The 54818-nt window shown below is 64.9% G+C and carries 61 protein-coding genes and 1 tRNA gene (1 of these 62 running past the window's edge); 37 read left to right on the top strand and 25 right to left on the bottom strand.

Annotated elements, in window-relative coordinates; genetic code table 11:
• The 4 genes from C664_RS10035 to C664_RS10020 form a co-directional block, all read right to left on the bottom strand.
• Positions 1 to 113, bottom strand: partial view of an STAS/SEC14 domain-containing protein gene (locus C664_RS10035; protein ID WP_004258864.1) — the beginning only. 250 nt of this gene lie to the left of the window's left edge; the window shows 113 of its 363 coding nt (coding positions 1–113); the start codon lies at positions 111 to 113; the stop codon falls past the left edge of the window.
• A gap of 58 nt (positions 114 to 171) precedes the next feature.
• Complete coding sequence (locus tag C664_RS10030; RefSeq protein WP_004258861.1) at positions 172 to 1035, bottom strand: DMT family transporter; 864 nt, start codon at positions 1033 to 1035, stop codon at positions 172 to 174.
• A 76-nt stretch (positions 1036 to 1111) separates the two neighbouring features.
• The gene (locus C664_RS10025) at positions 1112 to 2443 is read right to left on the bottom strand and encodes an ATP-binding protein (RefSeq protein WP_038011470.1); all 1332 of its coding nucleotides are present in this window, start codon (positions 2441 to 2443) and stop codon (positions 1112 to 1114) included.
• Positions 2440 to 3201: a response regulator gene (locus C664_RS10020; protein ID WP_004258855.1), complete on the bottom strand. Its 762-nt coding sequence runs from the start codon at positions 3199 to 3201 to the stop codon at positions 2440 to 2442. Before C664_RS10020 ends, C664_RS10025 begins: the two co-directional genes overlap by 4 nt.
• Before the next feature lie 196 nt (positions 3202 to 3397).
• Between C664_RS10020 and C664_RS10015 the strand changes: the two genes are divergently transcribed.
• Positions 3398 to 3958 (top strand): Spy/CpxP family protein refolding chaperone, encoded by a 561-nt coding sequence (locus C664_RS10015; RefSeq protein WP_038011501.1) that lies wholly within the window; start codon positions 3398 to 3400, stop codon positions 3956 to 3958.
• A gap of 97 nt (positions 3959 to 4055) precedes the next feature.
• Here the strand turns inward: C664_RS10015 and aceA are convergent, their stop codons facing one another.
• From aceA to clpS, 4 genes are all read right to left on the bottom strand, one after another.
• On the bottom strand, positions 4056 to 5369 hold the full coding sequence (aceA, locus tag C664_RS10010; protein WP_004258851.1) for an isocitrate lyase: 1314 nt from the start codon (positions 5367 to 5369) through the stop codon (positions 4056 to 4058).
• A 347-nt stretch (positions 5370 to 5716) separates the two neighbouring features.
• Complete coding sequence (gene rraA / locus C664_RS10005; protein ID WP_004258848.1) at positions 5717 to 6196, bottom strand: ribonuclease E activity regulator RraA; 480 nt, start codon at positions 6194 to 6196, stop codon at positions 5717 to 5719.
• Between the two features lie 144 nt (positions 6197 to 6340).
• Positions 6341 to 8614 carry an ATP-dependent Clp protease ATP-binding subunit ClpA gene (gene clpA, locus C664_RS10000; protein ID WP_004258844.1) on the bottom strand — a complete coding sequence of 758 codons (2274 nt, stop codon included), beginning with the start codon at positions 8612 to 8614 and terminating at the stop codon, positions 6341 to 6343.
• Positions 8615 to 8923: an ATP-dependent Clp protease adapter ClpS gene (clpS, locus tag C664_RS09995; RefSeq protein WP_004258840.1), complete on the bottom strand. Its 309-nt coding sequence runs from the start codon at positions 8921 to 8923 to the stop codon at positions 8615 to 8617. It lies immediately after the preceding gene.
• Positions 8924 to 9314: 391 nt separating this feature from the next.
• Between clpS and C664_RS09990 the strand changes: the two genes are divergently transcribed.
• Complete coding sequence (locus C664_RS09990) at positions 9315 to 9518, top strand: cold-shock protein (RefSeq protein ID WP_002924494.1); 204 nt, start codon at positions 9315 to 9317, stop codon at positions 9516 to 9518.
• A gap of 153 nt (positions 9519 to 9671) precedes the next feature.
• Here C664_RS09990 and rpmG read toward each other — a convergent pair whose 3' ends face one another.
• The 3 genes from rpmG to radC all read right to left on the bottom strand — a co-directional run bounded on the left by rpmG (position 9672) and on the right by radC (position 10901).
• Positions 9672 to 9839: a 50S ribosomal protein L33 gene (gene rpmG / locus C664_RS09985; RefSeq protein WP_004258834.1), complete on the bottom strand. Its 168-nt coding sequence runs from the start codon at positions 9837 to 9839 to the stop codon at positions 9672 to 9674.
• A gap of 25 nt (positions 9840 to 9864) precedes the next feature.
• Complete coding sequence (gene rpmB, locus C664_RS09980) at positions 9865 to 10101, bottom strand: 50S ribosomal protein L28 (protein WP_004258827.1); 237 nt, start codon at positions 10099 to 10101, stop codon at positions 9865 to 9867.
• Between the two features lie 122 nt (positions 10102 to 10223).
• Positions 10224 to 10901 carry a RadC family protein gene (gene radC / locus C664_RS09975; RefSeq protein WP_004258823.1) on the bottom strand — a complete coding sequence of 226 codons (678 nt, stop codon included), beginning with the start codon at positions 10899 to 10901 and terminating at the stop codon, positions 10224 to 10226.
• Between the two features lie 92 nt (positions 10902 to 10993).
• On the opposite strand from radC, the gene coaBC reads away from it, so the two are divergent.
• The 4 genes from coaBC to C664_RS09955 all read left to right on the top strand — a co-directional run bounded on the left by coaBC (position 10994) and on the right by C664_RS09955 (position 13861).
• Complete coding sequence (gene coaBC / locus C664_RS09970; protein ID WP_004258820.1) at positions 10994 to 12190, top strand: bifunctional phosphopantothenoylcysteine decarboxylase/phosphopantothenate--cysteine ligase CoaBC; 1197 nt, start codon at positions 10994 to 10996, stop codon at positions 12188 to 12190.
• 71 nt (positions 12191 to 12261) lie between these two features.
• Positions 12262 to 12711, top strand: coding sequence for a dUTP diphosphatase (gene dut / locus C664_RS09965; RefSeq protein ID WP_004258817.1), 450 nt, complete (start codon positions 12262 to 12264; stop codon positions 12709 to 12711).
• Complete coding sequence (locus C664_RS09960) at positions 12711 to 13151, top strand: NUDIX hydrolase (protein WP_004258812.1); 441 nt, start codon at positions 12711 to 12713, stop codon at positions 13149 to 13151. Before dut ends, C664_RS09960 begins: the two co-directional genes overlap by 1 nt.
• An 86-nt stretch (positions 13152 to 13237) precedes the next feature.
• Positions 13238 to 13861, top strand: coding sequence for a c-type cytochrome (locus C664_RS09955; protein ID WP_004258808.1), 624 nt, complete (start codon positions 13238 to 13240; stop codon positions 13859 to 13861).
• 80 nt (positions 13862 to 13941) lie between these two features.
• On the opposite strand, the gene C664_RS09950 is transcribed toward C664_RS09955, so the two are convergent.
• Together C664_RS09950 and C664_RS21265 are read right to left on the bottom strand one after the other, a co-directional pair.
• Positions 13942 to 15219, bottom strand: a complete 1278-nt coding sequence (locus tag C664_RS09950) for an FCSD flavin-binding domain-containing protein (protein WP_004258804.1) — start codon at positions 15217 to 15219, stop codon at positions 13942 to 13944.
• A 15-nt stretch (positions 15220 to 15234) separates the two neighbouring features.
• Positions 15235 to 15534, bottom strand: a complete 300-nt coding sequence (locus C664_RS21265; RefSeq protein WP_004258802.1) for a c-type cytochrome — start codon at positions 15532 to 15534, stop codon at positions 15235 to 15237.
• Between the two features lie 257 nt (positions 15535 to 15791).
• Here C664_RS21265 and C664_RS09940 point away from each other — a divergent pair, with 257 nt between their 5' ends.
• The 11 genes from C664_RS09940 (at position 15792) to C664_RS09890 (ending at position 25681) form a co-directional block, all read left to right on the top strand.
• Entirely contained in the window at positions 15792 to 16154 is a 363-nt protein-coding gene (locus C664_RS09940; RefSeq protein ID WP_004258799.1) for an ArsR/SmtB family transcription factor, read from the top strand.
• Positions 16155 to 16210: 56 nt separating this feature from the next.
• Positions 16211 to 17548, top strand: a complete 1338-nt coding sequence (gene soxC / locus C664_RS09935; RefSeq protein ID WP_004258796.1) for a sulfite dehydrogenase — start codon at positions 16211 to 16213, stop codon at positions 17546 to 17548.
• Positions 17532 to 18596 carry a c-type cytochrome gene (locus tag C664_RS09930; protein ID WP_004258793.1) on the top strand — a complete coding sequence of 355 codons (1065 nt, stop codon included), beginning with the start codon at positions 17532 to 17534 and terminating at the stop codon, positions 18594 to 18596. Before soxC ends, C664_RS09930 begins: the two co-directional genes overlap by 17 nt.
• A gap of 22 nt (positions 18597 to 18618) precedes the next feature.
• On the top strand, positions 18619 to 19086 hold the full coding sequence (gene soxY, locus C664_RS09925) for a thiosulfate oxidation carrier protein SoxY (RefSeq protein ID WP_004258791.1): 468 nt from the start codon (positions 18619 to 18621) through the stop codon (positions 19084 to 19086).
• 30 nt (positions 19087 to 19116) lie between these two features.
• The gene (soxZ, locus tag C664_RS09920) at positions 19117 to 19428 is read left to right on the top strand and encodes a thiosulfate oxidation carrier complex protein SoxZ (RefSeq protein WP_004258786.1); all 312 of its coding nucleotides are present in this window, start codon (positions 19117 to 19119) and stop codon (positions 19426 to 19428) included.
• 123 nt (positions 19429 to 19551) lie between these two features.
• Positions 19552 to 20349: a sulfur oxidation c-type cytochrome SoxA gene (gene soxA / locus C664_RS09915; protein WP_004258783.1), complete on the top strand. Its 798-nt coding sequence runs from the start codon at positions 19552 to 19554 to the stop codon at positions 20347 to 20349.
• A gap of 13 nt (positions 20350 to 20362) precedes the next feature.
• Positions 20363 to 20962: a sulfur oxidation c-type cytochrome SoxX gene (gene soxX / locus C664_RS09910; protein WP_004258780.1), complete on the top strand. Its 600-nt coding sequence runs from the start codon at positions 20363 to 20365 to the stop codon at positions 20960 to 20962.
• A gap of 123 nt (positions 20963 to 21085) precedes the next feature.
• Entirely contained in the window at positions 21086 to 22810 is a 1725-nt protein-coding gene (soxB, locus tag C664_RS09905; protein WP_004258777.1) for a thiosulfohydrolase SoxB, read from the top strand.
• Between the two features lie 214 nt (positions 22811 to 23024).
• The gene (locus tag C664_RS09900; protein WP_004258774.1) at positions 23025 to 23279 is read left to right on the top strand and encodes a DUF4212 domain-containing protein; all 255 of its coding nucleotides are present in this window, start codon (positions 23025 to 23027) and stop codon (positions 23277 to 23279) included.
• A 13-nt stretch (positions 23280 to 23292) separates the two neighbouring features.
• Positions 23293 to 25149, top strand: coding sequence for a sodium:solute symporter family protein (locus C664_RS09895; RefSeq protein WP_004258772.1), 1857 nt, complete (start codon positions 23293 to 23295; stop codon positions 25147 to 25149).
• Positions 25150 to 25294: 145 nt separating this feature from the next.
• The gene (locus C664_RS09890; protein ID WP_004258770.1) at positions 25295 to 25681 is read left to right on the top strand and encodes a hypothetical protein; all 387 of its coding nucleotides are present in this window, start codon (positions 25295 to 25297) and stop codon (positions 25679 to 25681) included.
• Between the two features lie 33 nt (positions 25682 to 25714).
• Here the strand turns inward: C664_RS09890 and C664_RS09885 are convergent, their stop codons facing one another.
• The 8 genes from C664_RS09885 to C664_RS09850 form a co-directional block, all read right to left on the bottom strand.
• A complete protein-coding gene (locus C664_RS09885) occupies positions 25715 to 25981 on the bottom strand; it encodes a DUF4212 domain-containing protein (protein ID WP_004258766.1) in 267 nt (88 codons plus the stop codon).
• Positions 25982 to 26025: 44 nt separating this feature from the next.
• Positions 26026 to 28077, bottom strand: a complete 2052-nt coding sequence (gene fusA, locus C664_RS09880) for an elongation factor G (protein ID WP_004258758.1) — start codon at positions 28075 to 28077, stop codon at positions 26026 to 26028.
• A 101-nt stretch (positions 28078 to 28178) separates the two neighbouring features.
• Entirely contained in the window at positions 28179 to 29804 is a 1626-nt protein-coding gene (locus tag C664_RS09875) for an MFS transporter (protein WP_004258753.1), read from the bottom strand.
• 61 nt (positions 29805 to 29865) lie between these two features.
• Positions 29866 to 30600 (bottom strand): LrgB family protein, encoded by a 735-nt coding sequence (locus tag C664_RS09870; RefSeq protein ID WP_004258750.1) that lies wholly within the window; start codon positions 30598 to 30600, stop codon positions 29866 to 29868.
• Positions 30597 to 30959, bottom strand: coding sequence for a CidA/LrgA family protein (locus tag C664_RS09865; RefSeq protein ID WP_004258748.1), 363 nt, complete (start codon positions 30957 to 30959; stop codon positions 30597 to 30599). Before C664_RS09865 ends, C664_RS09870 begins: the two co-directional genes overlap by 4 nt.
• A gap of 42 nt (positions 30960 to 31001) precedes the next feature.
• A complete protein-coding gene (locus C664_RS09860; protein ID WP_004258745.1) occupies positions 31002 to 31943 on the bottom strand; it encodes a hypothetical protein in 942 nt (313 codons plus the stop codon).
• Between the two features lie 109 nt (positions 31944 to 32052).
• The gene (locus C664_RS09855; protein ID WP_004258741.1) at positions 32053 to 33003 is read right to left on the bottom strand and encodes a DMT family transporter; all 951 of its coding nucleotides are present in this window, start codon (positions 33001 to 33003) and stop codon (positions 32053 to 32055) included.
• Positions 33004 to 33007: 4 nt separating this feature from the next.
• Positions 33008 to 33790: a sulfite exporter TauE/SafE family protein gene (locus tag C664_RS09850; RefSeq protein WP_004258737.1), complete on the bottom strand. Its 783-nt coding sequence runs from the start codon at positions 33788 to 33790 to the stop codon at positions 33008 to 33010.
• Between the two features lie 343 nt (positions 33791 to 34133).
• Here C664_RS09850 and C664_RS09845 point away from each other — a divergent pair.
• From C664_RS09845 to C664_RS09785, 14 genes are all read left to right on the top strand, one after another.
• Positions 34134 to 34209, top strand: a tRNA-Thr gene (locus tag C664_RS09845).
• Positions 34210 to 34333: 124 nt separating this feature from the next.
• The gene (locus C664_RS09840; RefSeq protein WP_004258733.1) at positions 34334 to 34873 is read left to right on the top strand and encodes a glycine cleavage system protein R; all 540 of its coding nucleotides are present in this window, start codon (positions 34334 to 34336) and stop codon (positions 34871 to 34873) included.
• On the top strand, positions 34863 to 36116 hold the full coding sequence (locus C664_RS09835) for an MFS transporter (RefSeq protein WP_004258730.1): 1254 nt from the start codon (positions 34863 to 34865) through the stop codon (positions 36114 to 36116). Before C664_RS09840 ends, C664_RS09835 begins: the two co-directional genes overlap by 11 nt.
• Before the next feature lie 107 nt (positions 36117 to 36223).
• Positions 36224 to 36991: a 3-hydroxyacyl-CoA dehydrogenase gene (locus C664_RS09830; RefSeq protein ID WP_004258728.1), complete on the top strand. Its 768-nt coding sequence runs from the start codon at positions 36224 to 36226 to the stop codon at positions 36989 to 36991.
• Positions 36992 to 37142: 151 nt separating this feature from the next.
• Positions 37143 to 39632 (top strand): heavy metal translocating P-type ATPase, encoded by a 2490-nt coding sequence (locus tag C664_RS09825; RefSeq protein WP_038011462.1) that lies wholly within the window; start codon positions 37143 to 37145, stop codon positions 39630 to 39632.
• 21 nt (positions 39633 to 39653) lie between these two features.
• Entirely contained in the window at positions 39654 to 39869 is a 216-nt protein-coding gene (gene ccoS, locus C664_RS09820; protein ID WP_004258720.1) for a cbb3-type cytochrome oxidase assembly protein CcoS, read from the top strand.
• A gap of 409 nt (positions 39870 to 40278) precedes the next feature.
• Positions 40279 to 41709 carry a cytochrome-c oxidase, cbb3-type subunit I gene (gene ccoN, locus C664_RS09815; protein ID WP_004258716.1) on the top strand — a complete coding sequence of 477 codons (1431 nt, stop codon included), beginning with the start codon at positions 40279 to 40281 and terminating at the stop codon, positions 41707 to 41709.
• Between the two features lie 15 nt (positions 41710 to 41724).
• Positions 41725 to 42360 (top strand): cytochrome-c oxidase, cbb3-type subunit II, encoded by a 636-nt coding sequence (ccoO, locus tag C664_RS09810; protein WP_004258712.1) that lies wholly within the window; start codon positions 41725 to 41727, stop codon positions 42358 to 42360.
• Between the two features lie 15 nt (positions 42361 to 42375).
• On the top strand, positions 42376 to 42564 hold the full coding sequence (locus C664_RS09805) for a CcoQ/FixQ family Cbb3-type cytochrome c oxidase assembly chaperone (RefSeq protein WP_004258709.1): 189 nt from the start codon (positions 42376 to 42378) through the stop codon (positions 42562 to 42564).
• The gene (ccoP, locus tag C664_RS09800) at positions 42557 to 43447 is read left to right on the top strand and encodes a cytochrome-c oxidase, cbb3-type subunit III (protein WP_004258705.1); all 891 of its coding nucleotides are present in this window, start codon (positions 42557 to 42559) and stop codon (positions 43445 to 43447) included. The genes C664_RS09805 and ccoP overlap by 8 nt, the downstream gene beginning before the upstream one ends.
• A gap of 87 nt (positions 43448 to 43534) precedes the next feature.
• Entirely contained in the window at positions 43535 to 44965 is a 1431-nt protein-coding gene (gene ccoG, locus C664_RS09795) for a cytochrome c oxidase accessory protein CcoG (protein ID WP_004258702.1), read from the top strand.
• 13 nt (positions 44966 to 44978) lie between these two features.
• Positions 44979 to 45479, top strand: coding sequence for a FixH family protein (locus tag C664_RS09790; RefSeq protein ID WP_443080629.1), 501 nt, complete (start codon positions 44979 to 44981; stop codon positions 45477 to 45479).
• Positions 45480 to 45507: 28 nt separating this feature from the next.
• Positions 45508 to 45654: a DUF3149 domain-containing protein gene (locus tag C664_RS20320; protein ID WP_004258696.1), complete on the top strand. Its 147-nt coding sequence runs from the start codon at positions 45508 to 45510 to the stop codon at positions 45652 to 45654.
• 38 nt (positions 45655 to 45692) lie between these two features.
• A complete protein-coding gene (locus C664_RS09785; protein WP_004258693.1) occupies positions 45693 to 45929 on the top strand; it encodes a hypothetical protein in 237 nt (78 codons plus the stop codon).
• Between the two features lie 54 nt (positions 45930 to 45983).
• Here C664_RS09785 and C664_RS09780 read toward each other — a convergent pair whose 3' ends face one another.
• Positions 45984 to 46427: a universal stress protein gene (locus C664_RS09780; RefSeq protein WP_004258689.1), complete on the bottom strand. Its 444-nt coding sequence runs from the start codon at positions 46425 to 46427 to the stop codon at positions 45984 to 45986.
• 128 nt (positions 46428 to 46555) lie between these two features.
• Between C664_RS09780 and C664_RS09775 the strand changes: the two genes are divergently transcribed.
• The gene (locus C664_RS09775) at positions 46556 to 47965 is read left to right on the top strand and encodes an MBL fold metallo-hydrolase RNA specificity domain-containing protein (RefSeq protein WP_038011458.1); all 1410 of its coding nucleotides are present in this window, start codon (positions 46556 to 46558) and stop codon (positions 47963 to 47965) included.
• Between the two features lie 156 nt (positions 47966 to 48121).
• Positions 48122 to 49759 carry a PHA/PHB synthase family protein gene (locus C664_RS09770; protein WP_198291513.1) on the top strand — a complete coding sequence of 546 codons (1638 nt, stop codon included), beginning with the start codon at positions 48122 to 48124 and terminating at the stop codon, positions 49757 to 49759.
• 10 nt (positions 49760 to 49769) lie between these two features.
• Here the strand turns inward: C664_RS09770 and C664_RS09765 are convergent, their stop codons facing one another.
• Positions 49770 to 50450, bottom strand: a complete 681-nt coding sequence (locus C664_RS09765) for a Crp/Fnr family transcriptional regulator (RefSeq protein WP_004258683.1) — start codon at positions 50448 to 50450, stop codon at positions 49770 to 49772.
• Positions 50451 to 50554: 104 nt separating this feature from the next.
• On the opposite strand from C664_RS09765, the gene C664_RS09760 reads away from it, so the two are divergent.
• Positions 50555 to 50944 carry a SirB2 family protein gene (locus C664_RS09760; protein WP_004258681.1) on the top strand — a complete coding sequence of 130 codons (390 nt, stop codon included), beginning with the start codon at positions 50555 to 50557 and terminating at the stop codon, positions 50942 to 50944.
• A gap of 14 nt (positions 50945 to 50958) precedes the next feature.
• On the opposite strand, the gene fnr is transcribed toward C664_RS09760, so the two are convergent.
• A complete protein-coding gene (gene fnr / locus C664_RS09755; RefSeq protein ID WP_038011455.1) occupies positions 50959 to 51705 on the bottom strand; it encodes a fumarate/nitrate reduction transcriptional regulator Fnr in 747 nt (248 codons plus the stop codon).
• Between the two features lie 149 nt (positions 51706 to 51854).
• Between fnr and hemN the strand changes: the two genes are divergently transcribed.
• Positions 51855 to 53246 (top strand): oxygen-independent coproporphyrinogen III oxidase, encoded by a 1392-nt coding sequence (gene hemN / locus C664_RS09750; RefSeq protein WP_004258661.1) that lies wholly within the window; start codon positions 51855 to 51857, stop codon positions 53244 to 53246.
• 57 nt (positions 53247 to 53303) lie between these two features.
• On the top strand, positions 53304 to 54014 hold the full coding sequence (locus tag C664_RS09745) for a sulfite exporter TauE/SafE family protein (RefSeq protein WP_004258649.1): 711 nt from the start codon (positions 53304 to 53306) through the stop codon (positions 54012 to 54014).
• A gap of 5 nt (positions 54015 to 54019) precedes the next feature.
• Here C664_RS09745 and C664_RS09740 read toward each other — a convergent pair whose 3' ends face one another.
• A complete protein-coding gene (locus tag C664_RS09740; RefSeq protein ID WP_004258644.1) occupies positions 54020 to 54430 on the bottom strand; it encodes a MerR family transcriptional regulator in 411 nt (136 codons plus the stop codon).
• A 70-nt stretch (positions 54431 to 54500) separates the two neighbouring features.
• Here C664_RS09740 and C664_RS09735 point away from each other — a divergent pair.
• Positions 54501 to 54818: cation transporter (locus tag C664_RS09735; RefSeq protein WP_004258639.1), on the top strand; the 318-nt coding region annotated here is incomplete at its 3' end.

Below are 54818 nucleotides of genomic sequence, written 5' to 3'. Positions count from 1 at the left end.
CTGAACTGGATCTTGTAGTTCACCAGTTCCTCGAACTCCTTGTAGTCGGCCAGTGCGAACTCGCCGAACACGGTAACCGCGACCAGCCTGTCGCGATGCTCGATGTTGATCATGGTGCCCTCCGCCTTGCCAGAAAGGATGCCCCTACTATAGCCCTCGACGGGTTCGGGCTCAATCGCGCGGAGCCTGCGCCAGGCGGGGCTTGCGCGCCGGCAATGAAATCAGGATCGCACTCGCGACGATCAGCGCGACCGCGACCCAGCTCGACCACGGCATGATCTCGTTCCAGAACAGGGCGCCGAACAGGCTGGCGAAGACAACCGTTGCATAGCTCAGGTTTGCGGACACCAGCGTCCGGCCGTAGCGGTAGGAGCGCGTCATCGCCAGTTGCGCAAGCCCGCCGAAGACGCCCACGCCGAGCAGGGTGAGGAACTCGTCGGCGGCGGGTACGTGCGGCCCGGCATGCAGCGCGCCGACCAGACCGAACACGCTGGTGACGAGCGAGAACCAGAACACGGTGCGCACCTCCGGCTCGCCAGCCCGGCCGAGTTCGCGCACGCTGACGTAGGCGATGCTTGCCACCGCGCCCGAGCCGAGGCCGGCCAGGGCTCCGAGCCATTGGTCCGCGGACAACGTGGGGCGCAGCAGCAAGACGACGCCGGCGAAGCCGGTCAGTACGGCGATGAGTGCGGACGGACGCAGGCGCTCGCCGAAGACGGCTGCCAGCAGCAGGGCGACGAAGATCGGCGAGGTGTAGTTGAGGGTGACCGCGGTTGCCAGCGGCAGGATGCCGATGGCGAAGAAGTAGCAGCTCAGCGCGACCGAGCCGGAGACACTGCGCGATACATGCATGCGCCAGTGCGGGGTCCGCAGGGACAGGCCCTGAAGCCGGGCGAGGCCGATCATCATCAGCATGCTGACGAAGCCGCGGTAGAACACGATCTCGCCGGTGGAAAACGTTTCCGCCCCAAACTTGACGCACACCCCCATGGCGGCGAACAGCAGGCAGGAAAGAAGCATCCAGAGGGAAGGCATGGCGGTGACGTTGCAGTGCAGCGATACGGCAGCGCATTGAAGCACACTGCCTGCCGTTGTGGGGTAAAAGCTGACGCTACACGCTACCCGTTGGCGTACGGGGGAGGCGAACCGTCGCCACCAGTCCGCCTTCGGGGTGGTTCTGCAGACCGACCTCGCCATGCTGGCGCCGCAGCAGGTTGCGCGTGATCGCCAGCCCCAGCCCGGTTCCGCCCGTCTCGCGGTTGCGTGAGGTCTCGACGCGGTAGAAAGGCTCGAAGACCTTCTCCAGTTCGTCCTGGGGCAGGCCCGGGCCATGGTCGCGAATCCGGATCGAGAACGTCTCGCCTTCCGGGGTCACCGTGACCTCGACCGCGTTGCCGAATTTCACGCCGTTCTCGATCAGGTTCCACAGGGCGCGCCGCACTGCGCCGGGCTGGGCGTGCAGTGGCGCGCCGGCGTGGCCACTCAGGCTGACCTGCCAGCCCATGTCCTCGGCATCGTCGCGCAAGGCCTCGAGCAGGCGATCCAGGTCGATCGGCTGCGCGGGGGTGGCGTCATCCAGGCTGCGCGCATAGGCGAGTCCTTCCTTGACCAGCGCCTGCATGCTGTCCAGGTCGGCCTGGATGCGGGCGCGCAGGGCGTCGTCGTCGACCAGCTCGGCCCTGAGACGCAGGCGGGTGATCGGCGTCTGCAGGTCATGCGAGATGGCGGCGAGGATTCGTGTGCGCTCGCCGACGTGCTCGCGGATCCGTCGCTGCATCTGGTTGAACGCGTCAGCGGCGCGTACGACCTCGATCGGGCCGCGGGTCGGGAGCGGAGGGCTGTCCGGGTCTTCGCCGAGCGCGCGTGCGGCGTCGGCCATGCGCGACAGGGGGCGGGTGGCGAGCCTGACTGCCACCCAGGTCAACAGCCCCACGCCGCCGATCAGTGCGGCCAGTGCTGCCAGCAGTCGCCCGGGTTCGGGCGGCCGGATACTGGGCGTGGGCGGGATGCCCGGCAGGCGGATCTGCAGCGGCTGGCCGTCGGCCAGCGCAACGGTGACGATCAACGCCGCATGTGGCGCACCGCTGCGGTGATGGAGGTGAATTCTGGTTTCGCGCTCGGGCATCGCGGCGCGCAGCGCGGACCCGAGCGGGTGCCCGTCCGGCACGGGGCGCAGGTGTTCCGGGATGGGGCGCAGCGACAAGCGCAGCCGGCGGCGGCCGAGTTCGTCGATCCAGCGTTCGCGTTCGGCGGGCGTCAGCCGGTCGAGCACGTCGGCGGTGGCCGCGATCTCCTGCGCCACGCCTTCGAACAGCGCGGCGCGCCCGACGCGCTCGCGCTCACCGACGAAGAGCGCGAAGCTCACCGCCAGTACGATGGCAATGCCGACGAGCCAGATGAGCATCAGGCGCGAGAACAGGCTGCGGGGCCATGGCATCCTCACGCGGCCTCCGGTCCGCCGGCGGCCGTGCTGACCTCGGCAGCCAGCACGTAGCCCTCGTTGCGCACGGTCTTGATGATGGCCGGCTCGCGTGCGTTGTCGCCGAGCCGTTGGCGCAGGCGGCTGACCTGAAGATCGATCGAACGGTCGAAAACGTCCGCCTCGCGCCCCTGGGTGAGCTCCATCAACTGGTCGCGGGACAGTACCTTCTGCGGGTGCGAAAGGAAGACCGAGAGCATCCGGTACTCGGCGCCGGACAGGGCGACGACCGTGTTGCGGGTGTCGATCAGGTGCCGATTGACGGTGTCGAGGCGCCAGTTGGCGAAATGCAGTTCGCGCGCGTTGGCGGGCGGGGTCGCCTCCAGGTTGGGCGGCAGGGCGCGGGTACGGCGCAACACCGCGCGGATGCGCGCATAGAGTTCGCGCGGCACGAAGGGTTTGGTCAGGTAGTCGTCGGCGCCCATCTCCAGGCCGAGAATGCGGTCCATGTCCTCGCCGCGCGCCGTGAGCATCAGGATAGGGGTGTTCGCCAGCTGCCCGCCCGCCGCGCGCAGGTTGCGGCACAGGGTCAGGCCGTCGTCGCCCGGCATCATGATGTCGAGCACGATCAGGTCGATGCGGTGTTGCTCGAGTACGCCCTTCATCTCTCGGCCGTCGGCCGCAGTGCTGCAGCGCAGGCCCTGCTTCTCGAGGTAGTCCGCAAGCAGGCTGCGGATGTCGCGGTCATCGTCGACGATCAGGATGTGGTCTTGGTGGTTCATCGCACGGTCTCCATGGCGCGCATCTTAAAGCTGGCGGCTGCGGTGTTTGTATCCCACCGTATCAAACCCGTGGTCTGTGACAAGACGCTGCAATACGGCCGGTGCGGGACAAATCGCGCTTACATCGCGGTGCTGTAATGGGTCCGTCGCCCGAATCGTCGGGTGCCGGAAACAGCAGACCCAAATGGAGAACATCATGAAAACCTGGATCAAGTCTTCGATCGCCGCCGCCATCATCGCCACCGGTGCCCTTGGAACGAGCGCTGTGCTTGCGTGGGGCGGCCAGTGCGACGGTGGGGGCGCGCGTGGTGGCAAGACGGGCTGGTCGAAGATGGCGCCGGAGCAGATGAAGGCGAAGATGGCCGAACGTTCTGAACTGCACATGGCCCGTCTCGAGCTTGCGCTGGCGCTGAGTCCCGAGCAGAAACCCGCGTTCGAGGCCTTCAAGGCAGACATGAAGGCGCGCGGTGAGCGCATGGCGACGGCAATGGCCGAACGGCGCGGAACGGTGCAGCCGAAGACGGCGCTCGAGCGCATGGCGGCCATGGAGGAGATGAGCAAGCAGCGTGCGGTCGAGCTGGCCGACGCGCGGGAGTCGGTCGGACGTTTCTATGCGACGCTGAGCGATGCGCAGAAGACCGTGTTCGATGCCGAGTTCCAGAGGATGGGGCCGCGCGGCTCGAAGGGCGAGCGCGGCATGCGGGATGGCATGGGCGACGGCCCGCGCCATGGCGGAATGGGATCGGGACGCGGCTGAGGGCTTGCGCGGATCCGTTCAGTTCCGGTGAACGAAGAGAGGCCATCCCGAGGGATGGCCTCTTGTCTCCTCCCCCGTTTATGCGGGGCGCAGTCTCTTAGTGGAACTGCTCTTCTTCGGTCGAACCGGTCAGCGCCTTGACCGAGGACGAACCGCCCTGGATCACGGTGGTCACGTCGTCGAAGTAGCCGGCGCCGACTTCCTGCTGGTGCGACACGAAGGTGTAGCCCATCTCACGTGCGGCGAATTCCGGCTCCTGGACCATCTCGACGTAGTGCTTCATGCCTTCGCCGCGGGCATAGGCGTGCGCGAACTTGAAGGTGTTGAACCAATTGACGTGGATGCCGGCCAGGGTGATGAACTGGTACTTGTAGCCCAGCGCCGACAGCTCGTCCTGGAACTTGGCGATGGTCGCGTCGTCCAGGTTCTTCTTCCAGTTGAAGGACGGCGAGCAGTTGTAGGACAGCAGCTTGCCCGGGCAGGCTGCATGGACGGCCTGCGCGAACTCGCGGGCGAAGCCCAGGTCCGGGGTGCCCGTCTCGCACCACACCAGGTCGGCGTAGGGCGCGTAGGCGACGCCGCGGCTGATGGCCTGCTCCAGGCCGTTCTTGACGCGGTAGAAGCCTTCCTGAGTGCGCTCGCCGGTCAGGAAGGGCTTGTCGTTGGCGTCGTGGTCCGAGGTGATCAGGTTGGCGGCTTCAGCGTCGGTACGGGCCAGGATCAGGGTCGGCACGCCCATGACGTCGGCAGCGAAACGGGCCGAGATCAGCTTCTCGATCGCTTCCTGGGTCGGCACCAGCACCTTGCCACCCATGTGGCCGCACTTCTTCACGGCCGCCAGCTGGTCTTCGAAGTGCACACCGGCGGCACCGGCGGCGATCATGTTCTTCATCAGCTCGAAGGCGTTCAGCACGCCGCCGAAACCGGCTTCAGCGTCGGCGACGATCGGCAGGAAGTAGTCGATGAATTCCTTGTCGCCCGGGTTGATGCCACGCGACCACTGGATCTCGTCGGCGCGCTTGAAGGTGTTGTTGATGCGGCGAACCATGGTCGGCACCGAGTCGTAGGCGTACAGCGACTGGTCCGGGTACATGGTCTCGGAGGTGTTGCCGTCGGCGGCGACCTGCCAGCCGGACAGATACACGGCCTCGAGGCCAGCCTTGGCCTGCTGCATCGCCTGACCGGCGGTGATCGCGCCGAAGGCGTTCACATAACCCTTCTTGGCGCCGCCATTGACACGCTCCCACAGCAGCTTCGCGCCGCGCTGGGCCAGGGTGTACTCGGGCTGCAGGCTGCCGCGCAGGCGAACGACGTCGGCGGCGGAGTAGCCGCGCTTGATGCCTTTCCAACGGGTGTTCTCGGCCCAGTCTTTTTCCAGAGCGGCGATTTGCTGTTCGCGGGTCAGGGTCATGATGCTTCCTTTTCAGTGCAGAAGGGTGTCAACCATCGCGGCCGGTTCAGGCATCCGTCGCGGTGTTCCTGCCGCAACGTTTTCGAGGGAGAAAAGCGTTGCAGATGGGATGCAGTATAGGAGGCATCCTGCGCAGCAGCAATAGGTCTTATATAAGATATAAGAAAAAATCTTGTTCAAAAAAAACAGTGCCTTGAGCACTGCGTTTTGCAGTATGAAACGGCAATGAGCTTTGTGAAACGAATCGGGCGCTGGGGTTTGCTGCGCTGCGGTGCGCCGGCATGGGTGCGTGCTCGACGCCCGGCCGACCGGCTTCGGGCGACCGGGCGGCACCTTGCCACGGAGACTCAGACGAGCGGATGCTCGGCGACGATGACGCCGTCCTCGTCTGCATACACATAGTGCCCGGGTCGGAAGGTGACGCCGCCGAAAGTGACGGGGACATCGACCTCGCCCACGTTGCGCTTGACCGTCTTGCGCGGGTGAGTGCCGAGGGCGAACACGCCGAGGTCCATCTCGCCGATCGCCTTCGAGTCACGGATGCAGCCGTAAACGACGATCCCGGCCCAGCCGTTCCTGACCGCCAGCTCGGCGAGCTGGTCGCCGACCAGGGCGCAGCGCATCGAAGCCCCGCCGTCGATCACCAGCACGCGGCCGTTACCGGCGGACTCGACGGCTTTTCGCACGAAGGAGTTGTCCTCGAAGATCTTCAGCGTGCTGATCGGGCCGCCGAAGCTGCTGCGGCCGCCGTAGCTGCCGAACAGGGGGCTGACGACGCTGACCTTGTCCTCGTGCGCGTCGCACAGGTCGGCTGTCTGGATGTTCATGTCTGTTCCTCGTCTCGGGATGGATTGCGGGCCGGCAAGTCCGGTCTGCGCGCATGATAGTCGAGTGATGCGGACTTCGTGGCGGCCGCCAGGCGCAAAAAAAGCGCACCCCGCAGGGTGCGCTCTCGTGATCCGCCGCGCTGTTCAGACAGTTTCGGCGGCGGCCTCCTCGAACACCAGCTTGACCTTGTCGTCTTCGTCCAGGTCGATGGTCACCTTGCCGCCATTCACCAGACGCCCGAACAGCAACTCGTCCGCCAGCGCCGATCGGATGGTGTCCTGAATGAGGCGTGCCATGGGGCGGGCGCCCATCAGCGGATCGAAGCCCTTCTCGGCCAGCCAGGCCTTGAGATCGTCGGTGAAGTGCGCCTCCACCTTCTTCTCGTGCAACTGGGCTTCGAGCTGCATCAGGAACTTGTCCACCACGCGCAGGATGACCTCGTTGTCGAGCGCCTTGAACGAGATCGTCGCATCCAGGCGGTTGCGGAACTCCGGCGTGAACATGCGCTTGATGTCGGCCATCTCGTCGCCGCTTTCACGCTTGGCGGAGAAGCCCATGACCGACTTCTGCATGGTCTCGGCGCCCGCGTTGGTCGTCATGATGATGATCACGTTGCGGAAATCCGCCTGGCGGCCGTTGTTGTCGGTCAGCGTGCCGTGATCCATCACCTGCAGCAGGATGTTGTAGATGTCCGGGTGGGCCTTCTCGATCTCGTCGAGCAGCAGCACGCAGTGTGGCTTCTTGGTGATCTGCTCGGTCAGCAGGCCGCCCTGGTCGAAGCCGACATAGCCCGGCGGGGCGCCGATCAGCCGGCTCACCGCGTGACGCTCCATGTACTCGGACATGTCGAAGCGCACCAGCTCGATGCCCAGCGTGTAGGCGAGCTGGCGGGCGACCTCGGTCTTGCCGACACCGGTCGGCCCCGAGAACAGGAAGGAGCCGATGGGTTTCTGCGGATTGCCGAGACCCGAGCGCGACATCTTGATCGCCTTGGCCAGTGCCTCGATCGCGGCGTTCTGACCGAACACCACGTTCTTGAGGTCGCGCTCCAGCGTCTTCAGCGCGGCCTTGTCGTCGTTCGACACGGTGCGCGGCGGGATGCGGGCGATCTTGGCGACGATCTCCTCGATCTCGTTGCGGCCGATGGTCTTCTTCTGCTTCGACTTCGGCAGGATGCGCTGCGCGGCGCCGGCTTCGTCGATGACGTCGATCGCCTTGTCCGGCAGGTGGCGGTCGTTGATGTACTTGGCGGACAGCTCGGCTGCGCTCGACAGCGCAGAGCTCGAGTACTTGATGCCGTGATGCTCCTCGAAGCGGCTCTTGAGGCCCTTGAGGATCTCGACCGTCTCGGCCACCGACGGCTCGACCACGTCGATCTTCTGGAAGCGCCGCGACAGCGCGTGGTCCTTCTCGAAGATCTGGCGGAACTCGTTGTACGTGGTCGCGCCAATGCACTTCAGCTGGCCCGAGGACAGCGCAGGCTTGAGCAGGTTGGAAGCATCCAGCGTGCCGCCCGAGGCCGCGCCCGCGCCGATCAAGGTGTGGATCTCGTCGATGAAGAGGATCGCGTTCGGGTTCTCGGTGAGTTGCTTCAGCACCGCCTTCAGACGCTGCTCGAAGTCGCCCCGATACTTGGTGCCGGCGAGCAGGGCGCCCATGTCGAGGGCGAAGACCTGCGCGTTCTCGAGAATCTCGGGCACCCGGCCCTCGACGATACGGCGCGCGAGACCTTCGGCAATTGCCGTCTTGCCGACACCGGCCTCGCCCACGAGCAGGGGATTGTTCTTGCGCCGGCGGCACAGGGTCTGGATGACCCGCTCGACTTCCTTCTCGCGCCCGATCAGCGGGTCGATCTTGCCGACCAGGGCTTGCTGGTTCAGGTTCTGCGTGTAGCTCTCGAGCGCGCCGCCGGCCTGCTTCTCGTCGGACTCCTGCTCGCCCTGTTCGGACTCGCTTCGGCTTTGCGAGGCACCACCCTGCGGCGGCGCCTTGGCAATGCCGTGCGAGATGAAGTTGACGACGTCGAGGCGGGAAATGTTCTGGCGCTGCAGGTAATAGACCGCGTGCGAGTCCTTCTCGCCAAAGATCGCGACGAGGACGTTGGCACCGGTCACTTCCTTCTTGCCCGAGGACTGGACGTGCAGGATCGCGCGCTGGATCACACGCTGGAAGCCGAGCGTAGGCTGCGTGTCGATCTCGTCGCTGCCTTCGATGCGCGGTGTGTGTTCGTTGATGAAATTGGTCAGTTCGCGACGCAACTCATCGATCTCGGCGCCGCAGGCGCGCAAGACCTCGGCGGCCGACGGGTTGTCCAGCAGCGCGAGCAGCAGATGCTCAACGGTGATGAACTCGTGTCGTTTCTGACGTGCCTCCACGAAAGCCATGTGCAGGCTCACTTCAAGCTCTTGCGCGATCATTCAGTTTTCCTCCATCACGCATGCCAGCGGATGTTGATGCTGACGAGCAAACGAGGCGACCTGCTCTACCTTGGTCGATGCGATGTCCCGGGGAAAGACACCACAGATCCCCATGCCCTCTCTGTGAACTTGGAGCATGACTCGCGTGGCACGTTCGCGATCCATGCCGAAATATTTCTGCAGAACCTCGACCACGAAATCCATCGGGGTGTAGTCATCGTTCAGCAGAAGCACCTTGTACAGGGGCGGCGGACGGGTGCGCGTCCTTTTCGCCTCGAGGACGAATTCGTTCTGTTTCCGGGTACCCATGAAATTCATTCTAATGAAGTCCGAGCCGAGTGCAACACGCTAGAAAGTCACGCTCGTCGTGTAAGTCCCTGCCGCAGGGTGAGCGCCTCAGGCACGGGTCGAGGTCTGGAGTGCAGCATCGATCGTGCACTGCGGCAAGCAGGGTAAGTGCCCGAGGTGTCTGAAAAATCGCAACATCATGGGGCGAAGTGCTCCGGTTTTCGTGTTGCGATGCGAAAAAAATTGCGGATCGCAAACCGTTGACGGCTCGGAGCCAACTGCGTAAAAGCTTGGCTGTGCGCAGTCTTGAGCTTGATCCGTGGGGCCTTGGTGCTTCGTCAAGTCGCTGGCGGCGCCGATGTACCGGCCGGATTTCCGACCGTATCAAGCAACCTTGAAGGAACGAAGCAATATGGCAACTGGCACCGTGAAGTGGTTCAACGATTCCAAGGGTTTTGGTTTCATCACGCCCGATGATGGCAGTGAGGACCTGTTTGCGCATTTCTCCGCCATCAACATGAGCGGTTTCAAGAGCCTGAAAGAGGGTGAAAAGGTTTCCTTCGAGGTGACCCAGGGCCCCAAGGGCAAGCAGGCTTCCAACATCCAGCGCGCCTGATCCGGATGTCGGAGGGCGACGTGTCCGGCGTGCCCGTTTCAGGAGTACGTAACGCCGAACACAAAAGCAGAAGGGCCATCGACTTCGATGGCCCTTCTGCTTTCTGGAGTCAGTATGTCCCGTTCGGCTGCCGCTTGAAGCAGCCGCAGGTACTTACTTCAGCTTGACTTCTTTGTACGGCACGTGCTTGCGGGCGACGGGGTCGTACTTGTTGAACTCAAGCTTTTCCGGGGTGGTGCGCTTGTTCTTCGACGTCGTGTAGAAATGACCCGTACCGGCGGTCGACTCCAGCTTGATCTTTTCGCGGATGCCCTTGGCCATGGCGTTCTCCGTTCAGTTCGGTTGCTTACAGCTTCTCGCCGCGGGCGCGAAGCTCGGCAACGACGACGTCGATGCCTTTCTTGTCGATGGTGCGCAGACCGGCGTTGGAAACGCGCAGGCTGATCCAGCGGTTCTCGCCTTCGCTCCAGAACCGGCGGTTTTGCAGGTTCGGCAGGAAACGGCGCTTGGTTTTGTTGTTCGCGTGGGAAACGTTATTTCCCACCATCGGTGCTTTACCGGTCACTTGGCAGACGCGAGCCATACGATGCTCCAGGGAATTCTGATTGCGGAAAACGCACGAGGATAATGCATCCTCGGTCGGGAAGGCAAGTGTTGCGTGCAGATCTTGCTCGTCGGGGGACGGATTAAATCGCTTTTTGGGCATTACAGCAAGCCGCGTTCGGCAAATGATACGGGTGTGCCGTGCGATGGGACGACGAAGTGGTCCAGCACCCTCACGTCGACCAGGGCCAGCGCATCTTTCAGCGCCCGGGTCAGCATCTCGTCGGCGGTGCTGGGCTCTGCAGCGCCGGACGGGTGGTTGTGGGCGAAGATCACGGCCGCAGCGTTGTGCGCCAGGGCGAGCTTGACGACCTCGCGCGGGTAGACGCTGGTCTGGGTGAGCGTACCCCGGAACAGGTCAGTGGCCTCGATCAGGCAATGGCGCGCATCGAGCAGCAGCACGCAGAAGGTCTCGTGTGGCAGGTGGCCCAGGCGCAGGCGAAGCCAGTCGCGCACCACCTGCGGCGAATCGAACAGGGTCTTTTCCGCCAGGGTTTCACCCAGCGCCCGCCGCGCCAGTTCCATGACCGCCTGCAGTTGGGCATACTTCGCCAGCCCCATGCCCGGCAGCGCGGCGAAATCCGCGGCGCTGGCCGCACACAAGCGTGTCAGGCTGCCAAAGTGGGCAATCAGATGGCGGGCAAGGTCGACGGCAGTCCGTCCACGAATGCCTACGCGCAGGAACACGGCGAGCAATTCAGCATCGGACAGCGCGGCCACGCCGCGGGCAAGCAGCTTTTCGCGCGGGCGTTCGTCGGCGGGCCAGTCGGTGATTGCCATGCGGGGGCCTATCGATGAGGGGGCGGTTCGTGACGGACGGCCCGGTTGGTTGGCGAATGCGGCATCGAGAGTCGCGATTATAGGCGAATGTCATGGTTGATCTGCAGCACCGCAAGATCGTGATTGGCGTCACGGGCGGCGTGGCCGCATACAAGTCGGCGGAACTGGTGCGTCTGCTGGTCAAGGCAGGGGCTGATGTTCACGTCGTGCTCACGGAGGCCGGTGCGCGCTTCGTGACCGCGGTGACCTTCCAGGCGCTGTCGGGCAACCCGGTGTGGACCGACCTGTGGGACGCGCGCGTGCCCAACAACATGGCGCACATCGACCTTGGTCGAGAAGCCGACGCCATCCTGGTCGCGCCGGCCACGGCGGATTTCATTGCGCGTCTTGCGCAGGGGCGTGCTGACGATCTGCTCACCACGCTGTGTCTGGCGCGGGACGTACCGCTGATCGTCGCGCCGGCGATGAACCGGCAGATGTGGGAAGCGCCGGCCACGCGGCGCAACGTGGCGCAGGTCATCGAGGATGGCGTGACCGTGTTCGGCCCGGCCGCGGGCGAACAGGCCTGCGGCGAGGTCGGCATGGGGCGGATGCTGGAGCCGGAGGAGTTGTTCGAACGCCTCGAGGGTTTCTTCGTGCCCAAGCGCCTGGCCGGGCGCAAGGTGGTGCTCACCGCGGGGCCCACCTTCGAGGCGATCGACCCGGTGCGCGGCATCACCAATATCAGCTCGGGCAAGATGGGGTATGAACTGGCGCGGGCCTGCGTTCAGGCGGGCGCCGAGGTGGTGCTGGTCAGCGGTCCGGTGAGTCTGCCCGTGCCCGCCGGCGTCCGCCGCGTGTCGGTCGCCGGTGCGCGCGACATGCGCGAAGCCGTCTTTGCCGATCTGCCGGGGGCGGACGTCTTCATCGGGGTCGCGGCGGTAGCCGACTATCGGCCGCTCGAAGTCGCCGAGCACAAGATGAAGAAAAAGGACGGCATCCTCACGCTGGCGCTGACGCAGAATCCGGACATTCTGGCCGACGTCGCGGCTTTGCCGGACGCGCCGTTCTGCGTCGGGTTCGCAGCGGAAAGTCAGGACCTTGACGCCTACGCTGAAGGCAAGCGGCGGAAAAAGGGGCTGCCGATGCTGGTCGGCAATCTCGTGCAGGACGGCATGGGGGCGGATGACAATCTGGTCGTGCTGTATGACGACGCAGGCCGCCATCCGCTGCCCCGCGCACCGAAGGCCGAGGTATCGCGCGGCATCGTCGCGCATCTGGCGACGCTGCTTGCAGCGGCGGGGCGCTAGCGCCCTGCAGTCTTTAATGGATGAACGAGGCGGCTGCGTGCATGCAGCGCCGGCTGAACGTGAGGTGGGACATGCATCGTATCGACGTGAAACTGCTTGACGAGCGCCTCAAGGCCCATCCGCCCGGCTATGCAACGGGCGGGGCGGCCGGGCTGGACCTGCGGGCCTGCCTGCCGGGACCGATCACCCTGCATCCGGGGGAGACGACCCTGGTGCCGAGCGGGCTTGCCATCCACCTGTCCGACCCGGGCTTGGCGGCGATGGTGCTGCCGCGCTCGGGGCTGGGGCACAAGCATGGCATCGTGCTGGGCAATCTGGTCGGGTTGATCGACTCCGACTACCAGGGCCAGATCTTCGTCTCCGTGTGGAACCGCGGGCGGGCGACCTTCACCATCCAGCCGATGGAACGGATTGCACAACTCGTCGTGGTGCCGGTGCTGCAGGTGGGCTTCAACGTGGTCGACGAGTTCGATGCGAGCGAGCGGGGGAGTGGCGGATTCGGCAGTACGGGCAAGCATTGATGCGGCATCCGGGTATCCCGACCGGCGTGCATGTGGTTTGCGAGCGCGACGGGCGGGTCTTGTTGATGCGGCGTGCGGGGACGGGTTTCTTCGATGGGCTGTACAGCCTTCCCGGCGGCCATGTGGAGCCGGGCGAATCGGTCCGTGCCGCGGCGGTGCGCGAGTTGCGCGAGGAGACCGGGCTCGAGTTGGAGGAGGCCGACCTCGAATGGCTCGGGGTGGTGCACCGCTTGTCCGACACCAACCGCATCGACTTCTTCTTTCGTGCGCCACGCTGGGCCGGGGAGCCCGCGATCCGCGAGCCTGCAAAGTGCGATCGCCTCGAGTGGCATGTGCGTGAGCATCTGCCGCGACCGATGGTCGAGTACGTCGAACGGGCACTCGCGCTGACCGCATCGCCGTGGATGCTGGAACTGGGCTGGTCCAGATCGAGGGGGTGAGCGATATATTCAGTGTATTAACTCATTCTGATAATCTTCGCGGCGAACCCGGCACGAAGTCCGTGGTGGACGAGGAGATGGAGTGAATGATGGGAATCTTGAAGAAATCCGTATTCGCCGCAATGCTCGGCCTGCTCGCGCCGGCCGTGGTGCAGGCGACTGACCCGCCGGATGTGGACTTGAGTCGCGCCGAGGAAATCAGCGCAGGTCGGTGTTCCTTGTGTCACGGGCCGGAGGGTGACAGCGCCTCGGCCCTGTATCCGCGTCTGGCTGGCCAGCATCACCAGTACATTGCCAAGCAGCTCGCCGACTTCCAGTCGGGCCGGCGCAAGAGTGACACGATGGGTAGCATGGCGGCGGACCTGACGCCCGAGGAGATGCTCGCGCTCGGCGTGTTCTTCGAAAAGAAGCCGACCAAGGCTCGCGAGGTGCGCGATACCGACCTCGTGGGCGTCGGTCGTTTCATCTTCCATCGCGGCAACGAGTTCTCGGGCGTGGCCGCCTGTTCGTCCTGTCACGGTGAGCGTGGGCTCGGGACCGACCAGCTGCCGCGACTCGCGGGCCAGGTGCCGAAGTACATCGAGGTGCAGCTGAAGTCCTTCGAGCAGCGCGAGCGCACCAACGACAACGCCATCATGCATTCGATTGCGTCGAAGCTGACGGAGCTCGAAGTGAAGGCGGTGGCTGCCTATATCAGCACGCTCGATTGAGGGTTGAGGCGCAGCGCCTGCTGCGGTCAACGCAAACGGGGCCTTTTCGGCCCCGTTTGCGTTGATGTTGCCCGTAGTGCTCAGGCCAGCATGTCGGCCCAGATGTTCTTCGCCCAAGCCAGCGCCGCCTTGCCTTCGAGTTCGTTGGCGGCCATCGACACGCCACCTGCGCCCTGTACCGGCATCGGCTGCTTCTTCTCGGCGTCGTACTGGTGCACCGACGCCACGTGGATGACGTTCTTGCTGTCGACGAAGCTGTAGCAGGTGTTCATCACCACCGGCGTCGGGTTCGGCGCCAGGCCCTCGAACAGGTTCAGGATGGCCGCGGCCGCCACCTTGCCGTGCTGGTTGGCCATGTGGCCCGACTTGGGCATCGTCGGTGCCGGGAACAGCGCGTCGCCCAGTACGTGCACGCCCGGCACGCCCTTGGCTTCCAGTGTCAGCCAGTCGACGTCGACCCAGCGGTCGTTGATCAGCGGCAGGCCTGCCTTCAGCGCAATGTTGCCGGCGCGCATCGGCGGGATCACGTTGAGCACGTCCGCCTTGAGCTTGTCGAACTCCAGCTCGGCGGTGCGCGAGGCGGCATCCACACCGCGCAGCTCGCTGTTGGGCACGTACTCGATCATGCCCTTGTAGCTCTCGAAGGCCTTGGTGAACAGTGCCTTCTTGGACTGGATCTCGCCGTTGGCGTCGAGCACCAGCACCTTGGACTTCGGCTTCGCCTGACGCAGGTAATTGGCGACGACGCAGGCGCGCTCGTAAGGTCCGGGCGGGCAGCGGTAGGGGACTTTCGGAATGTGCAGGGCGAACACCCCGCCGTCGGTCATGTCCTGCAGCTGCTTGCGCAGCACCACGGTCTGCGGGCCCGCCTTCCACGCGTGAGGAATGCGATCCTCGTTGCCATCCAGCCCGGCGACGGCATTCGGGATGAAGTCGATGCCCGGCGACAGCACGAGGCGGTCGTAGCCGACGGTGCCGTTCTTCGCCGTGGTCACGGTGCGCTTGGCAGTGTCGACCGCGGTCACTTCGTCCGTGATCAGCTTGACGCCCCACTTCGACTTCAGGTTGTCGTAGCTGACGGTGATGTCTTCCATCTGCTTGATGCCGCCGATCACGAGGTTGGAGATCGGGCAGGAGACGAAGGTGGGGTTGCGTTCGATCAGGGTGACGTCGACGGTGCCGTTGCTCCACATGCGCAGGTACTTGGCCGTCGTTGCGCCGCCGTAGCCGCCGCCGACGATGACGACGTGGCCGCGGCTCGTGCCGCCGACCGTCGCGCAGGCGGAAAGCCCGGCGAGCGTGGTGCTGCCTGCCGCCGCTACGCCGGCGGTCTTCAGAAAATCGCGTCTGGTGAACATCGTTCGGTCTCCCCCTTATTTCTGCGCCGCGAACCAGGCGGTGATGAGCTTGAGCTGCTCGTCGGAATAGCCCTTGACGATCTGATGCATGATCGTTGCCGGCTTGTCGCCCGACTTGAAGTCCATCAGCTTCTGCATCAGTTTTTCTTGGGTTTCGCCTGCAAGGGAGTCCATGCCGCCAACACTGTGCCCGTTGGTGCCGTGGCAGTTGGCGCAGGTCGCGGCCAGGTTGCGGGCCAGGTTCGGGTCCTGCGCATGCGCGAGCGCGCTGAGCCCGGCGAGGCCGAGTACGGCCAGGGCGTGCTTGAGATTCACGTCGTCGTCCCTCCGATTCTTGTATGGATCCGATAAGCGTCGAGGCGGCGAGTGCCGTCCGTCGCGGGCTCCGGCGCCGATGCGGGCCGGCGGGTCGAAGTATAGCGGCATGGAGGGCGGAGTACGCCAGCGCTTTCTCAAGCGGCCCATGCCGTACTGAGGGATGCTGCGGCGCAAGAATATTAGTTCTTGACTATATGAGTATATGGTTTTAGATTTGATGCAGATCAAGCAATGCAGCCATAAGCGAGGTTGATGTGGAAGAGCTGGACAAGGTGTTCGAGAGCGTCGCCGAATACTTCAGCCTGCTGTCCGAACCCTCGCGGCTGAAGATCATGCATTGCCTGTGCAATGGCGAGCGTTCGGTTAATGAGGTGGTGGAAGCGACAGGGCTGACGCAGGCGAACGCCTCGCGCCACCTGAGCCTGTTGTATCGGTCCGGCGTGGTCGGGCGCCGCCGCGAGGGCAGCCAGGTTTTCTACCGGCTCATCGACCCCAACTTCACCGATCTGTGCCGCACGGTATGCATCGGCATCGCATCGCGCGACGAAGTGCAGCACAACCCGTCGCGGCGTGAATCCCTGCTGCGCCTCGAGCATGACTTGAAGCTCGAGCGCTGAGTCAGGGATGTCCGTCTCAACTTAAACACACAACCAGAACCGAGGGGAGTGTACGCATGGCAAACATCGATACCCGGCCTGGCCGGGTCAGGCCTGCGCCGGAGAATTTCCTGACCGACGAGCAGATCGCCGCGGTGAAGGACGGTCGGCGCGACTTTCTGCGAAAGGCGTTCGTGACGGCGTCGGCTGCGATGGCGGCACCCGCCGTGGCGCGCGCTGCCGGCGAAGGCGATCCCGCCATCCTGAACCTGCCGCCGTGGAGCACCTCGCTGGGCCAGCCGGTCGCAGCGAATCCCTACGGCATGCCTTCCAAGTACGAGCGCGGCCTGCAGCGGCGCGAAAGCCCGGGCCTGACCCGTGTCGGCGGCTCCTCGGTCGCCTTCACGCCGCTGCAAGGGCTGTTCGGCATCATCACGCCGTCGGGCCTGCATTTCGAGCGCCATCACCAGGGCTGGCACGACGTCGACCCGTCGAAGCACCGTCTGATGATCAACGGTCTGGTCAAGACCAATGCGGTCTTCACGATGGACGACATCATGCGACTGCCTTCGGTGTCGCGCATCCACTTCATCGAGTGCGGTGCCAACACCGGCATGGAGTGGGGCAACGTCGCGGTGCCGACCGTGCAGTACTCGCACGGCATGATCTCCTGTTCCGAGTTCACTGGCGTGCCCCTGAAGGAAATCCTCGACATGTGCGGGGCCGACTACAAGAAGGGCCGCTTCGTGCTGGCCGAAGGCGCCGACGGCTCGTCGATGACCCGTACCATCCCGATGGAACTGATCGAGTCGGGCGAGGTGCTGGTGGCCTACGGCATGAACGGCGAGATGCTGCGTCCCGAGAACGGCTACCCGCTGCGCCTGGTGGTGCCGGGCGTGCAGGGCGTGAGCTGGGTGAAGTGGCTGCGCCGCATCGAGGTCGGCGACAAGCCCTGGGCGACCAAGGACGAGGCGGTGCATTACGTCGACCTCATGCCCGATGGCCTGCACCGCCAGTACACCTCGATCCAGGAGTGCAAGTCGGTCATCACCACTCCGTCGGGCGGCCAGCTGCTGCTCGACAAGGGCTTCTACAACATCTCGGGCATGGCCTGGTCGGGCCGCGGCAAGGTCACCCGCGTCGATGTGTCCACCGACGGCGGCATCAACTGGCGCCAGGCACGCCTGGAGACGCCGGTGCTGTCGAAGGCGGTCACGCGCTTCAACATCGACTGGGTGTGGGACGGCAAGCCCGCGATCCTGCAGTCGCGCGCGGTCGACGAAACCGGCTACGTCCAGCCGAGCTACGGCCAGCTGCGCAAGGTGCGCGGTACCAAGTCGATCTATCACAACAACGCCATCCAGTCCTGGAAGGTGGTCGAATCCGGGGAGGTGAGCAATGTCCAGGTTCTCTAAGACGCTGATTGCGCTGCTCGTCGCCGGTGCGGCGACCTCGGCGATGGCTTTCGACCGCTATCAAGGCATCGGCCGACCGGCCACCGCGGCTGAAGTGAAGGCCTGGGACATCGACGTGCGACCCGATTTCGTCGGCCTGCCGAAAGGCTCGGGCAATGTCGACCGCGGCATGGAGCTGTGGGAAACCCACTGTGCCAGTTGCCATGGCGTGTTCGGCGAGTCCAACGAGGTGTTCACGCCCATCGTCGGCGGCACCACCCTGAAGGACATCGAGACCGGTCGTGTCGAGGCGCTGATCACCGGCGCGTCGCCGCAGCGCACCACGCTGATGAAGGTGCCGACCGTGTCGACGCTGTTCGACTACATCCAGCGCGCGATGCCCTGGACGGCGCCGAAGTCGCTGTCGCCCGACGATGTCTACGCGATCCTCGCCTACCTGCTCAACCTGGGCGAAATCGTGCCGGCCGACTATGTGCTGAGCGACGAGAACATCCGCGAAGTGCAGGAGCGCATGCCCAACCGCAACGGCATGACGACCGACCACGGCATGTGGCCGGGTGCGCCGGCCTCGAAGGGTGGCATCAGCAACGGCGGCAAGCCGGACGTCAAGAACGTCGCATGCATGAAGGACTGCAAGAAGGAAGTCGAGATCGTGTCCGCGCTGCCCGACTACGCGCAGGATGCGCACGGCAACCTCGCCGAGCAGAACCGTCCGGTCGGCCAGACGCGCGGCAAGCAGACGGGCGCGCCGGGCGAGCCCGCCGGCGATGGCCAGCCGTCGGCCGCCGCAGCGACGCTGGCACTGGCCAACGAGAAGGGCTGCATGGCCTGCCATGGCGTGGCGAACAAGATCGTCGGCCCCGGGTACAATGAGATTGCTCAAAAGTATCAAGGGCAGGTCGATGCCGAGGAAAAATTGATCGCCAAGGTGAAGAACGGCGGCCAGGGCACCTGGGGGGCCATTCCGATGCCGCCCCAGGGGCATGTCGCGGACGAGGACATCAAGCGACTCGTCGAGTGGATTCTGCAAGGCGCGAAAGCGCAGTAACACCTCTACAAGGAGAGACGGGATGAATCATCAACGCAGGGATACCCTGAAAGCGGGTGGCGGTCTGGGCGTGTTCGGGCTGCTGGTCGCGGCCGGCATGATCAAGCCGGAGCTGGCCCAGGCGGCCTGGAACAAGGAAGCCTTCGAGGCGAAGTCGCTGGATGCTGCCTTCGGCGTGATCGGCGCCGGCAAGCCGGCTGAAAGCGGCGACGTGGTCATCACCGCGCCCGACATCGCCGAGAACGGTGCGGTCGTGCCGGTCGGGGTGGTCAGCAACATCCCGAAGACCGAGTACATCGCGATCATGATCGAGAAGAACCCGAACATGCTCGCCGCCAGCTTCACGATTCCCGATGGCACCGTCGCCGAAGTGCAGACGCGCGTCAAGATGGGCCAGACCTCCGACGTGTATGCCGTGGTCAAGGCCGACGGCAAGTTCTACATGTCGAAGAAGGAAGTCAAGGTCACCCTCGGCGGCTGCGGCGGCTGATCAAGCAACAGGTTCAGGAGAGAAAACGATATGGCAAGCCCGATGCGTATTCGCGCCGCCGCCAAGGATGGCGTTACTGAAGTTCGCGTGCTGATGTCGCACGTCATGGAAACCGGCCAGCGCAAGGATTCGTCCGGCGCCGTGATCCCGGCTCACTTCATCACCGAACTGACCGCCAAGCACAACGACAAGGTCGTGCTGAGCGCCGAGTTCGGTCCCTCGGTGTCCACCAACCCCTACCTCGCTTTCAAGTTCAATGGCGGCGCGAAGGGTGACAAGGTCGCCGTGACCTGGGTCGACAACAAGGGCGAGACCCGCACCGACGAAGTCCAGATCGCCTGATAGTCTTTGCGGCCCGCGATACGACGATCGCGGGCCGGCACCACAGGTGCAGGGAGCAGCGTGCCGGCCGCCGGCTGGCACCACATACCTGACAACGGGGTTCCGGACCCCGGAGGAGAGACGATGAAAAAACAACTCAAGGCGATTGCCGTGAGCGTAGGGCTTGCCCTGGCAGCGCCCGCGTTCGCGCAGGAAGACCTGAATTTCGACGCCTACCGCGAGATGCTGGCGGATGGCAATCCGGCCGAACTCTACGAAATGGAAGGGGAAGAGCTGTGGCGGACCGCGCGCGGTCCCAAGAACGCCACGCTCGAGCAGTGCGACCTCGGCCTGGGGGCAGGCGTGGTCGAAGGGGCTGCGGCACAACTGCCGCGCTTCTTCAAGGACACGGGCAAGGTGCAGGATCTCGAGTCCCGCCTGATGTACTGCATGGAAACGCTGCAGGGCATCCCCTCGGCGGAGATCATCAACGGCAAGTTCCTGCAGGGCGAGCGCGGCAAGGTCGCGGCGCTGGTGGCCTACGTGGTCACGCACTCCAAGGGCGCGAAGCTCGCCGTCGATCTCTCGCATCCCAAGATGAAGGAGATGTACGCGCTGGGCGAGCGGGCCTTCTACTACCGCACCGGCGCGATGGATTTCTCCTGTGCGTCCTGCCACAGCCAGGACGACAAGCGCATCCGCGCCACGCAACTGCCCAACATCACCAAGCCGGAAGGCGCGGCGGCGGGCTGGAGTTCGTGGCCCGCGTATCGCGTCTCGAATTCGCAGTTCTGGACCATGCAGCATCGGCTGTGGGACTGCTTCCGTCAGCAGCGCACGGCCGAGCCGATCTTCGCCTCGGGCGTGACCATCGCGCTGTCGGTGTTCATGGCGGGCAAGGGCAACGGTGCCGAGGCCCAGTGGCCGGGTGTGAAGCGCTAAGGGAGCGGACAACATGAAGAAGCTGTTCATTGCTGCGCCGCTGGCGCTGTGTGCATCGGTCGCCATCGCCGACGATCTGCAGGCGAAGGTCGAGGAGATGATGCTGAAGTCGTTCAAGGCCAACGGCATCGCCAGTCTCGATCGCCAGAAGCAGGACGCCGTGCAGAAGGCCTGCTCGAGCCCGACGCAGCCTGATGCCGAGACCATGAAGCGGCTCGAGGCTGCCGAGATGGCCACGATCCAGTGGCCGAGCGACGGCAACTACACGGGAGGCGACTGGAAGGAAGGGCAGAAGATCGCGGCCAGCGGTCGCGGCCTGACCTGGACCGACAAGACGCCCGACAACAATGGTGGTGGCTGCTACAACTGCCACGCGATGGACCCCAAGGAAGTCTCGGAGGGCACCATCGGACCCAGCCTCGAAGGCTACGCCAAGCTGCGCGGCAACTCGGAAGAAGTCGTGAAGTACACCTGGGGCAAGCTGTGGAACTCCAAGGCCTACAACGCGTGCAGCGACATGCCGCGCAACGGCTATGGCGGCATCCTCACCGAGGTCCAGATTCGCCACGTGATGGCCTACCTGTTCGACCCGGCTTCGCCGGTCAACCAGTAAGCGCCGCTCGCGAGCGCTACGGAGCAGGGCCCGCGGCCTCGGCCCCGGGCCCTTTTTTTGCCTCAAGCAAGGCGCGCACCAAGGCATGCGCGGCTCGCTCGATATAGTCAAAGGGAATGACCCATGTCGATGAATCGTCGTGAATTCATGCAGATGCTGGCGGTTGCTGCAGCCGGCGGCATGACGCTGCATTCAAGCTTCGCGCGTGCCGAAAAGGCCGCCGAGGCGCTGTACGACATGCCGAAGTTCGGCAACGTCAGCCTGTTGCACATGACCGACTGTCATGCGCAGCTGCTGCCGATCTACTTCCGTGAGCCCAACGTCAACCTGGGCGTGGGCGGCATGGTGGGGAACGCGCCGCACATCGTCGGCGAGCGCTTCCTGAAGCACTTCGGCATCAAGCCGGGCAGCATCGAGGCCCATGCCTTCACCTATCTCGACTTCGTCGAGGCGGCGAAGACCTACGGCAAGGTCGGCGGTTTCGCCCACCTGTCCACGCTTGTCAAGAAGATGAAGGCCAGCCGTCCGGGCGCGCTGCTGCTCGACGGCGGCGATACCTGGCAGGGCTCGGGCACCGCGCTGTGGACCAACGCCCAGGACATGGTCGACGCCTGCAAGCTGCTCGGTGTGGATGTGATGACCCTTCACTGGGAGTCGAGCTATGGCGCGGACCGCGTCAAGGAGATCGAGGAAAAGGACTTCGCGGGTCAGATCGACATCGTTGCCCAGAACGTGAAGACCACGGACTTCGAGGATCCGGTCTTCAAGCCCTACGTCATCAAGAACATCAACGGTGTGCCGGTGGCCATCGTCGGACAGGCCTTCCCCTATACGCCGATCGCCAACCCGCGCTGGCAGACGCCGGACTGGAGCTTCGGCATCCAGGAGCAGGGCATGCAGGAGGCGGTGAACGCGGCCCGGGCCGAGGGGGCGCAGGTCGTGGTCGTGCTGTCGCACAACGGCATGGATGTGGACCTCAAGCTCGCCAGCCGCGTCAACGGCATCGACGCGATCTTCGGCGGCCACACGCACGACGGCATGCCGGCGCCGACCGTGGTCGAGAACGCCGGCGGCAAGACGCTGGTCACCAACGCCGGTTCCAACGGCAAGTTCCTCGGTGTCATGGACTTCGACGTCAAGAACGGCAAGGTGGTCGATTTCCGCTACAAGCTGCTGCCGGTGTTCGCCAACCTGTTGCCGGCCGACCCCGAGATGGCGGCCTTCATCGACAAGACCCGCGCACCCTTCCTCGAGAAGCTCACCGAGAAGCTCGCCGTCACCGAAGGCCTGCTGTATCGCCGCGGCAACTTCAACGGCTCGTGGGACCAGCTCATCGTCGATGCGCTGATCGCCGAGAAGGACGCGGAACTGGCATTCTCGCCCGGCTTCCGCTGGGGCACCTCGTTGCTGCCGGGCGACACGATCACGATGGAGCACCTGCTCGACCAGACCGCGATCACCTACCCCTGGACCACGCTCACCGAGATGAGCGGCGAGATGATCAAGACCGTGCTCGAGGACGTGGCCGACAACCTGTTCAACCCCGATCCCTACTACCAGCAGGGTGGCGACATGGTGCGTGTGGGCGGCCTGCAGTATACCTGCGACCCGACCGCGACGATGGGCAAGCGCATCGACAACATGATGCTCAAGGGCAAGCGCATCGAGCCGGGCAAGACCTACAAGGTTGCCGGCTGGGCGCCGGTGTCGGAGGAGGCGAAGGATTCCGGTCCCGCCGTGTGGGACGTGGTCGCCAACTACCTGCGCAGCCAGAAGGTGGTGACCCAGCGCGCGCTGAACCTGCCGACCCTCAAGGGCATGGACGGCAACCCGGGTGTCGCTGTCTGACGCGGCTCCAACCGTCCGTCAGTGCCCTGCCAGCGCCCCGCCAGGCTTCATGCCGGCGGGGCGCTGGCGTTTACCGCATGGCATTCAGGGAACGTTAAGCGTTGTAAGCAATAAGTAAGTTCGATCGACCTATAATCCGCGTGCAGTCATAGGAGTCGGCTGCTCCTGGCCGGTTTCGCAGCGAAGCAAGCAAAACTTTTAAAGAGGAGACGTGATGGAACACAACGGCAAGACGTACTGGGGAACGGTACTAAGCCTGCTGACCAAGATCCTGATCATCTGGTTCCTGGTCTCGTTCGGCGCAGGCATTCTGTTCGCACCAGCACTCAACAGCATCTCGTTGGGTGGCTACCCGCTCGGTTTCTGGTTCGCTCACCAGGGATCGATCTACATCTTCATCGCGCTGATCTTCTACTACGCGAAGAAGATGGGTGACATCGACCGTCAGTTCGACGTTCACGAAGAATAATCAGGGGAGACACATGGATCTTCAAACAATCACCTACCTGGTGGTCGGCGCGTCCTTCGCGCTGTACATCGGCATCGCCATCTGGGCGCGTGCCGGCAGCACCAGCGAGTTCTATGCCGCGGGCGGCAGCGTCCACCCGATCACCAACGGCATGGCCACCGCAGCGGACTGGATGTCCGCTGCATCCTTCATCTCCATGGCGGGCCTCATCGCCAACATGGGTTACGGCGGCGGCCTGTTCCTGATGGGCTGGACCGGCGGCTACGTTCTGCTGGCGATGCTGCTGGCCCCGTACCTGCGCAAGTTCGGCAAGTTCACCGTGCCGCAGTTCATCGGCGACCGCTTCTATTCGAAGACGGCCTCCACGGTGGCGGTGGTCTGCCTGCTGACCGCATCGCTGACCTACATCATCGGCCAGATGACCGGCGTCGGCGTGGCGTTCTCGCGCTTCCTCGGCGTGTCGAGCGACACCGGTATCTACATCGGTATGGCGATCGTGTTCATGTACGCGGTGTTCGGCGGCATGAAGGGCATCACCTACACCCAGGTTGCGCAGTACATCGTGCTGATCGCCGCCTACCTGGTGCCGGCCTTCTTCATCTCGCTGCAGCTCACCGGCAACCCGCTGCCGCAGCTGGGTCTGGGTTCCAACATGATTGGCACCGACGCCTCGCTGCTGAGCAAGCTCGACCTGGTGGTCAAGGACCTGGGCTTCGACCAGTACACCACCTCGCTGCCGGGCAGCACGCTCAACTACTTCGTCTACACCATGTCGCTGATGATCGGTACCGCGGGCCTGCCGCACGTCATCATGCGATTCTTCACCGTGCCGACGGTGAAGGATGCGCGTAGCTCGGCGGGTTGGGCACTGGTCTTCATCGCCCTGCTGTACACCACCGCGCCGGCGGTCGGCGCGATGGCCAAGTTGAACCTGCATGCCACCGTGAACTCGGCAGTTGGTCTCGAAACCGACGCTCAGGGCCGGTTGGTCGTCAATTCGGATAAGGTCAAGGCCAACGCTGATCTGTACGCGCCTGAAGCCAGCCTGGCGTACGAGCAGCGCCCGGAGTGGATGAAGCGCTGGGAAAAGACCGGCCTGCTGAAGTTCGAGGACAAGAACGGCGACGGCCGCATCCAGTACTACAACGACAAGACCAAGAACGCCGATGCCAAGGCCAAGGCCGACGCCGCAGGCTGGAAGGGCAACGAGCTGACGGTGAACGCCGACATCATGGTGATGGCGAACCCGGAAATCGCGCTGCTGCCCAACTGGGTGATCGCGCTGGTTGCCGCGGGTGGTCTGGCTGCCGCGCTGTCGACGGCTGCCGGCCTGCTGATGGCGATCTCGTCGGCGGTGTCGCATGACCTGGTGAAGGGCATCTTCAACCCGAACATCAGCGAGAAGAACGAGCTGATGGCAGGCAAGGTCTCGATGGCCGTGGCGATCGTAATTGCGGGCTGGCTCGGCCTGAACCCGCCGGGCTTCGCGGCCGGTACGGTTGCGCTCGCCTTCGGTATCGCGGCCTCCTCGCTGTTCCCGGCGATCATGATGGGCATCTTCTCCAAGAAGATGAACAAGGAAGGCGCGATCGCAGGCATGCTGTCCGGCCTGTTCGTGACCCTGTTCTACGTGTTCGCACACAAGGGCATCTTCTTCGTGAAGGGCACGGAGTTCGTCGATCTGATCGGCGGTCCGAACAGCTTCTTCGGCATCACGCCGGAGGCTTTCGGTGCGGTCGGTGCCGTGGTCAACTTCATCATCGCCTTCGTTGTCGACAAGGTCACGAAGGAGCCGCCGGAGCACATCCAGCACATGGTGGAAGCCGTGCGCATCCCGCGTGGTTCGAAGGCTGTGGAAGGCGCCCACTGATCCGGGCATGCAGTAAGCGCGGCACGGCGCCCCCGGCGCCGTGCCGACGAAGGACCCCGCTCGCTTCGCTGGCGGGGTCTTTTGTTTTGTGGCACCTTGCGCGCCTGCCGCTCGAGCGGTGTGTTGCGCCCCGATGGAGTAGCTCATGGTTTTCGATGTCAGCGTTGCCCTCAACTGGATCCTTTTCCTCGCCCTGTTCCCGATCGCGTTCTTCTGGCTCAGAAGGGCATGGCGCATCATGGTCAAGCGCGACTTTTCCGAGGTGGCGCTCAAGCGCGGCGAATCGCCCCGGAATCCAGCCCGCTATGCGCCCTTTGCCGCCGCGATCAACCTGATCGGGGGCGGGATCGTCGTGTTCGTGATCTTCGGCATCCTGACGGCCCGCTTCGATTTCGAGACCTGGAGTGCGATCGCCGGATCGACGATCTGGATGAAGTTCATCTTCGACTTCATCCTCAGCCGGCAGGCGCATCCGATGGTGCTGAAGAAGCGCAACAAGCAGGAAAACGCCGCGGGGGATGCGGGCAAGTAGGCGCTGGCGCGAGCGTGGCCGGCGCGAGGCCGGTCAGTGGCGCTCGCCCACGCCGTAGCGTTTGTCCAGGCGGTTCATCGTGATCACGTAGACAATGATGATCACGAGGTACACCACCAGCGCCCCCTGGGCGAAGATGTAGAAACCGAGCGGGAAGCCCAGGAAGGTGACGGCATTGAGCTCGTCCGCGAAGTAGGCGGCGACGAAGGTGACGCCGAACCACACCGAGAGGAGCCCGAGGGTCAGCAGCAGGGTACGGCGCCAGTAGGCGCGTTGTGCAGCGGTCAGTGGTGTCGCCATGTCATGGGTGTCCCGTCGGGCAAGCCGACGGGACCGTCTGTCGTTCAGGACGCGCCGTTGCCGTTTTCCCCGTGGGCTCGCACGAGTTGCGCCTGGGTTTCGGCCGGGGCCGGTTCATAGCCACCGGCGTTGAGCATGAACTCGCTCTCGCCCGCGCAGATCGCCTTCAGCCTGCTTTCGAATCCATCCAGGCTTGCCATCGGTACGCGTGCCGAGATCAGGGTCCAGCCCGCGGTCGGGCTGTCGGTGCTGGTGAGGCGGCCGCGACGTCCGGCAAGCTCGGCGCTGACGTCGCCGAACAGGGTGTCGGCGACTTTCACCTGCACATCGAGCAGGGGCTCTAGCACCTGCGGACGGGCCGCCAGCACGGCTTCGACCAAGGCATGGCGCGCAGCGGTGACGAAGGATACCTCGTTCGAGTCGACCGCGTGATGCTTGCCGTCGGTGACGACCACGCGCAGGTCCTGCAGCGGGAAGCCGGCGAAGGCGCCTTCAGCCAGCGCCTGGCGTACCCCCTTTTCCACCGCAGGCATGAAGTTGGTCGGAATCGCCCCGCCCTTGACCTCATCGGCCAGTTCGATGCCCGTGCCGCGCTCGAGCGGCTCGACCCGCAGTGCCACCTCCCCGAACTGGCCCGCGCCGCCGCTCTGCTTCTTGTGGCGGTAGCGTGCCTCGGCAACGATGGTGATCGTCTCGCGGTAGGGGATGCTTGGCGGCGCGGTGTCGAGTTGCAGGTTCCAACGCGACGACAACTCGTCGAGCACGATCTTCAGGTGCTGCTCGCCAAGGCCGCGTACCACCGTGCGGCGGTTGCGATGGTCGAAGGTCACTTCGAGGCAGGGGTCCTCCTCGATCAGGCGTGCCAGGGCTTCGGACAGCTTCTGCTCGTCGGCCGGCTTGCGCGTCATCAGCGCCAGACCGTACACCGGCTGGGGGTAGGGCGTGGGCGCGAGGTGGAAGAAATCCTCGTCGTGCGAATCGTGCAGCACGGCGTCGCGCATGAGTTCGTCGATGCGTGCCACCGCGCACAGGTCGCCCGGCACGGCCAGCGGCGTCTCGACCGCCGTCTTGCCCTGCATGCGCAGCAGGTGCGCCACCTTGAAGGCCTTGCGGCCGTCGCCGATGAAGAGTTGCGAGTTCGGGGTGACGCTGCCCTGATGGACGCGGAACAGACCCAGCTTGCCGCGGTAGGGGTCGTTGGCGATCTGGAACACGTGGGCGACGACATGGCGATCGGGCGCAAGCGCGACTGCGACCGCTTCGGCCGCCGCGCCTTCGCCCTTCAGGAACGCAGGCGGGTTGCCTTCGGTGGGGTCGGGCGCGAGCTTGCCGAGGATGTCGAGCAGTTCGCGGATGCCGGCGCCGCTGCGCGCGGAGACGAAGCACACCGGTATGAGATGGCCCTCGCGCAGGGCCTGTTCGAACGGGGCGTGCAGTTGCTCGGGGTCGAGCGATTCCCCCTGTTCGAGATACTTCGCCATCAGGTCCTCGTCCAGTTCGACGATCTGGTCGACGATGGCGTCGTGCGCTGCGCCGACGCTGGAGAATGCGGTGGCTGCCTCGTTCTGTGGCGCGAAGAAGCAGTCGATGACGCGGCTGCCGTTGGCTGCAGGGAGGTTGATCGGCAGGCATTCGCGGCCGAACTCGGCGACGATGGCGTCCATCAGCGCCCCGAAGTCCACCCCGTTGGCATCGATCTTGTTGACCACGATCATGCGGCACTTGGCGCCGGCCTCCTGCATCATGCGGCGCGCCACGCTTTCGACCCCGGCAGCGGCGTTGATGACGACGACTGCGGTATCGACCGCGGGCAGTGCGACCAGCGCGCGACCTGCGAGGTCGGGCAGGCCCGGGGTGTCGAGCAGGTTGATCCAGTGGCCGGCCCATTCCAGATGCACCAGGGCCGCGTGCAGCGAGTGCCCCATCGCCTTTTCCTGCGGGTCGAAGTCCGACACGGTGTCGCCGCGTTCGACGCTGCCCGCGGCGCCAATCTCGCCCGCAGCCGCGAGCAGGGATTCGACGAGGGTGGTCTTGCCGCTGCCGGCATGGCCGAACAGTGCCAGGTTGCGGATGTCGTGAACCGAGCTGGGTGTCATCTTGCGCCTCCCGTCTTGTGGAATGGGCTCAAGTTTCCGCCTGCTGCGCCCGCATGGCAATGCGGCAGATCAACTCGATCGCGTCTGCGCCGCCGGGGCGCTCAGGCGCTGCGCAGGCGGGCGATGCGGGTCAGCAGGATCGCAGCCAGCGGGAGCAGCAGGCCAAGCAGGGTCACCGTGAGCAGCAGTGCGCCGAGTTCGCTGTAGTCCGCGGGCGTGGTGATCGCCCCGGTGGCGGCATCCTTGATCTCGCGCGCGACCGTGTAGAGCTGGTTCAGGTACTTGGTGCCGAGCTGCGAAGCCGACAGCGCGAGGTTGGTGAAGGACGCCATCACGGCGAAGAAGGTCGCCTTGAGATGGGGTGGCGCGGAGTTGGCGATCCAGGCCAGCATCGGCACCATCGACACCTGGCCGAGCGGGGATTCGAGCGCAGTGTTGGCGATGGCGATGAAGCGTGCATCGACCACGCCGCCGGTGTGCGCGGCCGTCCATTCGTGCAGGCCGTGGAACATGCCGAGGATGGGCAGCGACAGCAGCGTCGAGGCGATGGTCAAAAAGATCACGATGTCGGCGATCGACTTCTCGGCCATGAAGCGGCGGAACAGGAACAGGCCGGCCAGCGTCAACGTGCTGGTGATGAGATCCAGCCGCGACAGGAAGCTCTGGTCGAAGCCGAGCTCGTCGATCATCCACCAGCTCGCGCCGGCACCCGGGCCGGGCAGGGCGCGGAAGGCGAAGATGATGATGACGGTGCCGAGCAGGGTGCGTGCGGCCTCGGGTGAAAGCTCGCGCAGCAGGCGGCTGATCATGAAGCCGATGATCGCGAACGAGGCCGCGAAGATGACTTCCTGCCCGTAGGTGAAGCCGGACAGGCCGATGCCGATCGTCAGCGCCACGAACACCGCGCTGCCGCCGAGGATCCACCAGTTGGGCGGCGTCTTCTCGTCCGGGGCGTGCAACAGGCGGTCGATTTCGGCGTGGCTGCGCCCGAGGTCGGCGAGCCGCTTTGCCTCCCGCCGCTTGAGGAAGCCGGCGAGCAGTACGCCGCTGACCGACAGCAGCGGGATGACCAGCGCAAGCTCGTAGATCCGCAGGTAGATCGCAATCTTGTCCGCCTCGGGCAGGGTCTCGGAGCCCTGGAACATGGCCACGTTGGCCAGCGAAACCAGCACCGTGCCGCCGATGATGGCGACGCGGCCGAGCATTTGCATGGTGGTGTGCATCAGGCGGATCGCCTCGGGCGGGATCGGTTCGCCGCGCGCGTCGAGCCGCGGCACCGCTTCCACCGTCATCGCGTCGGCCACCGCGTCCTGCATGACGTAGCCGACCGGCGACAGCAGCACCGACAGCACGAACCAGGCTTCGATCGGCATCACCGCGCGCATTGCGTCCGGGCTGCCGATGAGGCCGATCATGATCAGCAGGCCGGCGGCGATCAGCGAAGCGCCGAGATAGACCAGCCCCGCCTTGTATCGCCACATCAGGTCCACCAGATGGCCGATCGGCATCTTCAGCGCCCACGGAATGCCGGCCCAGAAGCCGAGCGCGGCGAGGAAAGCCGCGGACAGGCCGAGGTAGTCCTTGACGAAGAAGGTGCCGACGATGCCGGTCAGCCCCGATACGCCCGCTGCGCAATACACCATCAGCGGCGGCAGGTAGGACAGCCGCATCTCGCGGCCGAGTTCGAGGATGTTGCGGTCGATCCAGCGGTGAAGGGCAGTCAGCACGCGTGCGTCCTCGGCATCGTTGGGTTGCGGGCCCGGCTGGCCGCTGCGGCCGAGCGGGCGCTCAGTGGCCGAACAGGCGCTCGAGCCAAGGCATGATCCATGGCAGGGACAGCGCGGTGAGCAGTCCGTTCAGCCCCATCGCCAGGGCCGCAAAGGCCCCGGCCTGCTCGCTGACCTGGAAGGCGCGCGCCGTGCCGATGCCGTGGGAGGCCAGGCCGATGGCGAAGCCGCGGATGGCATGGTCGCCGATGCGCAGCCAGCGGTACAGGTAGGGCGCACCGATGGCGCCGAGCACGCCGGTCAGCATCACCAGGGCGGCGGCCAGCGCCGGCAGGCCGCCGAGCGGTTCGGCCACGGCCATTGCGATCGGCATGGTGACGCTCTTGGGCGCGAGCGACATCAGCGACGGATGGCTGGCGCCAAGCAGCGCGCCGATGCCATAGGCCGACAGCGCCGCGGTCAGCGAGCCCACAAGCAGGGCGATCATCAGCGGGCCCGCCATCGCCTTGAGCTTGGGCCACTGCGCATAGAGCGGGATCGCCAGAGCCACCGTTGCCGGGCCGAGCAGGAAATGCACGAACTGCGCACCATCGAAGTAGGTGCGATAGTCCATGTCGCCCAGCGCGAGCACGGTTGCCACCATGGCAATGGCCAGCATCACCGGGTTGGCGAGCGGATGGAAGCCGGCGCGCTTGTACAGCCAGAACGCCGCCTGGTAGGCCACCAGCGTCAGCGTCAGGCCAAGCAGTGGCGAGGTCGACAGGTAGACCCAGAGCTCCGTCAGGCGCGGGGTCATGACCGGGCCTCTTCGCGGGGCCTGCGTCGTTTGACCAGTGCATTGAGCACCAGCGCGGTGACGACGATGGCGAGGAAGGTGCTGCCTACGAGCGCGGCAGCCAGTGGCAGCCATTCGGCCGCGATCAGTTCGCCGTAAAGCACGATGCCGGTGCCGGCAGGAATGAACAGCAAGGACAGGTGCTGCAGCAGGTTGCCGGCGGTCTGGCGCAGGTTGTCGCTCGGCCCGCCGCGCAGCAGCAGGGCGAGGAACAGCAGCGCCATGCCGATCACCGGGCCGGGCACCGGCAGGCCAAGCCCGCGTGCGATGACTTCGCCAGCGAGCTGGAACACGAGCAGCAGGGTCAGGGCAGCGATCATGGCATCAGCGAGGTAACGAGGAGGGGCGCAGCTTAACAGGGCTCAGGCCGGCAGCAGCACATGGCCGGCAGTGCGCAGCGCGATGCCGACGATCGCACCCAGTGCGGCGGGTTTCCACACCGTCGCCACCCGCGGCCCGGCGGAAATCAGCACGGCCACACCCGCGACATCCAGCGGGTGGATCAGGAAGCCGGCGCTGGCGTTGAGCGTGCTCACGCTGGTGACGCCGGATTTCAGCATCTCGTCCATCACCCCCATCATCGCGGTGCCGCCCGCGATGCACTTGGTCAGGGTCAGCAGGATCAGTGCGGGATCGATGCCGAGGAAATTCAGCAGCGGCGTCAGCGCGCCGGTCAGGGCGTCGATGCTGCCGGTCGCGCGCAGCGCCATCACCGCCACCAGCGCGAGCACCAGCATCGGGATCGCGCCGACGGAAATCTTGAAAGCCTCTGCGCCCGCACGGTTGATCACGTCGAGCACGCCCTTGGCATCTTCGGCGACGCGGTGGTGCAGGGTTTCGTCGAGCCGGGCCTCGGCGGCCGACAGGTGGCGACCGAAACCGTGGTAGGTCACCGCCGCCGCAGCGATGCCGCCGACCAGTGACAGCAGCAGCACCGGGCCGAAGGACAGGCCCATTGCCGCCATCGGAAAGGTGACGTTGGCCTGCGCCATCGCCATCACCATTGCCAGCGTGGCCGCGAGGTGACGGTCGGAGGCGCCGCGGCTCTCCATCATCGTCAGCGTCGCCATTGGCGCGGCGAAGCTGACGAAGTTAATCTGCAGCGCGGCAAAGACGCCCAGTCCGGTCAGGCCTGCCGGGCGCAGCAGCGGGGCGAGGCGGGCAACGACCCAGTCGAGCACGCCGCGCGCCTCGAGCATGCGCATCAGCGACAGCATGACCACCATGATCGGCAGCAGCACGAATAGCGACAACTCGACGGCCGAGCGGCCGGCCTGGAGAATGATCTGGGTCAGGAGGTCCATGGTGCGGGGGTGGTGTGCGTCGTGCTGCGCTGCAGTATCGGGCGTTCGATGATACGGGCTGCGTGCGTCATGGTCGACGTGGCGGGTCGAGGCGGTCCGCGCTTCGGGCTCAGCCTTCGTTGCCGCGGAACACGCGCACGCCGAAGCTGACCCCGGCCACCAGCAGCACGATACCCGCGGCTTCGGCTGGCGTCGGCCAGCGCTGATACCAGATGAAGGCGTAGAGCAGGGCAGCCAGCGTCTCGAACACGATCAACTGGCCGACCAGCGCGGCGGGCAACAGGTGGCTGGCCGTGTTCCACAGCAGGGTGCCCAGCCAGGACGCCGCGAGGCCGAGCAGCACGCACATGCCGACGAACAGCAGTGGCTGCGGGCCGAGCGGCCAGGCGAAGGCGCTACCGGGCGTGATCGCGTCCCAGGCAGCGTAAGCGATGCCCGCGAGCACGGCGACCGGCAGGGTGGCCAGGCCCTGCGCCGTGGCCCACGCGCGCGACAGGCCGGGGCCGCGCGCACGCAGCCAGCGGCTGTTGCGAATGGGGTACCAGGTCCAGCAGGCGAGCGCGAGTACGGCGAACGCCAGCCCCCATGCCTGGTCGCCGGGCTGTGCGGCGCCGGGCTGGTTGCCGCTGTCGCCATGCACGACCAGCAGGCCGGCCAGGATCAGCACCAGCGGCAGGGCCAGGCGCGACCAGCGCACCGCGTCCTCGCCGCCGTTGCGACGGTCGATGAGGTTGGCGCAGACGGCGATCACCACCGGCAGGGTGCCGATGATCAGGGTCGGCAGCGGGGCACCGGCGAGCTGGATCGCGCTGGCCAGCGTGGCGTAGTAGAGCAGGTTGCCGATCAGGGCGAGCTTGGCGGCCTCGATCCAGTCGGCGCGGTCGAGTTGCGCCAGCGCGCGGCGGTCGAACCAGGCAAGGCCGAGCGCGAGCAGGCCGAACGCAAGGTAGCGGCCCACCGCCAGCATGAAGCCAGGGTAGTCGCCGAGCACCAGTGGGGTGAGGAAGACCAGTCCCCACAGCAGGCCGGCGCCGAGCGCCGCGACGAGACCGGCCAGCATGGCCTCAGAGCGTCTTGCCGAAGTAGTAGATCGTCAGCACGCCGCCGACGCCGATGATGAAGCGGCGCAGCCAGATCGCCGGCACCTTGCGCGCCACGGCTGCGCCCCAGTAGCCGCCGATGGTCGCGGTCACGATCATCACCAGGGTGTGCGGCCACGACACCGCGTTGGCGATCACGAAGGTGGCGACCGCGACGCTGTAGATGACGGCCGACAGCCAGTTCTTCAGCGCGTTGATCTCGTGTACGTCCTTGAAACCCTGGATCGCGAGCGCGGCGATCATCAGGATGCCCATGCCGGCGCCGAAGAAGCCGCCGTAGATCGAGACCACGAGCTGGAACACGAAACCGCCCGGGCCGATGTGGCGTTCGTCCGCACCCGAGGGGGTGGGCTTCCAGCGCTTCACCAGCGCGGAGATCTGGGCGCTGAAGGCGAACAGCACGGTGGCGACGAGCAGCAGCCAGGGGATCAGCTTCGAGAACGCGGCGTTCGAGGTTGCCAGCAGCAGCAGGCCGCCGGCAATGCCGCCGATGAAGGCGACGATCGACAGCATCGGCAGGCTTTTCGAGAAGCGCTTGAGTTCGCGGCGGAACGCCCATGCGCCGGCAAGGCTTCCCGGCCACAAGGCGACCGAGTTGCTGGCATTGGCGACGACCGGCGGTACACCGACCGCGAGCAGGGCAGGGAAGGAGAAGAAGGTGCCACCACCCGCCACCGAATTGACCGCGCCGGCCGCAAATGCAGCGACGCCGATGAGGGCGATGGAAAATAGATCGAGGCCTGCCATGAGGGGCGAACGAGGGAAGCGAGCTGGGAAGTTCGGGGGTGGCCGATGGCGCGCATCGGTACCGCGTTGTGGCGCGGCTGCCGGGGGTGGTCCCCCGGCGTCGCGTTCTGATTGGAGCCTGTCTCCTCCGCCCCGAATTGGTGCGAAGTGTAGTGCAGCATTCCCAGAAAATGAATATGGATGGAAAAGTTTTTTTTGTGATTGGGGGCCGGCGTGTGCGGGTTGGGGGCACCCGCGAGTCGAGGTGCCGGCAACGGCGGATCGCACGGGCGCCTGCGCGCGCGGAAATGGCGTCGGCAATGGTTGAACACCCAGCGGCGATGGGTTATAGTGCGCGCCCTCAGCCGGCATAGCTCAGTTGGTAGAGCAGCGCATTCGTAATGCGAAGGTCGGGGGTTCGACTCCTCTTGCCGGCACCAGCTTCAAACAGAAAGGTCAGTCCTCAGGGGCTGGCCTTTTTGCTTTACGGGCTGCATGCGTGGTGATCCTCCGCAGGCGTACCATAGGCTTCCATTTCCATCTGGCTTCTGGCGAGGAGAGAACATGAAGACTTCCGTGGTCCTGACCTTGATCGGGCCCGACCGGCCGGGTCTCGTGAGTGCCGTGGCGGCGCGGGCGAGCGCCGCGGGCGCGAACTGGATGGAAAGCCGTCTGGCGCAACTCGCCGGCAAGTTCGCCGGGGTCGTGCGCCTCGAGGTGGATGCCGGGCGAGCGGCTGAACTGGAGAGCTTGCTGCGCAGCCTGGAGACCGAAGGCCTGCGTGTTGCAATCGAGCAGGGGAGCAGCCGTCCGGCGGTCGCCTTTCGTCGTGCCCGACTCGAACTCGTCGGTCACGATCGTCCGGGCATCGTGCGCGACATCTCGATCGTGCTGGCGCGACACGGCGTCAGCATCGATGCGCTCGAGACCTCGTGCGAGAGCGCGTCGATGTCGGGTGAGCCGCTGTTCCGCGCGCTGGCCGAACTCGAATTTCCGCATGGTGTAGCGCTGGATTCGGTGCGCGGCGATCTCGAGGCGCTGGCCAACGAGCTGATGGTCGATCTCGATCTCCACGACGAGGGCGGCAGCGCGAGTGCAGGTTGAACAGGGGGCGCCGCGACGGCGCCTGCCCGACCCGATCCGGGCGCTGGGGCATCGCAACTTCCGTTATTACTTCACCGGCCAGGTAGTGTCGATCCTCGGCACCTGGATCCAGCAGGTGGCGATGTCGTGGCTGGTGTATCGCCTGACGGGTTCGGTTGCCCTGCTCGGCGTCACCACGTTTGCGGCGCTGGTGCCGATGCTGGTGGTGGGGCCGCTCGCCGGCGCATGGATCGACCGCCACGACAAGCGCCGGCTCCTCATCATCGTGCAGGGGCTGCTCGCGCTGCAGGCCTTCACGCTGGCGGCGCTGACAATGCTGGATCTGGTCGGTCCCGCGCTGCTGGTGGCCATGTCGGTACTGCTCGGCGTGCTCAACGCCTTCGACGCGCCGCTGCGTCAGTCGCAGATCAACAGCTTTGTCGACGACCGTGCCGATCTGCCGAACGCGCTGGCACTCAATGCCATGGCGTTCAACGCCGGGCGCTTCTTCGGCCCCCCGCTCGCGGGGCTGCTGCTCGGGCTGACGTCCGAGGCCTTCTGCTTCGTGCTCAACGCGCTGTCGTTCTCGGCGCTGGCGTTTGGCGTGTGGCGGATCCGGGTGGCAGCGTCACCCCGCGCCACCGGCAGCACCGCGTCGGTGTTTCGCGAAGGGCTTGGTTACGTGTGGACGGAGTATCCGGTCCGGACGCTGATCCTCATTCTGGCGACCGCCAACCTCACGGCGTCGAGCTACGCGGTGCTGCTGCCGGTGTTTGCGAAGGATGTCTTCGGCGGCGATGCGAGCATGCTCGGCATGCTGTGGGGCGCGGCGGGCGGGGGCGCCTTCCTCGCGACCGTGTTCCTCGCCACGCGCAAGAACCTGCCCGGCCTGGTCGCCGTGGTCATCAGCGGAGCGGCGATCGGTGCACTGGGCCTGCTGGTGTTCTCCTACAACCGCTATCTGCCACTGTCGCTGCTGGCGATGGGGATGGTGGGAATGGGCATCTCGATCGGCAACGTTGCCACCAACATGTTGCTGCAGACGCTGGCACCGGACCGCCTGCGCGGGCGTGTCGTGTCCTTCTTCAGTTCGACGCGCTTCGGCTTCGATGCGATCGGCGGCCTTTTGGCCGGTCTGCTGGCGGCGCAGATTGGCGTGCAGCGGGCGATGCTGCTCGAAGGTGTCGTGCTGGCGGTCTTCGCGCTTTGGGCGCTGCGCATTCGCGGCCGGCTGCGGGACGAGGTGGTGCGCAGGCTCCCTTAGGCGGTTCGCCCGTGTGATCGGTGCGCATACATCTATTGACGTTAACGTTAACGTGAACTATTTTCGCGGCCGAGTTTCAATCAATCGACAGGACTAGGAGTTTCGCGATGCAGATCGAGAACGGCGTATTCGTGGTAACCGGCGGTGGTTCGGGCCTGGGGGCGGCAACGGCGCGCATGCTGGTCGAAGCCGGTGGTCGTGTGGTGCTGGCCGACGTCAATCGTGAGGCGGGCGAGGCAGTGGCGGCCGAGCTTGGTGCCGCAGCGGCTTTCGTGATGACGGATGTGACCGATGAGGCAAGCGCAAAGGCGGCCATCGATCGCGCCGTGTCCGGCTTCGGCGGACTGAATGGTCTCGTCAGCTGCGCGGGCGTGGCGCCTGCAGAGAAGGTGGTGGGGCGTGAAGCGCCGCATCGGCTCGAGTCGTTCGCACGCACGGTGTCGATCAACCTGATCGGCACCTTCAACATGATCCGCCTTGCAGCCGACGTGATGAGCAAGGCCGCGCCCAATGAGGGCGGCGAGCGTGGCGTGATCGTCAGCACCGCGTCGGTTGCGGCGTTCGACGGCCAGATCGGGCAGGCAGCCTACGCCTCTTCGAAGGCGGGCGTGGTTGGTCTGACCCTGCCGGTGGCACGCGAACTGTCGCGCTTCGGCATCCGGGTGATGACGATCGCCCCGGGCATCATGGAAACGCCGATGCTGATGGGCATGCCGCAGGAAGTGCAGGACTCGCTGGGCAAGATGGTTCCGTTCCCGTCCCGTCTCGGCAAGCCCGCCGAATTCGCCGGACTGGTGCGCCACATCATCGAGAATGCCTACCTGAACGGCGAGGTGATCCGCCTCGACGGCGCGATCCGCATGGCGGCGAAGTAACCGCCGCATTCCCCCTGTCCGGCGTTGCGTCAGCATGCCGCAGCATGTTGCGGCGCAATGGCCGGGGCCGGGGAAATGTGCTAAAAACGGCTCTCCCGATTCGACCGCCCCGCAAGGACTGTCCTTGCGGGGCGGCTTTGCATTGCTGCCGATGACTGCTGCCGACCTGAGCGCTGCCCCGACCCAAGACGTGGTCGACACCGATTGTTATCACTGCGGTCTGCCGATTCCGCCCGAGACGCGCCACTACGTTCGCGTGGATGGACGTGAGCGAAGGATGTGCTGCGTCGGCTGCGAGGCGGTCGCCCAGTCCATCGTTGATAACGGCCTGGTGGATTATTACCGCCACCGCGACGCAATGCCCGAGACGCGACGCGAAGCCATGCCGGTCGAGCTGCAGGAACTGGGGCTCTTCGATCATCCCGATTTCCAGAAGAGCTTCGTACGCCCGGTAGGCGAGCACGAGCGCGAGGCCTCGCTGATCCTCGAAGGCATCACCTGTGCGGCCTGCGTGTGGCTCAACGAGAAGCACGTTGCCCGTCAGGACGGCGTCTCCGCGGTCGAGATCAACTATGCGACGCGCCGTGCCCGCGTGCGCTGGGACGAGCGCAAGATCAAGCTGTCGGACATCCTCGGTGCCATCCAGGCGATCGGTTACCGCGCCTATCCGTACGACGCCGAGCGCTCCGAACAGATCGCCGACCGCGAACGTCGCTCGATGCTGTGGCGGGTCTTTGTCGCCGGCTTCGGCATGATGCAGGTCATGATGTACGCCTTCCCCGTCTACGTGGCGAGGGATGGCGACATGACCTGGGACATCGAGCAGTTGCTGCGCTGGGCCAGCCTGCTGCTGACCCTGCCGGTGGTGCTGTACTCGGCCGCGCCCTTCTTTCAGCGGGCCTGGCGCGATGTTCGCCTGCGCCGGCTCGGCATGGACGTGCCGGTCGCGGTCGGGGTGGGCAGCGCATTTCTTGCCAGCCTGTGGGCGACACTGACCGATGGGCCCGAGGTGTATTTCGACTCGGTCACGATGTTCGTCTTCTTCCTGCTCGGCGGCCGCTATCTCGAGATGATCGCGCGCCAGAAGGCGGTGCGCGGCGTCGAAGAACTGGGCAAGGTGCTGCCATCCTTCGCCGAGCGCCTCGCTGGCTGGCCCGCTCAGACGACGGGTGACCGCGTGCCGACGGCGCAACTCGAGCCTGGGGACATCCTGCGGGTGCGGCCGGGTGAGGTGATTCCGGCCGATGGCGTGGTCGTGGATGGCGTTGGCGAGGTCAATGAGGCGCTGCTGACTGGCGAGAGCGTGCCCATCGCCAAGCGCGCGGGGGACAGCCTGACCGGTGGCAGCATCAACGTGTCGTCCCCGCTGCTGTTCCGGGTGGAGCACGTGGGCGACGCCACGCGCCTCGCCGCGATTCGTCGCCTGATGGAGCGCGCTGCGACCGAGAAGCCTCGTGTCGCGACGCAGTCGGACAGGGTCGCAGCCTGGTTCATCGTCACGCTGCTGGTCCTTGCGTCCATCACGGGCGTCGCCTGGTACTTCATCGACAGCGAGCGGGCGTTGTGGGTGTTCGTGTCGGTGCTGGTGGTCGCCTGTCCCTGTGCGCTGTCGCTGGCCACGCCGACCGCGCTGACAGTGGGTACCGACGCGATGGCGCGCATGGGTGTGCTGGTCACCCGCGGCCACGCGATCGAAACCCTGGCCCATGCCAATCATTTCGTGTTCGACAAGACGGGCACCCTGACCCATGGCCGGATGCGGCTCGAGGAGGTTCTGCCGCTCGGTGAGCGTGGCGCCGATGAACTGATCGCGGTCGCGGCAGCGATAGAACAGGGGTCCGAGCATCCGGTTGCTGCGGGCTTGCGCGAGGCCGCGGCCGGATTCGCCTTGCCCGAGGTTGCCGGGCTCCGGGCAGAAACGGGGCAGGGTATGCAGGGGCTGATCGACGGCAGGCGGGTCTGGATCGGCCGCCCCTTGTATGTGGCGGAGTCGGCCGGACTTTCAATGCCGCAGGGTCTCGACGCCTTTTCCGCCACTGGCGGCACGGTCGTGGCGCTGGCGGCGGAGGGCGGCTGGCTTGGCGCCTTCCGCCTGGCCGATACCTTGCGCGACGAGGCGCCGGTGCTCGCGCAGCGTCTTGCCCGTGAGGGTACGGCGGTGTCGGTGCTGTCCGGTGACTCGCCCGCCGTCGTCGCCTCGGTCGCAGCTTCGCTCGGCGTTGGCGATGCGCATGGCGGCATGACGCCGCAGGGCAAGCAGGCGTGGATCGCCGAGCGGCAGAAGGACGCCGGGACGGTCGTGGCGATGGTCGGCGATGGCGTGAACGACGCGCCGGTGCTCGCGCAGGCGCACGTGTCGGTCGCGATGGGTGGCGGTACGGATCTCGCGCGGAACCAGGCCGACATTGTGCTGCTCAGCGAGAACCTCGCCAGCCTCGGCCGCGCAATCGAGCTTTCACGCAAGACGCTGCGCATCATCCGCCAGAACCTGTGGTGGTCCTTCACCTACAACTTCACTTCGGTGCCGCTTGCGATGGCAGGCCTGGTCACGCCCTGGATGGCCGGCATCGGCATGGCGGCCAGTTCGCTGCTGGTGGTGCTCAATGCGATGCGCCTGCAACGCGTGCCGCGTGGCGAGTGAGTCCCGGATCGCGGAAACGACATGGAAAGCCTCTACATCCTCATTCCCATCTCGATCGTGCTGGTGTTCATCATCGGCGTCCTGTTCTGGTGGTCGCTGCGAAACGGGCAGTACGACGACATGGAAGGGCCTGCCTACAGGATGTTGATGGATGACCGCGACGAGGGGCGGCCGGCTCCGGATGAGGCATCGACGCCACAGGCGGGACGAGGTGCCGACCCACAGAGGCGGGACTGACCGCGCCCCAGGTTGCGCGAATCGGTTGACCTAGGTCAACTCTGCGCAGTGAAGAATAGGCATACTGGCGCCATTGGTATTGAGCGTCCCGAAACGGGGGTGTTCGTACCGCTGGGTTTTATGTCTCTCTGTTGGGGTTGGGGGTGCGTTCATTCGCACCCTTTTTTTTGCGCTTGCGACGTGCAGCAGATCGTGGTGGGAGAGCATTGATTCGAGCGGTGTGCCACACGCGATGATCGTGCCCGGAGTTCGATTGCTTCCGCCGGGTGCCGCACTGCAATACAATGTTGATCTGTATCAAATTGAGGTTCCGGCCTCCGCGTATTCTTCGTGCCGACGTCGCCGGGGAGTCCGTTCGCGGTCGGGTGGCGTTGCTCAAAAAGGGGTTTTCAACTAAGAGGTGACTCACATGCAATCGCAAGCGACTTATAACTATAAAGTCGTGCGCCAGTTCGCCATCATGACGGTGGTATGGGGCATCGTGGGCATGCTGGTCGGTGTCATCGCCGCAGCACAGCTCGTGTGGCCTGAACTGAACGTTCACGAATTCCTGCATTTCGGCAGGCTCCGTCCGCTTCACACCAACGCGGTGATCTTCGCGTTTGGCGGTTGCGCGCTGTTCGCCACGTCCTACTACGTGGTGCAGCGGACCTGTCATACCCGTCTGTTTGCGCCCGGTCTGGCGGCCTTCACCTTCTGGGGCTGGCAGCTCGTCATCGTGCTGGCTGCGATCACCCTGCCGCTCGGCTACACGACCTCCAAGGAGTACGCCGAACTCGAGTGGCCGATCGACATCCTGATCGCCATCGTGTGGGTGTCCTACGCGATCGTGTTCTTTGGCACCATCGCCAAGCGCAAGATCTCGCACATCTACGTCGCCAACTGGTTCTTCGGCGCCTTCATCCTGACCGTCGCGCTGCTGCACATCGTCAACAGCGCCGCGATCCCGGTGTCGCTGACCAGCATGAAGTCCTACTCCGCCTATGCGGGCGTGCAGGACGCGATGGTGCAGTGGTGGTACGGCCACAACGCGGTGGGCTTCTTCCTGACCGCAGGCTTCCTCGGCATGATGTACTACTTCGTCCCGAAGCAGGCCGACCGTCCGGTGTATTCGTATCGCCTGTCCGTCGTCCACTTCTGGGCGCTGATCTTCACGTACATGTGGGCGGGTCCGCACCACCTGCATTACACCGCGCTGCCTGACTGGACCCAGTCCGTCGGCATGGTGTTCTCGCTGATCCTGCTGGCGCCGTCCTGGGGTGGCATGATCAACGGCATCATGACCCTGTCGGGCGCCTGGCATAAGCTGCGTACCGACCCGATCCTGAAGTTCCTGATCACCTCGCTGTCCTTCTACGGCATGTCGACCTTCGAAGGTCCGATGATGTCGGTGAAGACCGTGAATGCGCTGTCGCACTACACCGACTGGACCGTCGGCCACGTGCACTCCGGTGCGCTGGGCTGGGTGGCGATGATCTCGATCGGCGCGATCTACTTCCTGCTGCCGCGTCTGTATGGCAAGACCGAGATGTACAGCGTCAAGCTGATCAACGCCCACTTCTGGATCGCCACCATCGGTGTCGTGCTCTACATCGCCTCGATGTGGATTGCCGGCGTGATGCAGGGTCTGATGTGGCGCGCGACCAACCCGGACGGCACGCTGACCTACTCCTTCGTCGAGAGTGTGAAGGCCAGCTATCCGTTCTGGACTATCCGCTTCATCGGCGGCGCGCTGTTCCTCTTCGGCATGGTGCTCATGTTCTACAACATGGTGAAGACCATCGCCGGCCAAAAGGCCTACGACGCTCCGGTGCTTGCCCCCGCAGCCGCCCACGCCTGATCGGAGACCAAGAACATGGCTCAATCGAAACACGAAAAAGTTGAACGCAACGTATTCCTCATGATCGTCCTCACGCTGCTCACCGTCAGCGTGGGCGGCCTCGTGGAAATCGTGCCGCTGTTCTTCCAGCACTCGACGACCTCGCCCATCGGTCCGGGCGGCAAGCAATTGGACGTCAAGCCCTATGACCCCGTTCGCCTGGTCGGTCGCGACATCTACATCCGCGAAGGCTGCTACAACTGCCACTCGCAGATGATCCGTCCGTTCCGTGCCGAGACCGAGCGTTATGGCCACTACTCGGTGGCGGGCGAGTCGATCTACGACCACCCGTTCCAGTGGGGTTCGAAGCGTACCGGTCCCGACCTAGCCCGCGTCGGCGGTCGCTACTCGGACGAGTGGCAACGTGTTCACCTGCTGAACCCGCGTGACGTCGTTCCCGAGTCGAACATGCCCGCGTTCCCCTGGCTCGATCGTCCGGTCAAGGCCGACGACATCCAGGACAAGATGCGCGCGCTGAACAAGGTCGGCCTGCACAAGTACAGCGACGAGGAGATTGCCGCCGCGCCTGCCGCGCTGGAAGGCAAGACCGAACTCGACGCTGTCGTTGCCTACCTGCAAGGGTTGGGCAAGGCTCTGCAGAACGTGAGGTAAGGAAGGGGACGCGCCGTGGATATCAACGATTTCAGAAGTCTGATCACCGTACTTGGCCTGCTGTGCTTCCTGGGCATCTGCTACTGGGCATACAGCAAGCACGCCAAGGCGGGTTTCGATGAGGCGGCGCGTCTGCCCCTGACCGATGACGACGTGCCAGCCGCCGGCGGCTGGCAAGACAAAGAGGGAAAAGCAAATGGCTGACTTTATCAGCGGTTTCTGGAACATGTATGTGATGGTCCTCGTGGCCCTCTCCATCCTGTTCTGTGTGTTCGTGCTGGTGTCGAACATGACCAAGCGCGAGAAGGGGCCGGTCGAGCTGCACGGCCACGTGTGGGACGAGACGCTCGCCGAGTACAACAACCCGCTGCCGCGCTGGTGGATGTATCTGTTCTGGATCACCATCGTCTTCGGGATCGTGTACCTGGCCATCTACCCCGGCTTCGGTAACAAGAACGAGCACCGCGGGCAGTGGAGCCAGTACGAAGCCGAGATGAAGGCCGCCGACGAGAAGTACGGCCCGATCTTCGCCAAGTACAAGAGCATGGACCTGATGGCGGTTGCCGCCGACCCCGAAGCGAACGCGATGGGGCAGCGCATGTTCCTGACCTACTGCGCGCAGTGCCACGGTTCGGCTGCTCAGGGCGCGAAGAGCTTCCCGAACCTGACCGACGATGAGTGGCTGTGGGGCGGTGAGCCCGAGACCATCAAGACCACCATCATGGGTGGCCGCATGGGCGTGATGCCGCCGTTCGGACCGGCCCTGGGTGCGGAAGGCGTGAAGGACGTCGCCAACTACGTGCGTTCGCTGTCGGGTCTGGCACATGACTCGCTGCGCGCGCAGCGCGGTGCCGATCTGTTCGCGACCAACTGTGTGGCCTGCCACGGTGCGGACGGCAAGGGCAACCCGATGCTGGGCGCGCCGAACCTGACGAACAAGTCGTGGCTGTATGGCTCGTCCGAGGCCGTGATCATCGAGACGGTGACCAATGGTCGCAACAACCAAATGCCGGCCTTCGGCGAGTTCCTCGGCGAGGACAAGGTGCATCTGCTGGCTGCCTACGTGCTGAGCATGCACAAGAAGTAATGTAGTACTGCAGTTCCGACCCGGGGGGAGGGGGTCCCCCCGGAGTTTTCAGTAAGAATAAAAACAATAAATCATCGGTGAACGACCATGAACAGCTCGACCCCACAGCCGCAGCAAGCGGCTAAACCGACTTCCCCCGAATCTGCCGACACGCTTTACGAGTCGCGCAAGAAACTCTACGTACGTGCCGTCACTGGCGTGTTCGCCAACTGGCGGTGGGCGCTGGTTTGGATCACCCAGATCATCTTCTACGGCTTGCCCTGGCTGTCCTGGAACGACCGTCAGGCCTTCCTGCTGCATCTCACCGAGCGCAAGTTCTACATCTTCGGCTGGGTCTTCTGGCCGCAGGATGTGTTTTTCCTCGCCATCCTGCTGATCATCTCGGCCTACGCGCTGTTCTTCTTCACCGCGATCGCCGGTCGTCTATGGTGTGGCTACGCCTGTCCGCAGACGGTGTATACCGAGATCTTCATGTGGATCGAGCAGAAGATCGAAGGCGACCACATCAAGCGCCAGAAGCTCGACCAGGCGCCGATGAATGGCGAGAAGCTGCTGCGCCGAGGCACCAAGTTCGTGGTCTGGGCACTGGTGGCCTTGTGGACCGGCTTCACGTTCGTCGCCTACTTCTCGCCGCTCGACGAACTGCTGCGGTCTGTCACCACCTTCGGCTTCGGACCGTGGGAGCTGTTCTGGATCCTGTTCTACGGGGCCTTTACCTTCCTGTTCGCTGGCGTCATGCGTGAGCAGGTGTGCAAGTACATGTGCCCCTACGCCCGCTTCCAGGCGGTGATGTTCGACCCAGATACGCTGGTCATCACTTATGACGAGGAGCGCGGCGAGCCGCGCGGCACGCGCAAGAAGGGCATCGATCCGCGCACGGTGAGCAAGGGTGACTGCATCGACTGCGGCATCTGCGTGCAGGTTTGTCCCACAGGCATCGACATCCGCAAGGGCTTGCAGTACGAATGCATCGGCTGTGCCGCGTGCATCGACGCCTGCGACCAGGTGATGGACAAGATGAACTACCCACGCGGGCTTATCCGTTACACGACCGAGAACGCGCTCAAGAAGCATTGGGGCAGCAAGGAGATCCTCGCTCACGTGCTGCGTCCGCGCACCCTGATCTACGGCACGATTCTGGTGGCGATCAGCCTGGCCTTCGTCTGGGGGCTGGCGACCCGTGACCCGCTGCGCGTCGATGTGATCCGCGATCGTGCATCGCTGGCGCGCGAGGTCGAGGACGGCCAGATTGAGAACGTGTATCGCCTGCAGGTCATGAACATGACCGAGGCGCCGCGCGCATTCCGCTTCGAGGTGTCCGGCCTGCCGGGCGTGAAGATCGGAGGCGAGCAGCGTGTGGAGGTCGCGCCGGCGTCCACGCAGGCCGTTACCCTGCAGGTGCTCGTGCCGTACGATGCGGGCAAGCCGGGCTCCAACCCGATCCACTTCCAGGTCACGGCCGAGGACGATTCGTCCCTGTCCGTGCGTGAGGAAACCACTTTCTTGTTGCCGCGCTGACGTGAGTACGACATTGACTGAAAAGAAACCCACGCCCTGGTATCGACAAGGCTGGCCCTGGTTCCTGATCGCGCTGCCGGCAACGGCAGTGGTCGCCGGGATCATTACGCTTGTCATCGCGGCGCGTACCTTCGACGGCATGGTGGTCGACGACTATTACAAGGAAGGGCGCGCGATCGTGCAAACGCTGGACCGCGTCGAGCGGGCCAGCGCGCTGGGGCTTGTGGCGGACCTCAAGCTTCGTAGCGACTCGGTGCGAATCGAACTCAGCGCCCTGCACGCGGACGACCTGCCCGCGCGTGCGATCCTGACCGTCATCCACCCGACGCGTGATGGCCAGGATCAGGAGATCATCATGACCGGCGCAGGCGGCGTGTACGAAGGCAGGCTCGCGCCGCTGAGTACCGGTCGCTGGCTGTTCCAATTAGAAGACGAGTCCCGCAGCTGGAGAATGAACGGGGCCGCATACCTCCCGACAGAGACGGAAATCCGGATTGACCCATCAAGTTCCTAACCTGTCTGTTTAAACGTGGAGGTGTACCATGGCCTGGGATCTTCTGATCAGTAGCGATATCGGTCTGCTCAGCTTGTTCACGATCGGCTTCATCCTCGTGATGGCTGTCTATCTCGTGCGATTCGCCAAGCGGAACATCGCGGAGGACGAGCAGAAGGCGAAGCTGGGGCGGTAAGCGTCCTGTCTTGAGGTTCACGGTTTAGGAGAAGCGCGATGCTCAAATGGATACAGGTGCTGTGGCCGTCCTTCCTGGTGGCCATGGTGGCAGAGGCGGTCTTCTTCACCGTGATCGACCCGCAGGAGCTTTACTTGTTCGGTCAGCCGGTGCATTTCGGGCCGCTGGCAACCTATTCGATCGGTTTTCTCGGGTTCTGGCTGGTGTGTGCGGCTTCGAGCCTGAGTACGATCTTTCTTCAGCGCGGTTCCGCCGAGCTCAATCGGCGGCGTTGATGAGTACCAAAGCAAAACGGCCCTTGCGGGCCGTTTTGCTTTCATGGTGCCAGTTCAGCGATAGACCAGCACAGGGGTCTTGCTGTGGGTCAGCACCTTCTGCGTTTCGCTGCCGAGCAGCAGTCCGGCGATGCCGCGACGGCCGTGCGAAGCCATGAAGATGAGGTCGCAGCCGTGGCGGTCCGCGGCGTCGATGATCGCTTCGTAAGGGACTTCATTCACGACGGTATCGGTTGCTGCCGAGACGCCCTCCGCATCTGCGACCGCCTTGGCCTTGGCGAGGATTCCCTGCGCTTCGGCAGCGGCCGACTTGGCGAACTGTTCGGGGGTGGTGGGGTCGATCAGGGCGCCCTCGCCGTAGATCGGCATCGGGAAATCGGGCTGGGCATAGAAGAAGGTAATGCGCGCTCCGGCTTCGCGTGCGAAGGTGACGGCGCGGGACACCGTGCCTTCCGATAGGCTGGAGCCGTCGGTCGGAACGAGAATGTGTTTGAACATGGCGGAAGTTCTCCTGTCGGTTGTTACGGGATTGATTATAGCGACCTGACGGTCCTCATCTGGCTTGATGACGGTCAAACGTGTGCCTGCTTGCAAGGCGCATTGTTCGAAATAGGGAGGAGAACACGGTGAAACTCAGTTTTTTCGGTGCGGCGGGCGAAGTGACAGGGTCCTGCCTCCGTGTTGATCATGCGCACGGAACCTTTCTGGTGGACTGCGGATTGTTCCAGGGGGGACGGCAGGCCGAGGTGAAGAACCGGCAGGCGCTCGACTTCGATCTGAAACGCATCGATTTCGTGCTGCTGACGCATGCCCATCTCGATCATAGCGGCCTCATTCCCAGACTCGTCGCGCTCGGCTACAAGGGGCCGGTCTATGCGACCCCGGCGACCGTGGACCTGCTCGAGATCATGCTGATGGACGCCGCGCACATTCAGGAGAAGGAGGCCGAATGGGCCTTGCGCCATGCGCGTAACCGGCAGGCGCGTCATCGCGTCGAGATGACGCCGCTCTACACGGTCGAGCAGGCTCGCGCCAGCCTGGGCCGGCTGAAGGCCGTGCCCTACGAAACGGACTGCCACCCCGGCGCAGGAGTGAGTTTCCGCTTCCGCGAGGCCGGTCACATCCTGGGTTCGGCGATCATCGAGATCGATGTGGGCGAGGGCAGCGGCCTGCGCCGGCTCGTCGTGTCGGGTGACCTCGGGCAGCCGATGCGCCCGGTGCTGCGTGACCCGGTGCGCGTCGAACGCGCCGACGTGCTGTGCGTGGAGTCCACCTACGGCAATCGTGCCCACCGATCCTTCAACGCCACGCTTGACGAACTGGCGGATGCCATCAAGCAGACGCTGGTGGGGCGCGGAGGCAACGTCATCATTCCCGCGTTCGCGGTCGGTCGTACGCAGGAGATCCTGTTCGTGCTGGCCGACCTGGTTCGCGCCGGACGCATCGGGCCACTGAAGGTCGTCGTCGACTCGCCGATGGCTTCGGCAGTGACGGCACTGACTGTCCGTCACCGCGAACTGTGGGACGAGGACACGCGTCAGCTCTTCGCGTGGTCGCAGGAAAATGGTGCTCGATTCGATGTCCGTTTCGTTCAGGATGTCGAGGAGTCCATGGCCCTCAACAGCGTCAAGGGCGGCCTTGTGATCATTTCCGCGAGCGGCATGTGCGATGCGGGGCGGGTTCGTCATCATCTGCGCTACAACCTCGGGCGCAGCGAGTGCTCGATCGTCATTGCCGGTTTTCAGGCGGCTGGTACGCTGGGGCGCCGGCTGGTGGATGGCGCAAGACAGGTCAGCCTGTTCGGTGAACGGGTGCCGGTGCGGGCTCGGATCCATACCATTGGCGGGCTGTCCGCGCATGCCGACCAGCCAGCGCTGCTCGACTGGCTTGCACATATCAAGCAGCCGCCGCAACGGACCTTCGTCGTGCATGGCGAGCCACTGGGTGCGATGGCGCTTGCCGATGCGATACATGCGAGGCTCGGCTGGCCGGCGCCGGTGGTGCCCGAGCCGGGCGTAAACTATCCGATCCCCTGATGCGAGGAGAACGACGTGACCAGCGATAACAGTCATCCACCGTCCGACAGCGGCCGACGAAGCCAGAGTCGGGCTGGAGCGCCCAATGGCCCGGAAATGGTGCGCAACTTCCATCGGCTGCGCGAGAGCGTTGCCGACGCAATCGACCCACTCGGTATGTCCGCCCCGATCGTGCATGCCCAGCTGGCCTGGCTGGCGCATCCGCAGGAGCTCGCCGAGCGCGCGGTACGCCTGTCGAACGATCTGTGGCGCCTGCAGTGGCATACCCTTGACCGGATGCTGGGCGTACCCAGCCAGGATCCCATCGCGCCGAATGCGGACGATGCGCGCTTCGCCGATCCGGTATGGACCGAATCGCCGACCTGGGACTTGATCAAGGAGTGGTACCTCGCGTTCACGCATCACACGCAGGACATGCTGTACGACACGCCCGCGCTTTCCAGCAAGGAGCGGCGCCGGGCTGCCTTCTGGTGGCGAAAGTGGCTCAATGCGGTGGCGCCCACCAACTACCTGCTCACCAACCCGGTGGCGATGCGCAAGGCCATCGAGACACGGGGCGACAGTCTCGTGCGGGGCTTCCGCAATTTCCTCGACGATCTCCAGGCCGGCAACGTCCGCATGACCGACCCCGAGGACTTCAAGGTCGGCGAGAATCTCGCCACCACGCCGGGCGCGGTCGTGTTCCGCAACCGGCTGCTCGAAGTCATCCACTACGCGCCGACCCAGCCGCGCGTGCATGCCGAACCTGTCGTCATCGTCACGCCGTGGATCAACAAGTTCTACGTGCTTGACCTCGTGCCGAAGAAGAGCATGATCCGCTTCCTGCTCGACCAGGGCCTGGACGTCTTCATCACGAGCTGGAAGAACCCGGATGCGTCGATGCGGGACGTCGGTTTCGACGACTACCTGCTGGACGGCGTCGACACGATCGTGCGCGTGGCGCGTGAGTTTGCCGGCGTGGAGCGCGTGCATGCGGTCGGTTACTGCATCGGCGGCACGGCGCTCGCGATGTACATGGCCTGGGCGAACCGCCACTATGCCCCGGACGCCATGCCAGTCGCCGACTGGACCCTGTTCACGACGCTGGTGGATTTCCACAAGCCCGGCGACATCGAGGTCTTCATCGACGAGAGCAGTATCGACTATCTGTGCGATCGGATGGCACGCAAGGGTTACCTGGATGGTGCGGAGATGGCGGCATCGTTCCGGCTGCTGCGCTCGAACAGCCTGATCTGGCACTACGTCGTGCAGGGCTGGCTGTACGGTGATTCGCCGCCTCCGTTCGACGTGCTGTATTGGAACATGGACACCACGCGCATGCCGTACGCGATGCACGCGTGGTACCTGCGCGAGCTCTACCTGCACAATCGCCTCATCCAGACCAATGCGCTGCAGGTGGCCGGCGAGACGCTCGACCTGTCGGTGATCCGGCAGCCGCTCTACGCGGTGTCCGCGGAGGACGATCACATCGCGCCGTGGCGCCAGACCTTCGCGGTCAACAACCACGTCGTCGGCAACAAGCGCTTCGTGCTGTCGAGCTCGGGGCACATCCTCGGCATCGTCAACCCCGTCGTGCATCCGCCGAAGCGGCGCTATTGGGCGGCCGACGCCCAGCGCTCGGACACGACAGACTCGTGGCGCAGGCGCGCGGAAGAGCATGCCGGCAGCTGGTGGGAGGACTGGATGCGCTGGCTCAAGCCGCGCGCGGGGGACGAGGTGGAGGCGCGTCCGGCCGCCAGCAAGCGCTTCCCGGCGCTGTGCGCGGCACCGGGCAGCTACGTGCTCGAGAAGTAGCGGGCAGTCCTCAGGCCTGGTAGCGGGCGAGGCGGGTCGGGTCGTGCAAGGTGATGCGTTTGCCCTGAACGCTGATCAGGCCCGATTCGCTGAGGTCGTGAAAGATGCGCGACAGGGTTTCGGGCGTCAGGTTCAGGCGTGAAGCGATGACCTGCTTGCTGGTCGGCAGCGCGATCTCGCACGGCGTGTCGCTGTCGGCGACCTGCAGCAGGTAGCCGATCACACGCTGGATGCTCGAGCGCAGCGAATAGGTCTCCACGTCCTGGATCAGCCCGTGCAGGCGGATGGCCATGCCGGCGAGGAGCTTGTGCGCGAAGGTGGAGTCCTGGTCGATCAGCTCGGTGACCACGGCCTGGCCGACGTGGATCAGCAGTGTTTCGGTCAGCGCTTCGGCGAACACCGGATAGGGCTTGTTCATGAACATCACGGCCTCTCCGAAGCTCTGCATCGGGCCGATGATCTCCACGACCTTCTCGGTCCCCTGTGGCGACGAAAAGGCGAGCTTGACCTGACCCGAGACGACGAAGTAAAAGCCATGCGGCTGGTCGCCGCGCTGGAACAGCACCTCGCCACGCCCGATGTGGCGGTCACGCGTGTAGCGCGCGACAAGCTCGAGATCGGTGTCCGAGAGTTCGCTGAACAGCGGGATGCGCTTGAGCAGCGCAGGGAGGTCGAGGGCGGCGTGGGTCATGTCCGTGCGTTCCTGGGTGGAAGCGATCTCATTATTGACGGCAATTCTAATCGACCCCGGGGTGCAGCGCGGCACGCGCAATGCCGGTCCGGGTGGGAGTACGCATGTATTTCGCAATCAAGCACCTTCATGTCACCTGCGTGGTGCTCAGCGCCATCGGGTTCCTGCTGCGCGGCTTCTGGATGATGACGGGCAGCCCGCGCCTGAACGCCCTGCCGGTACGGGTGCTGCCTCACGTCATCGACAGCGCCCTGTTGCTGAGTGCGATAGCGCTGGCGGTCATGATCCAGCAGTATCCCTTCGACGCAGGGTGGGTGACGGCAAAGGTGTTCGGCCTGATTGCCTACATCCTGCTCGGCACGGTTGCGCTGAAGCGCGGCAGGACGAAGGGGATCCGGCTCGGCGCCTTCGCCGCCGCATTGCTGGTGTATGCGTGGATCGCCTCGGTGGCACTGACCAAGAATGTCGCAGGTTACCTGGCGGTTGCCGCCTGATCGCCGGGCGCGCCTCAGCGCCCGCTGCCGGCCGTCTGGTGCTGGATGAGCTTGCGCAGGCCGGCGGTATCCAGCAGGCGGATGTGCTTCTGCTGCACGGCGATCAGGCCTTCTTCCTGGAAGCGCGAGAAGGCGCGTGACACGGTCTCGAGCTTGAGCCCGAGATAGGAGCCGATTTCCTCGCGCGTCATGCGCAGGTGGAACTCGGCCGCCGAAAAACCGCGTGCGGTGAAGCGCTGCGACATGTTGAGCAGGAAGGCCGCCAGGCGCTCCTCGGCGCGCATCGAGCCGAGCAGCATCATCACGCCGTGGTCGCGCACGATCTCACGGCTCATGACCTTGTGGAACTGATGCTGCAGGCCTTCGACCTCGTGGGACAGCTGTTCGAGCTTGGCGTAGGGGATCACGCACACCTCGCTGTCTTCCAGCGCGACGGCGTTGCAACTGTGCGTCTCGGTGCTGATGCCGTCCAGACCGAGGATCTCCCCGGTCATCTGGAAGCCGGTCACCTGGTCGCGACCATCTTCGAGCAGCACGTCGGTCTTGAACGAGCCCGCACGGATCGCGTAGATCGCCTCGAAGGTGTCTCCCGCGCGGTAGAGGTTCTGCTGGCGCTTCACCTTGCGTCGCGCACCCACCAGTTCATCCAGGCGGCTCAGTTCGCTGTCGGGCATGCCGAAGGGCAGGCACAGTTCCACAAGATTACACTGCGAACAGGCGGTCTTGAGCCCGCTCACGGTAATTGCCACGCTTGCCCTCATCTGCACGATAATCCCGTCATCCCGACTCACAGAGTCCAAAACGCGGTTTAACAGTGTCCCCGGCTGGCATCACCATGGCCGTTGATCCACGTCAACCAAAAATTTGCGCTGGTCTGCCATTGTTAGGCACACACAGTAGCAGCAAGATCATGACCGAACAGAACGAACTCATCTTCGATCCGCAGCTGATCCGTCGATTCGACATCAACGGGCCGCGGTATACCTCTTACCCGACCGCGGATCGCTTTGTCGAGGCTTTCAATGCCGACGCGCTCAAGCACTGGCTTGCAAATCGGGCCATTGGCGGCGTCAGCAAACCGCTCTCATTATACTTCCATATCCCATTTTGTAACACGATCTGTTATTACTGCGCCTGCAACAAGATCATAACCAAGGATCATGGGCGTTCAGCCAAGTACCTGAAATACCTGGCTAAAGAGATCGCGATGCAAGCGGCCTGCCTGCAGGGCAGCCGCCAGGTGACGCAGTTGCACCTGGGGGGCGGCACGCCGACCTTCCTCTCGCATGACGAAATGCGGCAACTGATGGCCTCGGTCCGCGAGCACTTCACCTTGGTGCCCAACGGCGAATATTCGATCGAGGTCGATCCGCGCAAGGTCGATTTCGACACCGTCAAGTTGCTGGCCGAGCTTGGTTTCAACCGCATGAGCGTCGGCGTGCAGGACTTCGCCGAAGACGTGCAGCAGGCCGTCAACCGCATCCAGAGCTTCGACGAGACCAAGCTCGTCATCGATGCAGCGCGCGCCACTGGCTTCAAGTCGGTCAGCATGGACCTGATCTATGGCCTGCCGAAACAGAACGTCATCAGCTTCAACCGTACGCTCGAACAGGTGCTCGAGATCTCGCCCGATCGCATCTCGCTTTACAGCTATGCGCATCTGCCCGGCCTGTTCAAGCCGCAGCGTCGCATCTTCATGAGCGACATGCCGACGCCGGACACCAAGCTGCAGTTGCTGCAACTGGGTATCCGCCGCCTGACCGAGGCGGGCTATGTCTATATCGGCATGGACCATTTCGCCAAGCCCAACGACGAACTCACCGTCGCGCAGCGCCAGGGGCGCCTGCATCGCAACTTCCAGGGCTACTCGACACAGGCCGAGTGCGATCTGCTCGCCTTCGGCGTGTCGGCCATCGGCAAGATCGGCCCGGTGTATGCGCAGAACGTGAAGACGCTGGACGAGTACTACGACGCGCTCGACCGCGATGAGCTGCCGGTGCTGCGTGGCATCGAGCTCACCGCCGACGACTTGCTGCGGCGCGCGATCATCCAGGCGCTGATGTGCCATTTCGAACTGTCGATGCAGTCGATCGAGATCGCCCACCTGATCAACTTCCGGGAGTACTTCGCCGAGGAACTGACCGAACTTGCGGAGATGGAGAAGGCGGGGCTGGTCAAGATCGACGGAGACTGGATCAGCGTGCAGCCCGGGGGGCGCTTGCTGGTGCGCGGCATCGCGATGGTGTTCGACCGCTATCTGCGGGCCGACCGCGAGCGCGCGCGCTACTCGCGCGTGATCTGAACCTTGCGGCAACGCAGCGTAGAATGAGGCTTTGCAGCAGCGGGGCCTTTTCTTCTCATGCCTGAAACCGGTTATTTCGCTGTCTTCCTGATCGGCCTGCTTGGTGGCACGCACTGCGTGTCGATGTGCGGCGGCATTGTCGGCGCGCTCACCGTGCAGGTGCAGACGCCCGGCAGCAAGCCGCAATGGCCGCTGCATCTGGCCTACAACCTCGGCCGCATCACCACCTACACCGCACTCGGCGGCCTGGTTGGCGCGCTCGGCTCGGTGGGCATGCTGTACGACGGCATGCTGCCGGTGCAGATGACGCTTTACGTGCTCGCCAACCTGATGCTGATCGCGCTGGGCCTCTACCTCACCGGCTTCACCCGCCTGCTGGCACCGGTCGAGCGTGCGGGGCACGTGATCTGGCGTCGCATCCAGCCGGCCACGCGGCGCTTCCTGCCGGCGCGCTCGGCCAAGCAAGCGCTGCCGCTCGGGTTGCTGTGGGGCTTCATCCCCTGCGGCCTGACCTATTCGATCCTCGCCACGGCGCTCGTCACCGGTTCCGGTGCGCGCGGCGCCGGGCTGATGCTGGCCTTCGGCCTCGGCACGCTGCCCAACCTGCTGCTGGCGGGCATGCTGTTCAAGCGTTTCCGCGATTTCACCCGCAACCCGAAGGTGCGCTTCGCCTCCGGCCTGCTGGTGCTCGGCTTCGGCGTGTTCGGGCTGTATCACGCGCCCACACTGGGCGGCGACCTGTGGAGTGGCGTGGTCTGTGTGACCTGAGTGGCTCAGCCGCCTGACAGCGCACGCAGGATGGGGCAGGGCGCACCGGCCTGCGTATCGTGGCAGCAGCGCACGAGTTCGGCCAGCGCGCGTCGCATGTCCTGAAGCTGACGAATGCGGGCGTCGATCAGCTCGATCTTCGCCATCGCCGTTTCGCGCGCGCGGTCGCGGTCCGTGTCTTCGTTGAGGGCGAGCAGGCTATCGATCTCCTCCAGCGAGAAACCAAGCTGCTGCGCGCGGCGGATCGCCTTCAGCCGCGCGAGTTCGGCCAGGCCGTACCGCCGGTAGCTGCCATGGCCCCGTTCCGGCGCGTGCAGCAAGCCGCGGCGCTGGTAGTAGCGGATGGTCTCGATGCCGACCTCGGCCTCGCGCGCCAGGGCGCCGATGGTGAATGTCCGTTCGATTTGCGTGTCCACCGGTTGACTCCGTACCTTGGTACGGGGTTTAGACTGCCGTTTGTCGAACGTTTGCGCAATACCCGAAACCATGTCCCACGCAACGCTGAACACGCCGCCCGATGCTTCCCGCACGGCGGCAACCGAATCCCTCGAACTGGCCATCGGCGGCATGACCTGCGCTGCCTGCTCGACGCGGCTGGAGAAGGTGCTCAACCGTCTGCCGGGCGTGCAGGCGAGCGTCAATCTCGCCACCGAGCGCGCCACCCTGCGCTTCGCGCCCGGCGCGCTGACGCTGGCGCAGGCCACGGCCGCGGTCGAACGCGCGGGTTTCCAGGCCAGCGACGCGCGCCAGCTTGCGCGCGAGGCCGAGCGCGCCCGCCACCGGGCCGAGTGGCGGGGGGGAATT

This window comes from Thauera sp. 63 (genome assembly GCF_000310165.2).
Taxonomy (GTDB): domain Bacteria; phylum Pseudomonadota; class Gammaproteobacteria; order Burkholderiales; family Rhodocyclaceae; genus Thauera; species Thauera humireducens.
The sequence above is the reverse complement of the archived record's forward strand: the minus strand, read 5'-3'. Positions and strand labels throughout refer to the sequence as shown.

Coding starts and splice junctions, on each gene's coding strand:
- C664_RS09785 (WP_004258693.1), top strand. CDS start 45,693: ATGCTCAAATGGATACAGGTGCTGTGGCCGTCCTTCCTGGTGGCCATG.
- C664_RS09765 (WP_004258683.1), bottom strand. CDS start 50,450: ATGACCCACGCCGCCCTCGACCTCCCTGCGCTGCTCAAGCGCATCCCG.
- C664_RS20320 (WP_004258696.1), top strand. CDS start 45,508: ATGGCCTGGGATCTTCTGATCAGTAGCGATATCGGTCTGCTCAGCTTG.
- C664_RS09895 (WP_004258772.1), top strand. CDS start 23,293: ATGGATCTTCAAACAATCACCTACCTGGTGGTCGGCGCGTCCTTCGCG.
- soxA (WP_004258783.1), top strand. CDS start 19,552: ATGAAAAAACAACTCAAGGCGATTGCCGTGAGCGTAGGGCTTGCCCTG.
- ccoP (WP_004258705.1), top strand. CDS start 42,557: ATGGCTGACTTTATCAGCGGTTTCTGGAACATGTATGTGATGGTCCTC.
- soxC (WP_004258796.1), top strand. CDS start 16,211: ATGGCAAACATCGATACCCGGCCTGGCCGGGTCAGGCCTGCGCCGGAG.
- C664_RS09900 (WP_004258774.1), top strand. CDS start 23,025: ATGGAACACAACGGCAAGACGTACTGGGGAACGGTACTAAGCCTGCTG.
- hemN (WP_004258661.1), top strand. CDS start 51,855: ATGACCGAACAGAACGAACTCATCTTCGATCCGCAGCTGATCCGTCGA.
- soxX (WP_004258780.1), top strand. CDS start 20,363: ATGAAGAAGCTGTTCATTGCTGCGCCGCTGGCGCTGTGTGCATCGGTC.
- ccoG (WP_004258702.1), top strand. CDS start 43,535: ATGAACAGCTCGACCCCACAGCCGCAGCAAGCGGCTAAACCGACTTCC.
- C664_RS09860 (WP_004258745.1), bottom strand. CDS start 31,943: ATGGACCTCCTGACCCAGATCATTCTCCAGGCCGGCCGCTCGGCCGTC.
- soxZ (WP_004258786.1), top strand. CDS start 19,117: ATGGCAAGCCCGATGCGTATTCGCGCCGCCGCCAAGGATGGCGTTACT.
- C664_RS09830 (WP_004258728.1), top strand. CDS start 36,224: ATGCAGATCGAGAACGGCGTATTCGTGGTAACCGGCGGTGGTTCGGGC.
- C664_RS09950 (WP_004258804.1), bottom strand. CDS start 15,219: ATGTTCACCAGACGCGATTTTCTGAAGACCGCCGGCGTAGCGGCGGCA.
- ccoS (WP_004258720.1), top strand. CDS start 39,654: ATGGAAAGCCTCTACATCCTCATTCCCATCTCGATCGTGCTGGTGTTC.
- fusA (WP_004258758.1), bottom strand. CDS start 28,077: ATGACACCCAGCTCGGTTCACGACATCCGCAACCTGGCACTGTTCGGC.
- clpA (WP_004258844.1), bottom strand. CDS start 8,614: ATGATCGCGCAAGAGCTTGAAGTGAGCCTGCACATGGCTTTCGTGGAG.
- C664_RS10015 (WP_038011501.1), top strand. CDS start 3,398: ATGAAAACCTGGATCAAGTCTTCGATCGCCGCCGCCATCATCGCCACC.
- aceA (WP_004258851.1), bottom strand. CDS start 5,369: ATGACCCTGACCCGCGAACAGCAAATCGCCGCTCTGGAAAAAGACTGG.
- C664_RS09955 (WP_004258808.1), top strand. CDS start 13,238: ATGATGGGAATCTTGAAGAAATCCGTATTCGCCGCAATGCTCGGCCTG.
- C664_RS09825 (WP_038011462.1), top strand. CDS start 37,143: ATGACTGCTGCCGACCTGAGCGCTGCCCCGACCCAAGACGTGGTCGAC.
- C664_RS09745 (WP_004258649.1), top strand. CDS start 53,304: ATGCCTGAAACCGGTTATTTCGCTGTCTTCCTGATCGGCCTGCTTGGT.
- rpmG (WP_004258834.1), bottom strand. CDS start 9,839: ATGGCCAAGGGCATCCGCGAAAAGATCAAGCTGGAGTCGACCGCCGGT.
- C664_RS09780 (WP_004258689.1), bottom strand. CDS start 46,427: ATGTTCAAACACATTCTCGTTCCGACCGACGGCTCCAGCCTATCGGAA.
- ccoN (WP_004258716.1), top strand. CDS start 40,279: ATGCAATCGCAAGCGACTTATAACTATAAAGTCGTGCGCCAGTTCGCC.
- soxY (WP_004258791.1), top strand. CDS start 18,619: ATGAATCATCAACGCAGGGATACCCTGAAAGCGGGTGGCGGTCTGGGC.
- C664_RS10020 (WP_004258855.1), bottom strand. CDS start 3,201: ATGAACCACCAAGACCACATCCTGATCGTCGACGATGACCGCGACATC.
- C664_RS09960 (WP_004258812.1), top strand. CDS start 12,711: ATGCGGCATCCGGGTATCCCGACCGGCGTGCATGTGGTTTGCGAGCGC.
- C664_RS09840 (WP_004258733.1), top strand. CDS start 34,334: ATGAAGACTTCCGTGGTCCTGACCTTGATCGGGCCCGACCGGCCGGGT.
- rpmB (WP_004258827.1), bottom strand. CDS start 10,101: ATGGCTCGCGTCTGCCAAGTGACCGGTAAAGCACCGATGGTGGGAAAT.
- C664_RS09850 (WP_004258737.1), bottom strand. CDS start 33,790: ATGGCAGGCCTCGATCTATTTTCCATCGCCCTCATCGGCGTCGCTGCA.
- fnr (WP_038011455.1), bottom strand. CDS start 51,705: ATGAGGGCAAGCGTGGCAATTACCGTGAGCGGGCTCAAGACCGCCTGT.
- ccoO (WP_004258712.1), top strand. CDS start 41,725: ATGGCTCAATCGAAACACGAAAAAGTTGAACGCAACGTATTCCTCATG.
- rraA (WP_004258848.1), bottom strand. CDS start 6,196: ATGAACATCCAGACAGCCGACCTGTGCGACGCGCACGAGGACAAGGTC.
- radC (WP_004258823.1), bottom strand. CDS start 10,901: ATGGCAATCACCGACTGGCCCGCCGACGAACGCCCGCGCGAAAAGCTG.
- soxB (WP_004258777.1), top strand. CDS start 21,086: ATGTCGATGAATCGTCGTGAATTCATGCAGATGCTGGCGGTTGCTGCA.
- C664_RS09885 (WP_004258766.1), bottom strand. CDS start 25,981: ATGGCGACACCACTGACCGCTGCACAACGCGCCTACTGGCGCCGTACC.
- coaBC (WP_004258820.1), top strand. CDS start 10,994: ATGGTTGATCTGCAGCACCGCAAGATCGTGATTGGCGTCACGGGCGGC.
- C664_RS09890 (WP_004258770.1), top strand. CDS start 25,295: ATGGTTTTCGATGTCAGCGTTGCCCTCAACTGGATCCTTTTCCTCGCC.
- C664_RS09770 (WP_198291513.1), top strand. CDS start 48,122: ATGTCCGCCCCGATCGTGCATGCCCAGCTGGCCTGGCTGGCGCATCCG.
- C664_RS09855 (WP_004258741.1), bottom strand. CDS start 33,003: ATGCTGGCCGGTCTCGTCGCGGCGCTCGGCGCCGGCCTGCTGTGGGGA.
- C664_RS09870 (WP_004258750.1), bottom strand. CDS start 30,600: ATGACCCCGCGCCTGACGGAGCTCTGGGTCTACCTGTCGACCTCGCCA.
- clpS (WP_004258840.1), bottom strand. CDS start 8,923: ATGGGTACCCGGAAACAGAACGAATTCGTCCTCGAGGCGAAAAGGACG.
- dut (WP_004258817.1), top strand. CDS start 12,262: ATGCATCGTATCGACGTGAAACTGCTTGACGAGCGCCTCAAGGCCCAT.
- C664_RS09930 (WP_004258793.1), top strand. CDS start 17,532: ATGTCCAGGTTCTCTAAGACGCTGATTGCGCTGCTCGTCGCCGGTGCG.
- C664_RS09760 (WP_004258681.1), top strand. CDS start 50,555: ATGTATTTCGCAATCAAGCACCTTCATGTCACCTGCGTGGTGCTCAGC.
- C664_RS09865 (WP_004258748.1), bottom strand. CDS start 30,959: ATGATCGCTGCCCTGACCCTGCTGCTCGTGTTCCAGCTCGCTGGCGAA.
- C664_RS10030 (WP_004258861.1), bottom strand. CDS start 1,035: ATGCCTTCCCTCTGGATGCTTCTTTCCTGCCTGCTGTTCGCCGCCATG.
- C664_RS09990 (WP_002924494.1), top strand. CDS start 9,315: ATGGCAACTGGCACCGTGAAGTGGTTCAACGATTCCAAGGGTTTTGGT.